Source organism: Paenibacillus sp. FSL H8-0315, assembly GCF_038005365.1.
In the GTDB taxonomy this organism is placed as follows: domain Bacteria; phylum Bacillota; class Bacilli; order Paenibacillales; family Paenibacillaceae; genus Paenibacillus_AQ; species Paenibacillus_AQ odorifer.
The window spans coordinates 865,073-922,743 of the sequence record NZ_JBBOTA010000001.1; the positions used below are offsets into that span (position 1 = coordinate 865,073).

Sequence of the window (57,671 nt, forward strand, 5' to 3'; positions counted from 1 at the left end):
GCAACTGGAGCAGCAAGCAATGATGCAACAAGTATTGGAGCTAGCAACCATCTTTTATCCATATCTTGATCAACCTCCATGTTAGAAAATCATAAATTCTTCATAGGGTATAGACGCAGTTTAATTCCAAAGGTTCCTAGAAGTTAACAATAATAGTAAATTATAAGATCAAAGTCTCTCCTTCTATTCATCCTCTCATCTGCCTCTTTTTCTCCCATTTCGTTGTTCCCCCAAGAATCTGTGAAAATTTTCTCATATATTGATAGGGAGGTTGGCGCCAAACCTTAAACAAAAAAATTGAAAGAAGGCAATTACAATGGCTTTAGGTTGTGATACAGCTACAAATGTAACAGCAGCAAGATTAACTACACTTAAAAATAATAAATTCACATTCGTTTGCCGATATTTAAATCGCGTGGAAGGATACCAAGATGGTCTCACCTCAGCTGAGATTACACGGATTTCAGATGGGGGATTATATATCATATCCCTTTATCAAATCAGCAAATCGCTCGATCATTTTACGAAAGCCAATGGGATTAAAGATGCTGAAACGGCTGTAGGATTAGCAAGTGATTTGGGACAAACCAGCAGCACTCCGATTTATTTTGCGATAGACCGCGATATGACCTCTACCGAAATCACAAACAATATAGTACCTTATTTTCAAGGCATAAAATCAGTGCTAGACAGCAGTACTAAAAATTCCAAAGGCTATAAAATGGGTATCTACGGATCACGAGCAGTCTGCTCTCATATTCGAGGCACTAATTCCGCCACAACACGTTACACCTTCATCGTAGATAATGACTGGCAGGGAACCTTCGAGGATTGGAACCTGCGACAATATAATTTCAACACTGAGGTAGGAACAAGCACTGGCAAAATCAACGTAGACTATGTAGAGTCCTCCTCACATAGCGGTGGAGGCTGGAAAAAGTAATTTATTCCACTTTTATCGGTGACGAGGCGTCGTACGAAAGCAGATTATGATAGATTCAAATAAAGTCTCGTTATTATAAAAATAGTAAAAAGACAACCAGGCATGGATTATCCGATTAATGGAGAAGCTCTGCCTGGTGTTTTTGGTTTGTAGCGGTTTGTTTAAGCAGATATTCATAAATCGTAGCTATCCGACTTTAATGTCTTCTTTGGGCAACCCTCGGAGAAAAATCCATAGAATTTTCCAATGTCCAGCCGAATTACGATCGAGCATCCATTCCACACTGACAGCAACTCGCTTTCCTCACTGATAGCAGCTTGCTTTCTTCACTGACAGCAGCTTGCTTCCGCTATCCTCTCCCCGTATATTTTATCGCTGTAACTTTATGCAACCTATGAGATAACTGCACTTTATACACTTATTTCGTCTGTAAAAGGCTAACTTCTCACTTTAACTGTATTCTATACAATTAAAAATCACAGTTATCAGCTTTAGCGGCAAAAAACTAAAAAATAGCTGTACAAAATACAACTATCTTCATGAGCGAGTTTTTCGAGCGAAAATAGCTGTACGAAATACAATTAAAAGCCGCTACATATTAAATTCGTCCGCTCTCCGTATAAAAAAGGGGCGAGATCTTTGTAGATCACCCCCTCCTCCACTTGCTCCTATTTAGAATCGCCCATTTGATCATATGCGGGATCATACGTCCACTTCAGGCCGTTGTCCTTACTCGACAGATAGATGGTACCTACAGTGTTGCCCTCTTTGCTGAGCAGAATAGGATACAATCCTTCTTTTCCAATAAAAATAGGTGAAAGCGGCGTTTTTTGATATTCATTAAAGGTTTCCGGAAGGGATACCACGAGTTTTTCCCATGACTGTCCCTTATCTTTGGTCCAATAAATAACAGGCCCATTATCTTCATAATATCTGAACCCTAAGAATCCGATATCCTTGTTAGAAAACCCTGCCCCGGCTAAACTTTCCGCGTATAAATCGTTAGGATTTCCAAGCTCCGTCCATGTCTTCCCGCCGTCAGAGGTCTGGTATACATAATTTAATGAGCGTCCCACGCCTGCAGAACCTCCGGAGACGATCCATCCATTTTGTTTGTCAGTAAACCCGATGAACTTGGCGTCATAACCCTTTGCACCTGCAATGTTGTAGTTATTCCACGATTTCCCCATGTCATCACTGATTAATACATGTAGAGGGGATTCTTTACCATCCGCAAATCCATATACAATTGCAGTTTTGTCCTCGGAGATATAAAATCCGGTATCCGCTCTCCCCATCCCCATTTCTGTTCCAGTCGTATCAAGTTTTAAAGGCGTTTGCGCTTGGATCTCCCCTTTCCGATAGGAGACAGAGACATTACCATCCTCGTCCATGGAATACGCATTCCCAGCGTCATGCACAACAACTTGTTCGCCACTAGAGCTGTAGGAATAAATAGTACCTGGTTTGAGCGCCGCCGTATCTGTAGATTGGCCGGTTAGGTTGGTACAGGCTGCTAGCACTGCTGTTACACTAACCACCATTAAGACCGCAAGAAATGCGCCTACTCCATTTCGTTTTTCTTTCATATTTAAAATACTGCCAAATCTCTGCTTCATCGAGTGTTTTCCTCCTGCAAAATTCGTTGATAAAGCTACATGCCGTGTAGCATTACTTTGCATAACCGATAAAATGGCTTCGCAGTATTTCTTTCGATATGCCGCATTTTGCTTACGTACAACGGTGTCATCACAATAAATTTCAATTTCGCGGACAGCTTCGCGTGCCATGAACCAGACCAATGGATTAAACCAATGCAGTGCCTGCACAATCAGTAGCAGTAGCTTATATATGATGTCATGCCTTTTGTAATGGACCAGCTCATGTTTTAAGATAAACTCCAGCTCTTCGTCACTATATTGATCATGCGGCAAGAATAGTGTTGGCTTGTAAAAACCCATTAGCATCGGATTCGGAACTTTACTGCTTATCAGAACCGCAATGGTGGTTGTTACATGCATTTCTTTAGCGACTTGTTTGAGCTTGGAGAACATATCCTCTCTCTGAAGAGGGCTGCTCCAACGTAACACCTGTTTCCTGAAAAAGAAATAACTCAGCAAATGATACCCTAAAAAAAGCACAGCGCCAGTAACCCAGATGTAAGCTAAAATATTAATTATAGAAGGGATATGGCTTACATCCCCTGTCTGGACCGGCTGAGAGATTACTGGCGTATCCGCCTGCAAATTCTGGGACACTGAGCTTTGAAAGACAGTTGCTATGGCCTGACCTTCGGGTAGCTGAATCGCCACAGGAGGATTGGTAAAGGAAAAGTTGAATGGCAACAATAATCGCAAGGTTAGGATCAACCATATCCAATAGCTCAACTTAGCCGAATAATGTTTTCTTAACAAGGGAGTTAATGTGATTAAGCCGATAATAACTAAACTAAGGGTCACAGAAATAACCAGAAAATCTGTAAAAAGACCTGTTATCATCAGGATTCCTCCTTATCTACTCTATCGAGCAGTTCCCGCAACTCAGCAAGATCGCTTTTATCAATCGCCTTCCCGTTGTATAAGGACATCACCATATCCTGCACAGAGTTGCCAAACAGCTTTTCAAGCGTAGACTTCCCTTCGCTCTCTTTATAATCTGTCTCAGAAATTGCAGCGAGATAACGGTTGCTCCGCCCTTCTTTTTCGCAAGATAGAAAGCCCTTTTCAACCAGCCGTGACAGCACTGTCATCAAAGTTGCAAGCGCCCACTTACGTTTATCCCCCAGTTGATTCAAAATATAAGAGGAGCTAACCCAACTCTCGGCTCGCCAAATCACCAGCATAATTTCCAGTTCAGCATCTGGCAAGCGTTTGATTTTGTTATTCATCCATATTTCTCCTTGTTATACATTTGTGTAATACCTTCATTATACAAACGTGTAATTAAAAAGCAAGCACATTATTTCTAAAATATGTATACATTCTTAGACGTTTATTGTTTTAATAAAGGTTTCACAAGTCCAGTAGCAAATAATAAATAGAACCCTAGGAATTTTTATAAGATTCCAACAATGATAACCAACGCACACTCAGCTGAAATTTATAACTATTTTGGAAACTAAGTGATTGGTCTGCATTATTCTTAAGTAAGGAGGCAGGTTATGAAAAAATTTAGTATTCTATCATTTTCACTGATAATTTTACTAATTTTATTATTTGTATTAGTCAGATCCACGCAAAAGATCGTAAGTGTCAATCTTGCATCCGAAACAACAGAAATTACTTATACTGACCGTGAAAGCCTTCAAATCTTCGAAGATGCTATAAGAACTGTAAAAAAAGTACGCGGGTCTGTTGATGTGGGTGAACCGACTTATCGAATGACTGTTACTTACGCTAATTCAAAGGTGGCCGGATTCAGCCTTTATATGGATTTTAAAACGAAAGATGGTTTCCTGATTAAAGCTAGCAATAGCGAAAAGATGCTGGATTTAAGAAATAAGAATTCGGTTGAGCTAGCTGATCTGTTAAGTAAAGAAAAGGAAGATTAAAATTTGGAAACTCAATCTAAAAATAGGCATGGTCATCATACAAATGTAAAAACAAGCCATCCTTTAGTACTAACTAAGGATGGCTTGTTCGTAATTATATTATTTTCCTGCGCTTCAGATATACTGTCCCGCTCCGCTCAGAGCGCTGCAATTCTCTGCTGGATGCGTGGGAATAATGCAAAGGCATTCTCATAAAATACTTTCTCGTGGTGCTGCTCAGGCACAAGCCGGCGGACGAACTCCGCATACAGGTCAATAGGCGCGAGTGGCCAATCGGTACCGAACAACATTTTTTCATAGTGATCAGAGTACACCAACGCCCGGCGAAAATGATCCATAAACAGGGGTTCATTCATGAACCGCTCAAAATGAGGCCGGTCACCAACAACGAGACCAGACAAATCGGCATAGACGTTCGGATTCTTGGCGACCACTTCGGCAGCATCCATCACCCATGGATCGCCTAGATGGCAGATCATAAAGTTCACGTCGCGCCGTTGGAACGCCAGTTCGTCCACGGTAAGCGGATGCGCATACTTAAGCAATCCATTCATCGAATACGTATCCCCGGTATGAATAACCACAGGCGTGCCGTACTTGGCGGCCAGCTCATAGATCGGCGAGTAGATTTTGTCATAAACGTAATGATGATAGTACCCGGCATAGAGCTTAATACCAGCTACCTCAGGAGCTTGCAGCCGTGCCTCAATTCGGTCCAGCTCATCCAAAGCATCCTTTCCTCCGAGCATATTCGGATTAATGCCCACGCATTCCATTAAGAATGGCGGCACACTGGCTTCCAAGTCGAGACCCATCGGATTGGGAGAGGCAGAGTCAGGGAAGGCTCCCTTCGTCTGCTCCGTGACCCCCATACCAATGCCGAGAACAACGTCGTTCTTGTCAAACTCCGCTTTGAGCCCAGCAGCTGTGTAATCAACTTTGGAGAGGTCCAGTGCTGTCTGATGAAAGCTATCGATGTCCGACAGATGAATGTGAATATCAATGATTGGCATTTATAGTCTCCTTTTTGTCAGAAGCACTAGCAAAGGTCACCTTCATAAGATTACGAACTGCCTCTGGATCCAGAGCGAGCTCTCCCATGATCATGAAGGTCGGCTGTGTCCAAGCGGTTTCTCCGTTCAGAAGTAGTAGATGGTGATTCACACCATATGTGAATACCTTATTGTTCACGTAAGACATAGCTCTCTGATTAGGATAACTATGCACCACATGCAGCATGTCTTTACGCGAAGTTGCACCGATTCGGATAAGCCCCTTGGATTCCAGATGGGCTTCGACCTTCCCGATAGGGAAGTTGCCTTCCTCTGGGAGCTCCATCCAGCCTTCCGAATAGATTGGTGAAGGCTTAAAGTAACTATCCTCGGATAGCGAATAATGCGGCAGCGTCATTCCACTTTCATTGGTTACTGAAATCAACACACAGAGCACAGGAACTCCGGGCAGCATGAGGTAATGCTGATTGATCGTAATCCCCCGGTTTGCTTCCTGCTTCTCCATCAAAGTGGTCAGTCTCAATCCCTTCCAGACGTTGCCGTGATCATCCATCTGCTCCGTCCAAGCTGCGCTTCTTGGCTCCTGCAACCGGCTAAATCCGCCTATGCCAGAAATACCCACACCGAGTCCACCATGCCAAGGATTCCACCAGGAACGTGGTTCAGCTTTCGGAAAGGTGCTGTCCAGCCACTCTTCTCCTTGGTGCTTCAAGGAATGCACAACGCTGCCGAAATCAGGAGCAGCTGCAATAGATAGAACTCCGTTGCTCACTGTGTAAATGGGACCCGCAGGTCCTTCTTCTATCCCACAAACAACGCTTGTTTCCGTTTGTGGAAACCAGAGGCCTGTTCGCTCTTGAATGCGATCCTCACCACGATAGACGACCCGGACCTTACGGCCAGATTCGTTGTGTTCTGGTGATTCTGTATCCTCAGTAGAGAGTTCAAAACCAGCGGAGTGCAAATTTTGTCCTCTTTGCAACTCCATCTCAGCGACACTTCGCTCCTCTTCTCCATCAGCCTGTACATACAATTCAAGGCTTCCATCAAGCGGTGTCATCTTTCGTTCGATTAGCTCGGCATGAAGTGCCCCTGCCGCAAAAGGATTTCCACCGCCGAGCGTTAGCTCAAGATGGTCATCCAACACCGGTATGACCGAATTCTGCTGTTTTAGGGCAAAGGCGCGGAATTCCGACCACTTAAGGAAGGTGTTAAGAGCAAACACCATAGTTTTTGTCCGTACGACATCTCCAGCGGAGATTCGGCCAAGATTATGCTCCAGCCCAAGCGGGTATTCCGGACGAAGCAATTTTAGCGAAGGATCCCAGCAGATTCCGCATGTGACGTTCTCTTCCTTGCAGAACAACCAGTTCTCCGTAATTTGTGCACTGTCCCAAAGACTTGGATCGCCTGAGTAAGCATCGCCCATGTCCACGTATTGGCCCTGATATGGCAAGATGAGCTGTTTACCGAAAAAGCCGAAATTCGTCAACAGATACATGTCTTCTTCCAGAATATCACTATTGGTATTGCAGACCTCACTATAAAACTCAGCGATTCCGTTGGCAAATAGCTTAGCCACTCTTTTTATCTCAAGACCCGGGAATTCTTCCGACTCGTAAAGAGATTCGAGAACCTGGCTCTCCCCTTCAGAATAGATCTTTACTTCTTTGGCCTGTTTCTTAGAGAATTCTTCTGCGAATGGCTTGCCTAACTTCGGATGGGTCAACCAGAAATTATGGCTCGAGCCGGGATATTCAATCCACATTCCATTGTCGGTATTATTAAGATGAATAGAGTAAGCGCCATTCACAGCCACCCACTGATCCCCGTTTTCCCCGCCAAAGCGGCCATGCGTTCCCTTCATTAGAACGGATAGTTTGCTTATGAAGGTGACTGCCTTCTCTCCAACCGGAACGGCCGTTACCTCAATAGCCTGTGAATAAAGACCGTATGAATTTAGGGTATAGGGTACTTGAATAGAAGCCTTACTCTTAGCTGGAACAGTAAAGCTTACTGTACGGTCCGCCCATACGAGGAATTCGTCTTCGGGCAAATCAAAAGAAAATTCTGCTTCTGCAGCAAAATTATTCTCCACATTAAGGTACAGTTCCGAAGGAAGACCCAGATACAGTTCCCGGTGTGGCAGCGCTATCTTCATTTTGAGTGGAAATTTAGGAGCAACGCCAATGCGGAATTCCGCACGCTTGCCACCGATGATCCACTTGCTCATAACAACGGGGTGTGTCTTCTTATCGTTCTGCTCTTCCCGAACTGAATCAAGCTCAAAATCACCTTCCACGATAACCGTTTCACCTGGAGCGAGTATTCGCGCAGCAGATAGAGCAAAACGGATATTTTTATCGTTCTGGCCTTCGATCTCAATGGCCAGCTCAGACGTCGAACGATTCTTGATGCGATAGCGAATCTTGTAGGTCGAACCAAACACAAGATCATGATCATCAATTTCCGTAGAGATTTCATAGTCTGGTGTATCAAGAGCGGTCAGACCGCGGCCAGTCTTCTCGAATTCCGCCCTCAAGGAGAGTTCTCCCTTTTGCCAAGTGTAATCAAAGAAATCAAAGCCACGCTCCTGGCGGCCATCTGGCTGAATGGGAAGTTCACGGGTACTGTCTGCATACCAATCCAGTTCTTCAAAATAAGGAGCAAGTGCTTCCGTTTGCAGTACTGTTGGAATGAAGTTCATCAGATGGACGTAATCTTCATTTTTCTCCCAAAAAAATCCGCATTTCTTATACATTGGTACGGCTTTCGTATTACCTGCCCAAGTGAACAGATCAAGACGTGGCCAGCCCGCTTCTATTGTTTGGCGAACAGCGTTCAGAATCAGATTGCGGCCAACCTTGTATCCGTGATAATCGGGACGTACATTCAATAGCGGGACATACAAAGCCCCTTCATCTTGACGGTAGTGGGCGAAGCTGCAGAAGCCGACTACCTCTTTGCCATCAACGGCAAGAAAGGCATTAAGATTGGACGAGATCTCCATCTCACGGCGCACACTGTCCTCAGTTCTTTGATTGGTGCCTCCGCCCCAGCTTTCGTTGCTGCGGTTCCACATTTCTGCGACCGCCCCAGCATAAGAAGAATCGTATTCGATAATGCGGATTTGTTCCGCTGTAGTTTTTACAGTCATGTCTTCATCTCCTTATTCCTCAAAAAAATATGAGTATGTATTCGTATACAGTTATTCTGGATAACCTCTCTACAACATATTGAAATAACTCCTACGAGTTCTTATTATACTATTAACTGGAAGCTCAATACGAGGTAAAAAACTCTTTCTCCTTATTTTCTACATAAACTCACTGCCAGCAGAAAGCTACAAAAAAAGCTGTCGAGTCACCCTCGACAGCCTGAAGCTGCTATTAGGAGCAGCCTTTCTTCTTTAACAACTCTCCACACGATCCGCCGCTCTTTTCTTCATATTAGCGAGACCTACAATACATATCAACAGTACGCAGATAGAATAAGGAAGCGCCATATTAACGGTGTATAAGGCCGTACCTATAACTGGCCCTATGAATGACCCGCCACCTTGCAGGGCCGCAATAAAGGAAGCAACGCTTCTTTGCTCATGGTCTTGAACCGCCATTGAAGCACCCGCACTGTAGCCGAGCAGTGTAAAGCCGATGCCAATACCCAAAAATGTAAAGTCTACATACGCAAATCTGATGAACAATAACAATCCCAGCAAGCCTAAGGCAACAAATAAGAGTCCCACGAGCAGCACTTTTTTAGGATGCCATTTGAGATACTTACTGATTACAATTTGCGAGAGCACTACCATTATTCCCGAGATCGCCAGCCCCATTCCAATTAACTGAGTGGCTTGCTGAGTACTGTAACCCAAGCTATCCTGCACAAAAAATCCGATAGTAACCTGCACGATATTCAGAGCAAACGAAAGCAAAAGTCCAATCCACAAATAGAGGCGTATCCGTCGATCATTGGGGGAAAGTGAAATCGCCTGCCGCTCAATCTCAATATTCTTTTCTTTAGGAATAAACACCAGAAACAATATAGCCAAGGTGAACAATAAAATAGCTGCCGCGTACATTGGTGAGGTCAGGCCCAGTGAAGCCATTCCTCCACTCATTGCGGGTCCTACTACGAAACCAAGACCGTTGGCCGCTCCGAATAATGCCATTCCTTGTGTACGGGTTTCTTTTGTACTCCAGCCCATAACATAAGCTTGTGCTAATGCCGGAATTCCTCCAAAGAAAAAGCCAGCGATTGCGCGAAGTAAAAAGAAACTCCAAAACAGACTCTCTTTACTCTGTGCATTTACTGCATAATCAGCCAATAGTGCAAAAATGATGAGTGTCGCCATATAGACGAACATAATCGAAGCAAGCAGCCACTTTCGGCTCATAAACGTTTGTTTTTCCCAGAAATATCCTCCGAGCAGCCAACATAACCCCGCCACCGATACTAAACATCCTGATTGAAAATCACTCAGCCCCAAATTTCGCGCAAGCGGACCAATAATCGGATTAAAAGCAGCTATTGAGATCATTCCTGTAAGTACGATTAGAAACATAATACCCCGTCTGTATTTCATAAAATCCCCTTCTCCTCTCAAGTAAACCAGAAACAATATACGATTCGTCATAATCGCTGTGTTTATGGTACTATGCATGGAAGTCAGGCCTCTACCTCTTGGCGGATTACTTTACTGGTTAGCGGGATTTATAGTAGAACAAACAAAAAACCCTGCTCTTAAGAGCAGGGTTATAGATGTTAATCCACCGTTCCAACATTCTCCAAGTGTAATGAGCTTTCGGAGCTGACGCCTGCTTCCGTACTCAGAGTAGTAAGTGCTTGTTTTAGATCCTCTTTATTCACATAGACATACGGACTCTTCCAAAGAGATTCCACATGTAAGGAATTAATATGCTCTGGTTTAAGTTTAGGGAAGTTGAATAACCACTGCTGCAGATCTGCTTGAGGAATATCCGTCTTCACATTTTCACCAATGATATCCAATACATTTCCCCATTGGGACACGCCTTGGAAATTCCCTAGCTTATCCAGGATCTGCTTGATTACTTGCTGCTGTCGATCATTACGCTGGAAATCGGAGGATTCAGCCGTTCCTTGATTCGATTTACGGTACCGCACAAAATCAAGAACTTGTTGGCCATCCAGCTTTTGCAAGCCTTTCTTTAAATCGATGTGTGTACCATCTGCCGTATCGGTATATTTCATATCCATATCGACATCTATAGTCAGTCCGCCAAGCAAATCCACGGTCTCCTGCAACACATCAAAATTCACCACAACCATGTGATCAATCGGCAGACCGAGCAAATTGCTGAAAAACTCTTTTGTATTCGGAATAGCCTCTGTTTTGTCTTTTATGTAATGATAAGCATAATAATAATTGGCTTTACGGGAAGGTAACGATTTAGGTTTTAGCAACAAATCCCTGGGTAAAGATAAGAAACTCGTCGATTTCGTGTCCGGATTGAAGCTGACAAGCATCAGAACATCAGTATTCATTACCCCACCGCCACCGTCCCGGCTATCTACCCCGGCAAGCAGAAAAATCATAGGTTCAACCGATACCGCCTCCTTTTTTTCCTCTGGAGCAGCAGTGGGTTGTACGGTGACTGGAGCTGCCATACGCTGTATCGCATCATCCGTCTTTTTGTATAAATACCCTGCATATACTCCAATCCCTATAATAGTTGCGCCTAAGACAAGACCAATGCTCGTCAGAATTTTACGGGTTGTTGTCCACTTGCGTTTGTTAGACATAATTTCCTCCACTCAGTTCCAATAGCTTATTCAATCAGCGCTTTCATCCTTATGAACTTTAACACTTAGCACTATGCCAATCGCTATCATATTAGTTAGCAACGAGCTGCCTCCATAACTAATAAAAGGTAATGAAATCCCCGTTAGGGGCAGTAACCCAATATGCATCCCAAGATTAACGGAAACTTGAAAGATGAACATAGCGATAAACCCGGTGACAATATAGGTACCCGCACGGTCCCTACTATCCAGCGCAATAAAGATCATTCGGTACACGAGCAGCAAATAAAGCATCAGCAGCACGGATGAACCTATAAAACCGTATTTCCCCCCGATGACTACATAGATCGAATCGGAATACGCATATGGAATATATCCTTTTCGCAAAAAAATACCTTCACTGCCCGATAATCCTCCGGAGCCAATGGCTATCATTGCGTTTTTCACATGCCAAGACTTATCTGGATCGCTCTGCGGGTCCAAAAAAGCTTGGATTCGTGACAGTTGATGGGGCTCGACAATCTTGGATAACAGGTCGAAGTTAGCATAATACAGCCATAGTATCGTGCCGATCGAAATAATCACAACACCAAGGATCAGAATCATATATAGAGCACGGATGTTACCAATCCACAGCATACTAAGTAATATGCCAGCAAATACGAGTGCTGTACCCAAATCGGGCTGATCCATTATTAAAATGAAAGGAATTAAAAAAACGAAACAGACCGGCACTAAATCTTGAAAAAATCGCAGCCGCTGGCCCTCTCGTGTACCTAATAGATGAGCAATGAGCAGCACCGTACATATTTTAGCCAGCTCGGAGGGCTGAAGCTGAAAGCTCCCAATACTTAACCAACGCACAGCACCATTGAGGTTTTCTCCAACCAGCTTGACTAGTACTAGTAAACCTAGCCCCACGCCATAAAAGAGATAGGCTAACCTGCCTAATAGAATCTTATAATCTACCAAAGCAATGAATAACATGGGTAGGCAAAATAAAGCAAATAAATACAAATAACTTATGTAAAGACCGTCTAACCGCGTATCCGTAGTCGCTTCATAAATAGCAACAGTACCCATGCCAACTAAGCAGGTGGTGAGAAAAAGTACGGATCTGTCCAGCTTTGCAATTTTGGTAGAGATAAGCATTTACAACCTCTATTTAATTTCTGTAGTTTTCTTGTTGTGTAGGGGATATATACATGAAAATGGGCATTATAAATAATCCGCTGAGCACTTTTACTTCTTTTTTCTCAATGAAGCGCTGCGGATGATTAGGTTAAATGATTACCTCAGATCATATTTGCCCTGATACGCCTTCTTCGATAACAGCTTAAGTTTATCTTCACTTAGCGTATAAATATCCATACCATTACCTGCCTCACCCAATGACCAGCCCAGTGCAAGCTCGTTATGGCCATCTTCATCAACATCAAAGAATCCGGCATAATCTAGACCATACCCAAACCCCTCAACCTCGGAAATCTTCTGCCAAGCTTCATTTTCCTGCCTCAACAACATTGCTTTTATAGTGTATCCTTTGTTTTTACTGTACTCATACACAACTACAGCTTCGTCGATTCCGTCTCCATCCATATCGCCAAAGGAGATGGCATTATCTTCTTGTCCCTTCATCGGAGTTATCAATTGAGCTTTGTCTGGAAGCCACTTAATAAATTCCTGGCTCGTTTTGTCTCGCTGCAGATTTGCTTCTGATGATGGAGGTTTAATCAGCTCTCCGGGTGTCGCCGGGACTCCGCATCCTCCGAGCAAAAATAAAGTTGTCAACAGGGTACCTATTTTTATGAATTTGCTCGGCATTTGGATCATCGACTCCTCGCTTGTCCGCATATATAGTATTTTATCTGTGAAAGAGATGAAAGTGGTTATGAAATAGTTAAATTTAAATTCTTATTCTATCGGTAAGTCAAATTGGACAATCGTTCCTTTGCCTAAAGTGCTACTTATTCGAAGCTCTCCATGATGCAATTTAATGATCTGTTCCGAGATGGATAATCCCAAGCCGCTGCCCGAAGCCTGTTGATCCCCTTTGTAGAATTTTTGCCGCACATTCTCTAAATCCGTCTCAGCGATGCCTGAGCCTGTATCCTCTACAGAAATCACGACTTTCCCTGGAACCGTATGAGCGGTGATAAAGATTCGACCTGATGAACCAGTAAATTTGAGCGAATTATCAATGAGATTAATCATGACTTGCTTCACACGATTCTCGTCAGCTTGAATCACTGGCAGATGTTCTTCTATTTTTACATCTAGTGAGATGCCTTGTCGGGTCGCTCTAGGGGTAAGTTGTCTGCCGATATGCTGCAGTAGTTCTGTTAGATCCACAGATGTGAAGTGAACGGCGATTCTTCCGTTATCCAACTTGGAGAAATCCAATAATTCATCCACCATATGAGTTAACCTGTCACTTTCGGATTCAATAATATCAAGCCCATCATAAAACAGAGGTTGATTACTCACCTCACTCGCCTTTAAGGTAATTGCCCAACCTTTGATCGAGGTCAAGGGCGTTCGCAGTTCATGGGATACGGAAGCGATAAAATCATTCTTAAGCTGTTCACTCTTGGAGATTCGGCTTGCCATCATATTTAACGTATCCGCCAATGAACCAAGCTCATCTTGATAGCGCTTATGCACTCTGATGCTGAAATCACCTTCGGTCATCTGGTCTGCTGCCTGCTTCAAATCTTTAATGGATCTGGTTATGGTCCAAGACAGTAATAATCCAAGTAAGGTGACAATGCCAATGACGATGATCCCCACCCCGATCAGTAAAACCGTAATCTGTTTAACTGTATGTATAGTTTCCGTTAAGGACGTGATAAATCTGACTCCCCCCACGATGTTTCCATTCGCTTGTAAAGGATAGGATACCGCGTAAATCGCTTCCTCTGTGTTAGGGTCCGCACCTTTCCAACTGCCGGGCTGCCCTTTTATTGCTGCTTGTACATCTATGTACTCAGTCATAGTAAGATCGCCTTGAAGTCCATTTGAATCCTGCAACAGCCGGCCTTCAACATTAATAATCTGTACCTGTGCATCGGAATGACTCGCAAAACCCTTCAGTAACCTATCCGATTGTTCCTCCAGATCCTGGTCCCCAAAGTATTGCTGAAAAAAAGAAGCCGATAGCTCTGCTTGATTCATCAGGGTTTCCTCTATGTTATGAAAATAATAATATCGCACAGATACATTAAGAATGATTTCAAGAATGAGCACAGTAAGACAGATGACTACAAAATAGCTTCCTACTAATCTTTTCTGAATCCCCATTCTTCAACCATCCTTTCTAAAGCGGTATCCGAGCCCCCATACCGTCTCAATCCAAAGCGGATTAGAAGGATCAACCTCAATTTTCTCTCTTAACTTACGCACATGAACATCTACCGTCTTAGGATCTCCAATATAATCCTCTCCCCAGACAAGATTCATTAATTCATTCCTAGAGAGTGCTGTATCCGGATGCTCCAGAAAGGTCTTCATCATCTGAAATTCCTTCGGAGTTAATTCAATGCTGTCATCCTGCTTAAACATCTTGTTTGCATTCAGATCCAGCCGAATCGGTCCAGCTTGAAGTATCGTTTTTTGCGGCTTGAGAGCTGATTCTGTACGGCGCAAAATCGCTTTAATACGTGCTACCAATTCTAATGGATTAAAAGGTTTAACAATGTAATCGTCAGCACCCATTTCAAGGCCATTGATTTTGTCCATATCCTGTCCACGAGCGGTTAAGAAAATGATGATGACCCCAGCGTCTTTCTCTCTTAGCTTTCGGCATATTTCGAACCCATTAGAATCAGGCAACATGATATCCAGAACCAGAACATCTGGACGGCTCACCTCAAAGCTCTGCAAGGCTTCTTCTCCACAAGCAGCTTCACTAACCACAAACCCGTTATTCGTTAAATTTATAGATATAAAACGTCTAATATTATCGTCATCTTCCACAATAAGCACATGATTGCGATCAATAGTATCCACGATTTCCACCCCTATTACCCAGAGTCTAAACAAGTAAAAAACAAAAAAACTCTCCCGGTAAAGAGAGAGTCTTGTCTCAGATCCCTATAATTAAATCACAAGTGGATATTACTCTAAATCGCTATAGTTGTCAAAATCTAATCCAGATACACAGCCTTGCCGGTCTGCGCCGATTCATAAATAGCTTCCAATATTTGCGAAACAACAAAAGCCTGTTCAGGAGTTACAACCGGGTCCTTATCCTGTTCAATCGCTTCAATCCACTTTCTTAATTCTATATCCGGAGCACTTTCAGCTTTACCTTCATAATAGGCAACGCCGCCTGCCCCAAGCTCAATTTTATTAGTGTACAGCTTGCTGAATTTCTCTCCGTTAATTCTAAGTCCGTCCTTCATATCTGCGCCTGCTTCCGTCCCACTTAAGCTGCATTTCGCTTCATGTACGTCTAGTGAATTCAGAGCCCAGCTCGCTTCCAGCATGATTGTTGCGCCATTCTCCATTACGACCATTCCAAAGGCTGAGTCCTCCACGGTGAACTTTTTAGGGTCCCACGGTCCCCATGCGTTGGCGGCTTCTTCTTTTTGTGAAAGTTCATGATATTTAGTGCCAAGCACGACTTTAGGTTTATAGTTATCCATCATCCAAAGGGTTAGGTCCAGCGCATGAGTTCCGATATCGATAAGCGGACCGCCGCCTTGTTTCTCTTCATCAAGAAATACTCCCCAGGTCGGTACGGCTCTCCGTCTGATGGCATGTGCTTTTGCAAAATAGATATGACCAAGCTCTCCGGACTCACAGGCTTTTTTCAAATATAAGCTGTCTTCTCTATATCGGTTGTCATATCCAATGGTCAGCTTCTTGCCTGTACGTTTCGCTGCTTCAACCATTCGTTTGGCATCTGCCGCTGTCTTAGCCATTGGTTTTTCGCACATCACATGTTTTCCGGCTTCTAGTGCAGCGATTGATATTTCCGCATGGACATCATTAGGCGTAAGCACATGAATAATATCAATGGATTGATCTTTTAATAGTTCAGTGTAATCTGTATAGACAATAGCTTTATTATTTCCGTATTTCTCCGCTGCTTCTTCAGCACGTTCTTTAATAATGTCACAAAAAGCCACGATCTCAACCTTACTTTGTCTGCTCAAGCTTGGAAGATGTTTGCCATTCGCAATACCACCACATCCAATAATCCCTACACGAAAAACCTTACTCATATCCTTCACCCTCACCTCTAATGGATTTGTTTGCTGTTTCGATAAGTTGCCGGTGTCATGCCTAACCGCTTACGGAAGACAATATGCAAATAGGTAGCATTGGTAAACCCTTCCGACTGTGCGATTTGTTCTATCGGATAATTGCTTTCTTCAAGCTTGCGGCAGACCGCTTGCAATCGGATGTCCTCAAGCGCCCTACTGAATGATTGTTCTGCATTTACTTGCTTAAACACCCGCTGCAGCTGCCTTGAACTAATATTCAGCTTTTCCGCAACATTTTCTAAGGTAACCGTTCCTGAATAATTCGCTTCCATATATTGCATTGCGTATTGATACCGGTAAGTCAGCATATCTCTAACCGGCGCCTCCGTGCGGATCCCGCCTGAATCATACGCTCTAACGGCCTTTAATAAAATACTAATCACGAGATGCTTAATTGAAGTATAATATCCGGTCAACTTCCCATCGCATGCTTCGTACGCTTCTCGAAAACACTTCATAGCCCCGTGATAATCTTGTGCTGGGACCAAGGGTAAACACTTCAGCTTCTCCACACTGGTCTCAGCTTCCGCAACCTCCCAAAGATCCGCATCATCCCGGATTCTCTTCTTGATGTCAACATGCAGACATAGCTCTTCCATGGATTCATCTGCAGCTGCCTCTTGACGATGCATAACACCTGGTCCGGTTAGATAGAACATTCCCTCTGACAGAGGATACCTTTGATCCCCAAGAATGACTTCTCCCTTCCCGCGCGGAATGAAATGAAACTCAAATTCAGAATGATTATGGAACTCGACTACTCTGCCCGGTGGAAAAGATGTCAAATGAAATCTAAACACTGTAATCTCGTAATGTCCCCATAGAATCGTGATATCCAATCTTTCAAGCATGTCCTGCTTCTCAAACATCATCTCATAGGGAAAGCTGCTCAACGTTAAGTCCTCCCAATCGGAATTACACAGCCTTCTTTAGCCGAGCGGTTCGCCGCCTCCATTAATCTGGTAAGCTCAACTGCCATTTCAACATTTTGAGTGGCGAGTGTATTATTTTGAATATGATCAACCCATTGATGGAAGGCGCTTTCACGATTGCTTTGCAGGGCTACTTCTTTCCAGCCTTCTTCTTTATCCGTGGATTTGTTCGTTCTAAGAAGAAGCTTATTCTCTGGTGTTCCGTAAAGCAGCGTTCCTTCAGTTCCATGCACCTCGATAGTAAACGGCGAATGACTATTCACGAAACCAGCCTCCACCACACCAATTGCTCCTGAATCCGTAAATAATGTCACTACAGCATTATCTTCCACTTCTTTACCGGTTACATACCCAAAATTAGCACTAACCCCAGTCACATCTTGATCTAAGAAAAGCTTCGCCAAATACATGGGATGACAGCCAAGATCAATCAAAGCTCCGCCTCCACATTGCTCCAAACTAAAGAAATGATTAGGAAGCCAGCTTTCCGTTGCTCCGTTATGGGATAAGCGAACTCTAACGTAAGTAATCTTGCCGAGCAGCTCCTGACTTAGAATCTCTTGAATAGTTAATGTATAGCCGTCATTTAAACGAGGCAAGGAGACCGTTAGCTTCACTTTGTTCTCGTTAACTTCTGCGATAATTGCGTTAACTTCTTTTAACGTTGGGGCAATAACTTTTTCTGTGAAAATATGTTTGCCCGCCTTGGCCGCAGCCACGATTACGTCTCTATGCATATTCGTTGGTGCATCCACGATAACGGCATCTATATCCTCTTGCGCAAGCAGATCATCCAGTGATTCAAAAAAAGGAATATTCAAGCTTTCCGCAGCTTTGTTCCCACGTTCTACGTTTTCGTCCCAAACTGCAGCTAATACGGTATCTTCATGCTCCTGAGCTTGCTTGGTATAATCCCATGCATGCACATGCCAATAGCTGAGCTTACCAATTCTAATGGTCATTTACTTGTGCCTCCCGTATATATGTTATTCTGACATCTGCTATAAAAATAACACATAACAAACAGCTTTTTTAGTAGGAAAATGCGACAAAACATATATAATATTACGACACATAAAATCCGGAGTGAAATACGATTCCTAAAAAAAGAAACCCTTGCTATAAAAGCTAAAGGTTTCTTTATACTTGGCTTAATGGGTTAGTGGCTTATTATATCCTTTGTCATCAAAAGGCTGCAACTTCTCAAACCACTTCTTTTTCAATAGTTTAAGCTCCCAGCGCACGTCGGTTACGTCTTCTGACTCCTTCTGCTCTAACACCTCATAGCTGAAAGCTTCTGCTCCAAGTTCCTTCCAGTCCTTTTGCAGCTCCGCATTTGCAAATCTGCCCATATCTAATTGCATCTGTATAGTCATCCATTTATTCTTCAGGTTGGGATAGCTGTCAACGAATATTTTCCCGCTTCTTTTGTTTGTAATTTGAATAGCACCCATGTACGTCTTGAGCTGCTTATATTGCTCCTGAAGTTCTTTACGTTTACTTTTGTCCATTATGATTTATGATTCTCCTTTCACAGGCCATTCTGCTAAATTTCAGTACCCCATTTCTTTTAATAAACGGGACAATACCGAAAGTCGTTCTCCGATCATTTCACCATCATCACTAAGCGCCTGAGCGAACAGCTTAATATCATTATCAATCATGGGATTGTCTGCACATACAGATACACTCATTGCATCTCCCTGCAGTCCAATACGATCAATCATAGGGCTCTCGGGATCATACATTTTCGGAAAACGATAGGCCTCTTGAAAATACAAACTACTTCTGCAAATCAAAATTGCCAGGTCAAGCACTCTGTGCATTGGCAGCTCTTCGGACTGTCTCGACCATTTGTCCCCTGTATGTCTCCATACCTTTGCTGAGATGTCGACCTTTCCTCTATCGTTCCATTGTGCTAATCCTAGGGATAGACCTTTTGCATCTGTGTCCCCGGCGTAGCGGCCATCAACCTGCTCGTAATTTTCTGACACGACTACAGGTTTATGTTTTAGAGTTGTTGGAATTTTCATGTTAGTCACACTCCATTTTATGATTTACTAATTTACTCATTTACTAAATTACTAATTCACTAAATATAAGATTCATATTACCCGGCAAAAGATCATCTGTCAAACGACATTACACCCGTTTTATCCAACAAAACAAAAAATCCCTCTGCGCGTAGCAAAGGGACTGTTATTTTCATGTAAAATATATCTCTAGCTTAAATGATCATTCACATTACAAAACCAAACCATATGGACAGAATCAGGTCCCCAATAGTCTTCTACTACTTTATAAGGCTGCCCAAATTTACGTTGCCACCTGACCTGTGCATGTTTATAACCGCTGTCCAGACAAAACTGCTCTACCCCTTGCTTTTTTAGAAATATCATCATTTCCTTAATTAAGGCTGAACCCACACCTTGGCCCTGATAACTTGGCATAATGTATAGACTGCCCAATTCCCCTATTTCATCTAACTGATGATCCGTGCAGGTTTGAATATCTTCGCCACAAGGTCCAAAGGAAATCGTACCGACAACCTGCTCTTCTATTTTTGCAAGAAGGAAGTAAGGCTCCCCAGTCGTAGTATCCAGTGAAGTCATCACCATTTGCTTTTTATGATCTATTTCACTTTGGATATCGTCTTGTAAATGATCAAGCCCTTCTTTTTCAAAGGCATCTTGGATTGAAGTTTCAAAAACAGAGCATGTGGATTCAAAATCAGCTGGAGAAAGCGTGCTTATGGTCAATTGATTACTCTTATTCATTGATTCGGACACCTCTTCTATTCCCGGCCGGAATTCTTAAAAATCCTGCAATAATATACTATCAGCATTCAGACTGAAAGGTTTATATTCATAGAACTACTTTACTGGAGGTCATCATGAATATATTGTCCTTTCTGATCTATTGCGTTGTCGCTACATTTACACCCGGTCCTACCAATATTGTTATTCTTTCTTCCGTGCAGCATTCCGGGGCTAAAAAATCAATGGGGTATGTATACGGATCCACGCTGGCTTTTGGCTTATTACTTATCATTTCTACTCTGCTGAACCGTATTCTAGTAGAAATCATCCCAAATATCCTGATCATTATGCAAATCATTGGGAGTTTATATATGCTCTACCTTGCTTATAAAATCTTTAAAATGGGTTCAATGGAAGACCAGCCTGACCCCAATGCCAATTTCCGCTCAGGCGTGCTTATGCAGCTTGTGAATCCTAAAGTGCTAGTATTTACACTAACGGTCATTCCCAACTACGTAATGCCATTCTATACCTCTTCGCTTGCCTTGTTTATATTTGTTATAATTATAACTGTGATCGGATTTTTTGCATTTACGACATGGGTTGTATTTGGGACAATCTTCAGAACTTTTATGAAAAATCATCAAAAAGTTCTAAATACCGTGATGGCACTGTTTTTAGTATACTCGGCCATTATGATATCGGGAATCCTATAAAGTCGTGGAGGTTAAGAACGTGGAGAAATTTAACTATAAAAAGTCAGCAGAGATCCTGTCCTTATCCGCCAGCCTTACTGATTTCACCTATAAAAAACATTGCCATGAGGAATATGCACTCGGTGTGACCCTTCGTGGCATTCAGCAATATAATCTTGACGGTAGTTTGCAATCCTCTCATAAAAATGGCGTAATGTTGTTTAATCCGGAACAAACGCATGATGGCAATGCGTATGATAAAGGTGGCATTGATTATGTCATGCTTTATATTAAGCCAACCCTAATGTTAGAGATATTAAGAAAAAAAGAACTCCGCTTCGCCACTCCTATCTTATACGATGACAAATTGGCGCAGTGCATATTAGCCCTAAACCATGCCATTCAGAATGGCAAAGAGGAGTCTTTGTGCAGTGAACTGCTATTCACTCTGGTTCATTTAGTATCCAATACTGAAATAGTTACCGATCGTAGAACGAATAATAAATTTCTCAAAAAAGCAAAGGAAATGATGTACTGCAGTTTAGACCATGTGCTGAAGCTGGACGATCTCTGCACAGAGTTTGGTCTATCCAAATATCAGTTTATTCGCGAGTTTAAGACACATACAGGAATATCACCCTATCAATTTTTCTTAAATTGCAAGGTAGAGCGTGCCAAGCAGTCCATAGAGAGAACCAAGGATATCTATGCAGCTGTTGTAGATTGCGGATTTGTGGATCTAACTCATCTGAACAGGCATTTTAAAAGCGTGTTCGGAATAACCGCACATGAATACCGGTCACAGCTGTAAGATCTGCCCGCCTACCATTGTCCAGAGCACTTTGAATTCATCATCCAAGAGAACCAGGTCAGCATCCAAGCCAGAGGTGATCGTCCCCTTTTGTTGAAGTTCAAGAATATTGGCCGGTGTAGTTGAAGCCATTTGCACGGCATCTGTGAGCGAAATTCCAGTTTCGACAGTATAACGTAAGGCTTCATTCATGGTAACTGTACTGGAGGCCAGCGTGCCATCTTCCAATCGCGCTATGCCACCAGATACCGTAACCTGATGTCCTCCAAATATATAATTTCCATCCCCTAACCCCATTGCCTGTAAGGCATCTGTGATCAAGACCATTCCTTCCGGTCCTTTCATGGTATGCATCAAGCGGATAATTGCAGGATGCAGATGGACATTATCAACAATAGCTTGCAGGCTCACATGCCTCTCTTCGAAAGCGGCAACCACAATCCCCGGATCTCGATGATGTATCGGCCGCATGCCATTAAAACAATGCGTAACATGACTTGCCCCAGCGGCAAAAGCTTGTTTGGCTTCCTCATATGTGGCATCCGAATGAGCAATCGCTATCACCACTCCCCGTTCTTTCAAAAAGGAAAGAAGCTCCATGCCTCCCGGCAGCTCAGGAGCAATCGTAACCATTTTTATGAGTGATCCAGCTTCTTGGAAAATGAGCTTCATTTCCTCTAAGTTAGGATGTCGCAGATACTTTTCATTTTGCATTCCTTTTCTCTTGGGGTTTAGATAAGGTCCCTCTAAGTGAATGCCTGCGATCTTTGCTCCCACTTCATGCCCAATTACACGTTTGACACTACGAATCATCTCTAAAAGATCCTCCATCGTAGAACTCACAGAGGTAGCCAGAAATGAGGTGCAACCAGAAGCTGCACAAGCCTTCGATACTTCTTGAATACTCTCTTCAGTACCGTCCATCATATCAAACCCGTTAGCGCCATGAATATGCACATCTATCATTCCGGGCACTAACAAATGCCCTCCGCCATCAATCCGTTCATACTCACCCTCTGGGATAGAAATATCTCCTGAGTCTATCCTCATCACTTTTCCTTCAGAAATCCATACATTGGCCGCTGAAACTATACTATTCTGAAGCACTACTTGTACATTTTGCAAAATATAAGTCATAAACATTCTCCTCCAGTCGTTATCACTCTTGATTTCGAACCTCTTCAGCTTCATCTAGGCACTCAATAACTGTGATGTTCTTCTGATCTAGAACTTCTCTGATCTCGATTGGAAGCTCTCGATTTGTAACTAAAATATCAACGAAATCAAAGTCTAGACGATAAAAGGATTTAGCATTAAATTTGGTGTGATCCGCTACTAAAATCACTTGATCAGATCTTCGAGCCATTTCTCTTTTTACCCGCGCATCTTCTTCATAAGGATAATAGAGTCCATCAGCACAGATCGCCGATGCTCCAATAAAGGCTTTATCCGCACGAATTTCACTAAGTTTATCGATAATGGAAGAACCATATAACAAGCGGTTTTTCACATTCAAGTAACCACCAAGTACATAAATTTGCAGATCCTCGCGATGGGATAAAATCCCTACATTATCTATCGAGTGCGTGACAACCGTAATATCCTGCGCACTAATTTGTTCTGCAACAAACTGTACAGTGGTCGATACGTCTAAAATCACAGTCTCACGATCTTGGATAAGCCCGGCCGCGATCTTCCCTATTCTCTGCTTACTCTCGGATTCATCGATCAAACGATCCTGGTAAGATAATAATTCTTTTTGCAATTCAGGTAACGCTAGACCTCCATGCGTCCGAACAACGACGCCCTCTTGTACTAACCTAACAATATCCCGTCGGGCAGTATCTCTTGAGACTTCAAATTGCGTACAGATATCTTGAACACTCATCGATTGGTGTTGTTTCAAATATTCGAGTATTTTTAATAATCGTTCCTCTTGATACATAATGAAATTCACCTCCTAAAGTCATCATAAGTCATTTTATAAGCATTTACAAGCATTTATAAGTTAATAATTAAGTATATATAAGTATTAATGCGTAAAAAAAGACGAAAGCCAGATGAATGTGCATCCGCTAACGCCTTTAAAATGTCTATTCTTTAGGATTCACTTCACAATGTCACTTCACATCGCGGTTCCAGCTCTTCTGTATCTTTCGAATATAAACAATTTGGCCCACATGATAAGCATTATGGGTTGTTACATTTCCGAGGACTTCCCACCATTTACTGTCTGGAAATCCTTGAACATCAGCTTCCAATTGTTCTTTCTTAATCAATTCCTGCCAGTGTAAAAGAACCTCTAAAAGTTGTTTTTGCAGCGCTTGGAACGTTTTCCCTTCTGCAACGACAAAGGTATTATTATTACCATCCACTGGAGGAACCGCCTGAACACTGGCTTCTTTATACCTTGTTTGCCAAGTTTCATTCCAGTAAAGCAGATGCTGCACAATCTCAGCAATACTATTGCTTTCTTCCGTTACCTTCCAAAAAGCTTCTTCTTCACTTAAGTCTTTAACCGCCACTTCAAGGGGCACATACCAACTCGGATCATTCGCATTGGCCAGCAACTGATTGGCTAGAACATCATAAGCATGAAACATTCTTCCTTCCCCCATTTTCCAGATAAATTATATGCAAATCAAGTACCGCAGAATGTACGATATGGACATGCGGATTCCTCAGGAAGTGCCGAGTATTCCTCTTGTTCAGAGGAGTAGGCGTATGGGTTAGTCAAAGCTTGAAGTAACCTCTCCATCACATCGTAATCTTCCCGCTCTACCGCAGCCTCAAGCGCTTCTTCTACACGATGGTTCCGTGGAATAATCGCAGGATTGCTGCTGTGCATCAGCTTCAGCGAAGAGGATTGTGATTCCTGCTGCCTGCTAAGTCGCGCCTGCCACAGCTCATTCCATTCCTTAAATTCAGGGGTGCCAAACAGAGCAGCATCTTCCATTACGCCTAGAGTTAAGGACCGAAATGTATTAGTGTAGTCAGCCCGATATTTTTGCATCAGTTCAAGGAGGGTATCAATCAGAGCAACATCCTCTAACTCTTCGTTAAAGATTCCCAGCTTCGCTCTCATTCCCGTTAGCCAATATTGATAGGACCGCTCCGAAAAATCTGAAATTGCCTCCTCAGCCAGCTTAATCGCCTGTGCCTGATCGTCAGCCAGCAATGGCAAGAGAGTCTCGGCAAATCTGGCGAGATTCCATGCGCCAATCCCGGGCTGATTGTGGTAAGCATAACGACCCTGCTGGTCTATGGAACTAAATACTGTCTCAGGATTATACACATCCATGAAGGCACATGGACCATAATCAATCGTTTCTCCGCTAAGGGCCATATTATCAGTATTCATCACTCCGTGAATAAAACCTACAAGCTGCCATTTAGCAATTAGCGCTGCTTGACGTTCCATTACTTCCCGAAGCAGAACAAGATATGGATTATCTTCCACAGGAGCTTCTGGATAATGTCTTTGCAACGTGTAATCAGCCAGAATACGCAGATCCTCCACAGTCCCCCATGCAGCAACATATTGGAAGGTTCCAACACGCAAATGACTGGCAGCAATCCGGGTCAGAACCGCCCCCGGCTGTTCCGTTTCCCGAATTAGCGGCTCCCCTGTAGCTACCACCGCCAAGCTGCGAGTCGTAGGAATCCCAAGTCCATGCATAGCTTCACTGATGATATATTCGCGTAACATCGGTCCAAGCGCTGCCCGGCCATCGCCACCACGAGAGTATGGGGTTCTTCCCGCACCCTTCAATTGAATATCTACACGATCACCTTGAGGTGTGATCTGTTCGCCCAGCAGCACTGCTCGACCGTCTCCCAACATGGTAAAATGTCCGAATTGATGTCCAGCATAAGCTTGCGCAAGCGACAGGGTACCTTCAGGAACTTCGTTGCCGGCAAGAATCCCAAGACCCTCCTTACTCTGTAGTGCTGTGCTATTCAGCCCAAGAGTAGCAGCCAATGGTTCATTAAAAATAATCAGTTCCGGTTTACGCACAGGCGTTGGCTTAATCCTTGTAAACATTGATTCCGGCAGATGAGTATAACTGTTCGCAAAATTCCAGCCTATATCTATTTTCTCTGTCATATTATCTCCTTTTTATACCCTCAGTCTCTATGCCTTTATTAACTCAGAATAAGTTATGTTAAAATTTAATGCAAATCTTCTCGCAGACCTATGTTTTTGCCGAAGTGTTACAAAGACCGCCCGGCTTCCTGCCATTTTATGCAGGGAACCGGGCGGTCTTAATTATGATGTTCTATCTTGTTTTCAACTTATTTGGAAGCTAATTCGCTCCGCCTTTGGAGAGCATAATATTGAGAATGGTCTTGTCAGTATCCGCCAGCCCTTCCTGAACCAAACGCTCCATGTTGCGGATGGTATCTTCCACCTCTTCGAAAATTACACCATCCTTGGTTGTAGGAGCAATGTTGTTCATAGCCAGTGTGGCTGCCTGGATCGCCGTATTGGTGGAGGTGGAAATCTTCAGCGCACAGGTAGAATTCGCACCGTCACAGATCATGCCTGACAAAGAAGCTATCGTATTCTGTATCCCATGCTTGATCTGCTCAAGACTGCCGCCCATGAGATAAATGATCCCGCTATTTGCTCCTACTCCCCCTGCAATCCCTGAACCACATAATGGGGACAAACGCCCGATATAATGTTTGATGTGCACAGTGACCAGATTGCTCAGTGCAAGCGCCCGAGCTAGCATTTCTTCATCCTTGTCCAGCAATTCCGCCAGAGCTATAACGGGAAGCGTACAGGCGATGCCTTGATTGCCACTGCCCGCAGTTGTCATCACAGGCATTGCACTGCCATCCATTCGAGCATCTGAAGCCGCTGCGGTAGCCGCGATAATTCTGTTCGCTACATCATTGCCGAACAGATTCACCGCTGATTGCTGATTCATTTTCTTACCTACTTGCAAGCCATAATCGCCTCGCAATCCCTCATCAGAGATCGCTTTGTTCATCCGCGCCCCTTCCAAGAGAAAGCTTAGGTCTGAAAAAGGAGCGGTACAGATAAACTCGAATATCTGGTCAACTGAGCCCGCATACTCTTCCGTGTCGGAAAGACCAGGCTTGCCACAGTCGGCTTTTGAATTCCGGGGTGTTATTTTCTCCCCGTCCAGAGCCAAATATTCTATATGGGTGTGCTCTCTGGCAATAATGGCAGTCGCCGTATGGTTCTGCGTAAACAACTGGGCTTCAATATATAATTTCTCAGGAGTGTCCTTTATCTCCACTTTTAGCAGCTTTCTATCCAGCAGGTCATTTGCCATCTTCAACTCAGCCTGCGTCAGACCTGACAGAATTTCCAGCTCCTTGTGAGAACGGCCGACCACCGCTCCAAGGGCTGCTGCGATGGGCAGGCCTGTCTGGCCTGTCCCGGGAATGCCCACTCCCATTGCATTTTTAATAATATTACCGCTGAGATGCAGCTGAATCCCCGTAATTTCTTCCTCGAGAAGCTCTGCCGCCAAGGAGACGGCATACGCAACTGCAATCGGCTCCGTACAGCCTTCTGCCGGCACGACTTCCTTGTGTAAAATTTCCAATAAGTTGCTCATGTATGCATTTCCCCCTTTTCTCTCGCTGTTGGACTTATTTATATATAGTAACTCAGAGAGAAGTTTCAGGGAATCCTTTTTCTTAGGAATCACTCCTTCATCCCCCTAATATAGTGTAGGAAAGAAAGGCGGGATGTACGTGAGTAAGCGGGATGAGCAAGAGCAAAGGGCGATCTTTCTAGCTGCAGTCTGCGGGCAAACCTATACACAATTTTCAAATATAGATGGAGTTTTCGTCATTCCATTAGATTATCAGCTATGTCATCCCATTGAAGCACAATCCTTCAATAATGTATGGGAACGTTTCGGCTTTATTTTGGAGTCTCCACAAGAGATTATTATCGCCTTTCGGGGAACCAGTACGACGACCAATTGGATATCCAACGTCCTCGCTTCACAGGAACGGTTCAAATATCTTAAAGAAGACTCTCTCACCCATCGTGGCTTCACCAACATTTATTCTTCAGCTCGGGACGGCATCTTCTCTGCGCTCTCCAAGCTATCTCCTGACAAGACCCTATACATTACGGGCCACAGCCTCGGTGGAGCGCTCGCCACCTTATGTACCTTAGATATTGCGGCAAATACCTCTTACACCTCACCTAACCTATATACTTATGGTTCCCCACGGGTAGGTGATCCGGACTTCGTTAATATTTTCAAACAATATGTGCGGAAGAGTTACCGGTATGCCAATCTTTTTGATGTTGTAACCTACGCACCTCCACATGTCTATAAGCTCCCCAAACGGGAAAAAAAGTATTATTACAATCATGTCCATACTTTTAACTCACTGTCTTTCCAGAATGGATCTACAAGTGGTAATCACGTAATCAGCAGCTATTTCGCCGAGCTCTCCAAGCTCCAACCGGAATTCGCTCAAGAATTATGTATAACGAACCCTGGATTCTGTCCACTCGTGGCTACGAAAGCAGAAGTATAATGTGAACACAAAAAGGAGGTGCCCAACAAGCCATATGCTGGCTGCCGGAACACCTCTTTTCTTCGTATGATTCGATGCCATCAGCAGTTACAAAGTCACTAACGGACTCCATTGACACTAACAGCAGTATATTTCCACTTTAAGAATTCCATCGGACCCCATGGACACTATTGGCATAAAAAACCCGTAATATAAGTCACTTTCTAACGAATAGCTGCACTGGAGTCCGAAACGCTGCCCAAAAGGCGATTATTTAGCAATTAACATCATCTGGGTCCGAAACCGGTACGAATGAAACTAGATCAGAATATAAAATAAACTAATACCACACCCAGGACTAACAGAATAAGTGAAACTATGTGCTGTTTCGTATGTTTTAGAAATTTCCAGTCGATGAACGACTGAAACCCTATTGCTACTACTATAACTACAATCCAAAACCATTTTATAACCGTACCCTCTGGGCCATCGGCAATTATTATCACAATCCCCGTAATTAATCCCACAAATGCAAGTATAAGCTTCCCTTTTATATTAAGCTCATAACCGTCTTCAGGAAGTTTTTCTTTAACCGGGCCAACAATCCATATCCTTAGAAATAGGTTTGAAAAAGCAAGGATTATAAGTATAAGTCCAATTTTCACTTTCGTTCACCTCCACTCTTATATAGAATTCATTCGTATTTATTTCTGATCATTAGTTCTTTGATTTCTTTTAACTCATTTAATATTTCTTTTGATAGTTGCGTACTTCTAGAGTTATCGATGCCTACTTTAATCACAAATATTCCAAGCAACAAATAGATGATTAGCATTACGATGATCCCCAATTCACGTTCACTCCTCTTATTTTTGTATATTTCATTAAAGATATAGTTAGCATTAGATTAATATTATTCCCATGATACCATAATAAGGATATCTAATTAACACTCAGGAGCTTGCCGTTGGCTTGACAAATGATCAGTATATTCGATAAAATATACTATATCTTGATAATCAAGATAATTGATCTGTGAGATTTTTTCTATGCGGGAACGCGATTAATCTTAACTGAAAAGAGGGAACACAATGGCAGTACTTATTCTATACGCTACAAAATCTGGAGCAACAGAACAATGTGCAAAAGTATTATCAGAAGAGCTACCTCAGAGCAAGATTTGCAATATCGAACTAGAAAAGCCAGATATCGAGGCATTTGATAGCATTATTTTAGGGGCAGGAGTAAGAGATGAAAAAATATATAAAGCCATTCGTGACTTTATCAAAAAAAATAAAGATGAGTTACTGACTAAGAAGATGGGCTACTACATTTGCAACGAGAAACCTAAGAAAACCGAAGAATTAATAGAGAAAAATTTCCCTGATGATCTGAAAGAAGCTGCGATTTGTATTGAATCTTTTGGAGGTTATAAGGCCTATAAGGCTCCAAAGGAAGGTACTGATCAGCTAAAAGGGATTTTGGTAGATAAAATAAGAGAATTCTCACAAAATTTCAAATAAAAAATCCTGTTACCAAGACGAAAATCTTGATAACAGGATTCTTTTTTTATATACGTTTATTGCGCCTTGAGGGTCACTTCAAACTTCGCACCGACATCACCAACAAATACAATTTTGCCGTTGCTAGGAAGTTTGACTTGTTTAAGACCGCTAATGGTGAAGTAATTCACACATACACCATTCTCATCATAGACGGCAAAGGAACTTTTGGTTGGCAGCTCTACTGTCATTATCTTACCTGTTGCCGTTTCAGGAACTCCATACCATCTAGCATATCCATCTGATTGGATAGTTACCATAGATTGCGGGCCTGCATAAATAGGTTTAACCGCATCTTGATGTATAAACAATTGATTGCCAATCTTTAAATACTCCACACCATTTTTATTTTCAAAAATAAGATCCGCAAGATCGCGTCCAGCGATGGTTGGAATTTGCACGGTCATTTCTGCTTTATTAGGCCCAGTTATTTTATTCGAGCCCATATAACCAGGTGCGTCAGGGAACATAGCGATTCCAGCTACCGGCATACTCATGTAATATTGGGAGCTGTACTTCTCGCTGACATCAAAATACAATTTCCCTTGACGCTGCTGCCACGCAGTAGTGACCTCTTGAGATAGGGCATTGGGTTCAAGCTTCTCAGCTGCATATTGGGTAACGGCAGTTTCACCAAGTCCTGGAATCACCCCATACCCTTGACTCCAAAGATAGATACGGCCATTGCTCTCCTTCACAAAGCTAACTTTACTTGTACCCTCTGCATCTAAGAATTCACCGTTCGAATTATAGGAAAATTTCTGCGCAGGCATTGTAGGAGCTATAATCGAAGAAATACTCAATTCCCCAGCTTTACTAACCTCTATCTTCATCAGTTGCGTAGAATCACCATAGACACCCGCATAGTTTAGCAATTCTTGCGGCATATCCTCTTTGTTCGAAGTTTTAAATGTAGGTGTAGCTTTCAGTTCCTTAATAACTCCCTTTTCCTGTAAAGCGCTGAGTAAAATTTCGTTGGCAAGCATCTGGTCCGTTGTACTTGATCCGCCAGAAGATATTACTGCTGCTGCCATCTGCTGCTCGGGCAGTACAACTAATGAGGTATGATACAGACCTGTATCTCCACCCTTTGTCAAAGCCTTGATTTCGTACTGGTTAAATGGATATAAGTTCACACTGTCCCAGCCTAATCCATAAGCTAACGAATTATCGGCTCCTTTAGGCCATATTCCACGCTTATATTCCTCTTGTTCCATCGCTTTTACAGACTTTTCTGACAAAATGCCAGTCGATTGGCCTGTAAAAATAGTTGCAAAACGCACCAAATCCTCAGCAGTGGAATAGATACCACCTGTTCCAATCACGTTAATGGTTTCTTTGGGTAAAGCTGCTGAGTAGGTAGCATTATAGACACTAGCCAGCTGAGAAGAAGCTACAGAATCTACAGGCGTTTTCGTATGTTCAAGCCCTAGAGGTTCTGTGAAATTTTGATGAATGAATGTGGTAAAGTCCGTGCCACTGACCTTTTCAACAATCAACTCAGCCAACGTAAATCCATCATTACAATATACTGAGTAGGCGCCTGGATCGGCCTTCAGACGTTGTGTTGACAAAGTCTCTAGCAAACTATCTTTTGCAATAGGATCGGAATCATTAAATAAGAAAGAATTGGATAAGTTCGAGCCAGCAAGACCTGATGAATGATTCAACAGCATCCGTACAGTGATTTGCTTATAACGAGAATCTTCCATCGTAAAATTATTCAAATAAGATACGACTGAACCGTCCAAATCTACTTTTCCTTGCTCAACAAGCTTCATAATAGAAGCTGTTGTATACATTTTACTCGTCGAGCCAATACCATACATCGTTGTGACGCTTGGTGCTGTCTTACTCTCCACATGGCTAAATCCAGATTGACCGCTCACAACGATATTATCGCCATCAATAAGAGCATATTGGAGACTAGTCGTCCCCAGCTTCTCCGTTAAGAACGCCGCCTTCTCTGCTGCCACCTTCTGAGTGTTCACATACGTTTGCCCTTTGCTGCTATCCGCTGCTAAAACACTAGTAGGGACATACACCAATAGAAGCAATGCAACTAATAAGGATGCCAAATTTTTCTTCATACATAACCTCCCGATATGAAATCGTCATCCTTTAAAGGATAATTTATCCATGGAGTAATGTAAAGGAAGTTTATACTATTGGGATTATATATCTAATCTACTATTTCTACTTTATCTCCGATTCGAATTTCCCCTGTTTTGATTACAGAGGCATAGACTCCGAAATGCAAATCAAACTCTTTATGTAATTTTTTCAAAAGAACTGGGTCCTTCTGGAGACTATCCGGGTCCATCGTAATCACAACACATCTCTCACAAAAACTATCTACCTGTAGCTGTACATCCCCAATGTTGAGCCGGCGTCCAATCCAATCTCCTTCAAAAAGAGAATCATCATTCAGCGCGATAACAAAATTCCCGCGAAAACGACGTTGATCCAAGGAATGCCCCCAGGTTGCCTCCAGTTTTTTTAAGCTGGCATCCGTAATGAGTAGAATACTAGCGCCATCCACGGATAGGAGCTGCGGATGTTCTGGCTGTGGATGTGCAGCTTTTAGACCAGACATAGTGATTGGAGTTTTGGTTTGGCTTTGGATTTCTTCCAATAGATTATCATCCCATCCAAAGGTTCGCCCGTCTGATGCCGTTACATGGATTTGTCCATCTATAAATTGCGCTTGATAGGTAAGCATATTCGGTATATTTCTAGCGGTGATATATCTTCGCCAGCCCTCTTTTGACTCATCGTAAAAGGAGCAAAAACGGTCACCAAGCATTCCATACGGTTCAATCATACAGCTTTCTAATTTTTCACCCGCAAATGACTTGACCGGATAACGATTAATTCCTTGAATTTCACCAACAACTGATAACATAATACAACGCCTCCACTTGTCTTAAAATGCAACGTATCTTCCCATTCTACCTGATTTTATTTAACTGTTGTATGAATATCTAATAACCCAGAAATTTTATATGTTTTATTGAGTTATATGTTTTATACTATGACTGTTAGACATATTGCATTTCGAAATAACACTCACTCCCCCATAAAGAAGAGAGGTAACCTGTTGTGCGGACAAATGATTTTCAAGGTTTTGACTTTGTTTTTACCCAAGCCGTGATGGGTATGGCCCTTATTTCGCTTGATGGAACGTTCCTAAAACTGAATTCAGCATTATGCGACCTCTTGGGGTATGATGAAAACGAGTTAACGACACCCTCTCCAACCGTCCGTACCCTTCTAGATCAGATTCATAAATTCATTTCATTAGGAAGCTCTCTTCCATCTACGAGTACTGATCCGCAGAGACTCGAAGTAGATTATTTCCATCCAACCGGACACCGGTTATCTTTAAAGGTCTCCATATCTATCCTTTCGGATGACATTGGTAAACCCATACTTTATTTTGCTCAATTCGAGAATAAGACCCTGATCAGGGAAATGGAGACTCAGCTTCAGGTTGTGAAGACCCATCTACTTGAAAAAGAGAGCTCTTTTCTACAGCTGCTGGAGGAACTGCCTCAGCCCGTGCTTATCACTAGGGGAGGGATTGTTCTGTATGCAAATTCGGCAGGTTTACAATTAATCCATGCGGAAAGCCTAAATCAAGTGCTTGGTCTATCGACTATGGATATTGTAGACTACTCTAATTATGAAATTCTCTCAGAACGAAGAAAGAAATTCAACACTGATAGAACAACAGGTTCTGTCTGCTACCTGATTAATTGTTTAAACAACCAGCAGAAATATGTAGATGGGATTACATTGCCGATCATTTATGAGGGAAACGAAGCCTACATTGGCATATTCAAAGATATATCCGAGCAAGTATTGGAAGATGAACGACTGATACAGTCCGAGAAATTATCCACAGCAGGACAGTTAGCAGCTGGAATCGCTCATGAAATACGGAATCCTCTTACAGCCATTAATGGCTTTATGAAGCTACTGCGCTCTTCCGAGCGGATGAATGATAAATATATTTCCATTATTGAGTCAGAATTGAAACGCATCGAGTTCATCGTCAACGAACTGCTTGTCTTATCTAAACCCCAAACCACTCATATTAGTAAACCAGTGGATTTATTGTCTTTGCTGGAACAAGTCACCACACTAATGAATGGACAAGCTGCCCTAAAAAATCTCAAGATCCTCCCTGTCTGTACTGATCAATCCATTTGGATCAATGGTGAGGCTTATCAGATGAAGCAGGTATTTATTAACTTACTTAAAAATGCGATGGAAGCAATGAATCATGGGGGAAACATCTATATTCATGTGCAAACCTATGACAGAGAAGCCCGAATCAGTGTGCAGGATGAAGGCTGTGGGATGACAGAGGAACAGATCAATGCCCTCGGCAAACCATTTTATACGACCAAAGAAACAGGAACAGGCTTAGGTTATATGATCACACAAAATATTATACATAATCATGGCGGAGCGATCTCTATAGAAAGTATTCTGGAGCAAGGAACAACTTTTACTGTGAGTATTCCAACGATCATTACACCTGAGGAACCTATCATGTAGAAGATGAGGTATCGCAACATCATGCAAGAATGCCCCTAATTTTCACATTATAATGGTTATACATAATTGGAAAAGAAGGTGCAGCAATGACTCGTGAAGTTCGAACAGTTGTTTTCGATCGTGACTTAAAATTTGAGGCCTATCGATTCGAAGGTATTATGCAGAAGTTTCCCAACCATTTTCATGACTATTATGTCATAGGTTTTATTGAACAAGGAAAAAGACATCTGCTATGTAACCAAGAAGAGCATATTCTTAACAGCGGAGATGTGGTCATCTTTAATCCGGCGGATCCCCATGCCTGTGAACAGATAGACGGGAGAACGCTTGACTATCGCTGCATCAATATTCAGCCGGAAGTCATGCGTGAGTATGTGCTAGAAATTACCGGCATAGACTACTTACCGCGGTTCACACACAATGTCCTCTACCAAAGTGAACTGTCGAGCCCTTTACACGATCTGCACCAAATGATATTAGAGGATCAATCCGATTTTCAAAAAGAAGAATTGTTTCTATTTCTCTTGGAGCAGCTTCTGAGAGAATACACGGAGACAGAAACCCTCTGTCCCGCTCAAGAGCCTACTTCTGAAATTAAAATCATTTGCGAATACATAGAGTTACATTATGCGCAGAACATTACGCTGAACCAGCTAAGTGAATTGAGCGGCTTAAGTAAATATCACTTGCTGCGTTTATTTACCAGACAGAAAGGAATATCACCTTACCGTTACTTGGAAACTATTCGCATCAACCACGCCAAAAGGCTTTTAGAACAAGGAATATTGCCAATAGAAGTGGCCTCTCTAACCGGATTCAGTGATCAGAGCCATTTCACAAATTTTTTTAAAAGACTCATAGGCTTAACCCCTAAGCAATATATGCGTATATTTGTTCAACAAACGGGAGTAAAGTCATCAATGGAACTTACGAAATGATAAATCAACGCAAGATTAACACAGGACATCTGCTGGCATTGCTTACGATTTTAATCTGGGGAACCACCTTTATCTCCACAAAAATACTGTTAAAAGACTTTACGCCTGTGGAAATTCTGTTCTTCCGTTTTCTTATTGGGTACTTTGTACTGTTACTGATCTATTCACGTCCAATCCGAACTACATCCTTTAAAGAGGAATTACTCTTTATCTCAGCAGGTCTTTGTGGAGTCACGTTATATTTTCTTATAGAAAATATTGCCCTAGTCTATACCCTTGCATCCAATGTAGGTGTGATTGTCTCCATCGCTCCATTTTTCACGGCAGTTATCGCTCACTTCTTTTTAGAAGAAGAGAAATTTCATAGGCAGTTTTTTATAGGATTTTTGATAGCCTTGACAGGAATTATATTAATTGGGCTGAACGGGAGTTATCTTCTGCCACTGAACCCCATCGGCGACTTGCTGGCATTGCTGGCACCTGTGGTTTGGGCAATATATTCAGTGTTGATGCGAAAAATAAGCCTACTAAAGGTTCATACTATAGGGGCTACCCGCAGAGTATTTTTCTATGGTCTGCTGTTTATGCTGCCTACTCTGTTTCTGTTTGATTTCCAGCTGGGTCTGAGTAGATTCAAAGAGATTTCAAATGTAGCTCACCTGCTTTTCTTAGGTCTGGGTGCCTCGGCACTGTGTTTTTTGACTTGGAATAAAGCTGTAGGGATTCTGGGGGCTGTAAAACAAGTGTATACATCTATATTGTGCCTGTAATTACAGTGGCAGCTTCTGCCCTTGTTCTGAATGAAAAGATCACCTGGGCAATCCTGACGGGAACTTTTTTAACGCTCACCGGTTCATATATTTCCGAACGCAAACCTAAATAACCACACCATCTTTAACATTTAATAAAAAGAAGCCCCAGCAGCGTGATGCATACTGGAGCTTCTTTAAGTTTCATTCCATACTCAGAACAACGAGACAGGAATAAGCTTTCTTCCTCCCTTGATCAGGGTCGATTCTAGCATGTCCCCTTTGACGCCTCCAAAATAAAGCTGCCAATACACGCCAAAACGCACGCTGACATCATTCTTCACCAGCTCCGGCGGCGTAACAATCAGCCATTGGAATTTGAGCGCCTTGGAAATTTCGAAGACGGGGTCAAGCACGTTATTGGAGACCATTTCTCCGAAAGGATTGTCATATAAAAAGACCGTCCAGCCTTTATTCTCACGATTCACCCGTTTATGCGTCATGATCATCATTGCGACCAGCAGCTGTACAGATTGACGTTGCCCACCACTGCCGACTGCTTCATCCAGTGCGCCGCGATTAATAATCTCCCAGTCCGAATAATGATAATCTTCCGGTGCGGCGTAGAGGAAATAATTCTCCGTTACCGGTTTATACACTTGAAGTATCGGAAAGCGGTTCTGCAGCGCCGCATAGACAATTCGTCCGTCATTAATAACCTCTTTGATTACCAGCGCCGGCACTTGTTCTATCTTGGGATACTTTTTGAGCAATTCATTGATGCATTGATTGAAGTAGTCACTCACCATCGGCTCTACCTCATCGCTTGTTCTTGGCACATTGATATTCTTGTAGTTCAGACGTACCAGCGGGAAGGCATAATTATTCTCGTTATGAATAATCATCCGGCGTTCCATTCGCTTCATAATATCAATGATTTGAACCACTCGTAGAGATGCCCGGCCAACCCACATCTTGCGGGAGAGATCCATGCCTTCCTTATCGCTTTGAATGCTCTCGATCTGATCGCGCGAACTGCGTAGCATGGAATCTAGGACTTGCAGTGCAATGGCGAAATTATCCCAATGGACCGTATTCAATCGATCTAGAATCTTGGTCTCCAGTTCGGAATTCCGTTCATTTTTCGCAAGTTTTTCGGTTAAGGAATTTTTCTCTTCCTTCACCTTTTTGGAGATCTCATCCTGTCTAATCCGGCTATCCTTAATGCGGAGAAGCCAGTCGGCTACTAGAGGCTCGCAGCTTTCTCTAACCCTCAGCGTTATTTCTTCTGGCACACTCCGTAGGTTGACGCGATCCTCAATATGCGCGTTCATTATTTTGATTTGATTGGATAAAGTCTGAAGGAGGACATCGATTCGGTCCAAGGATCTTTTACACTGATTAAGCATAAGCTCATTCGCTTGGCAGCGCTCCTGAATTTCTGTCTCCTTATCCCCTAGCGCCTCATTCCAAAGCTCCACGGCACGTTCATGTTTCTCTTTGATCCCCTTCTCTACTTTGCGCAACTCTTTCTGCAAGTTCTCCAATTCAGTCTGGCAGCGGATATAACCGTCGTGAACAATCTGATAGTCTTCCTCCAACGAAGTAGTATCCGTCTTTTGGCGATTTCTTGCAGCCATAATGGTCTCGGACGTTTCCGTAGGTTCGGTCGCCTTCCGCCAATTCACATCCACTTGATTCAGGCTGGATTCAAGCTCAGCCAGATTCTCGCTTGCTGCTTTAATCTGTGCAGCTCTTGTCCGAACTTCCAGTTCATTTTCAGTTAATGATTGCTGTAGACTTTCCACGGTACTAAGCTGCTGCAATAGAAGATTCTGCTCTACAGGATCTACAGGTATGACTTCTCCTTCATCAGAAAGCTGGGGATCTGTTGGGAAAACAATCTCAGGAAACCATCGTTGCAGTCTAGGGAACATCGCATATTCGGTTTCTCTCGTCCATTTATTGCGTTGTCCACTCAAGCTTTCTATTTGCACCTTTAGGTGTTCAAGCTGCTGATCTTTACCTGCTAACTCTTTGCTCACCATATTCTTTCGTTCGATTATTTTTTGTTTTTCCTTATAATCTTGTTCCTGTTTCTTCGTCCGTTCAATCCAAGCTTGCAGAACCCCCGCTCTCTGCTCATGCTCCACACTTAGAACTTTGTTCTCAGCGAGCTCCCGTCCGATCCGGGTAAGCGTCCCTTCGTTCTCATCCATCTCATTGCTCAGATTGTTAATGCTCTGCTGAAGTTCAGCCTGCAGTTTAATAAGGGCATCATGCTTGGCTGTAAGCGTCATGGTATTCTCAGTTTGGAATAAACGTTCATATTCTTGACGCACCGATTTTAACTTAGATAAATAAGCTTCAGAGTCCTGAAGGATCTGCTCCTGTTCTTTGAGCTTCCCCTGAATACTGCTCTTCCAATCCTGGAAACGATCCGGCTGCAAGACCATTTGCGGCCCTTGATTCGCAAAAAGCATGAAGGATGCTTGATGCGGAGCTGCCATCTCTTCACGGATAAAGATCGGCACCGCTGATTTAAGCAAGGTGTCCTTCATCAGTTCCGGCTGAATTTTATCAGCTTCGCACCGGGTCATAATCAAACTATATGGAAGTAACGGATATTGCTCCAGTTCTTCCTCACGTTCAAGATACGGACGGTCATTTAAGTAGGAACTACCTAGTGTTGATTGAATCTTTAACGAATCGAGTGTATCTTTGACCGTCAGAATATCTGAATTGGGTAGCCAGTAGGATTGGTTCTGAAGTTCCACATCCATGAGCTGATTATAGTAATCCCTTCTGGAACGTTTAGTCTGTTGCTCTACTTCATCTATTTTTCGGATAAAACGTGCCGGGATAACATCTTGTTCTTCAAAAAGGCCGGTAGCTCCTAAACGATTATGCTCTTCATACATTTCCAGCAGTACAACGAGCTGTGACCATAATTGGGATTCTTTCTGAGTCTGTGACTCAAGCAGAACCCCAAGCTCGTCCGCTTCACGCTCATAAGAACGCCGTTTCTCACTCAGCTCAGCATGACTCTTATGCAGTGCCAGCTTCCGAATCTCTTCCTGCTTGTGCTGTTCTTCCAAGTCTCCAATGTCTTCAAGAATCGTTTTGGCCGCTGAGATCGTACGCTGCAGGGTAGCTGCCGGAGAATGGGCGGCATCCTGCCCATATTGGGCTGCGAATGCTCCGAGTTCTTCCGTGTATTGCCGAATAGATAAGGTCAAATCATTGATCTGATTATCCAGCCCGGCCAGCTCTACCAAGAAACTTTCCCTTTCCTTGCGCAATCTTCTCTCTTCCACCGTTAGGTCTTGCTGTGCTGTCCCAAACTCTCTGATCGTTTGCTGCCAGAGATTAAATACCACATTCCACTGTTTCCGCAGCTGTTCCTTGGCTGCCTGAATGACCTCTTGCCGTTCTTTCATCTCCAGAGAACCTTCGATAGCTTGAATTTCTTTTTGCCACTGCTCAATTTGCCGGGTATGGAGCAACCGTTTAGCCAGAAAATAAGCTACTTCAAGCTTCTTCTCTTGCGCTTTGGAATCCTCCAGCCGACCACGCGCACGGCTCTGATCATCACTGAGCTTCTTAAACTCTTCTTGCTTCAGTTCCGTTTCTTCCTTACTGCGTAAGTATTTAAGATTGTCTGTCTCAAAGCGCAATTGCTTCGCATCCTGATAACGTCCAGCCAGTTCATCAGCAATCTTACTTCGCTCAGCTTCTGCATTTCTCTGCTCTTCATAGATAACCGTATAGATTTGGCGTCCACGTAATTCAGTTTCTTGAACTACGTTTTCTGCTTCCACGCCTAGTTTTACCAGCTCATAAAGTGGTGCAGCCATACTAAGAAACTCTGTATAGACCTGCTCCCGCTGTTCAAGCATCGGCAAGCGCTGAGCCACTGTTGCTGTATCGATAAACATCCTCTGCAGCGTATTGTCGTCTTCCTTTAATCCTTCATTCAGACTAGATCCGATTTCAGGAATAATCAGCTTTTCGAACAAGTTATGATTGGTGAAGGCATCATTTTTTTTAAAATAACCTTTGATACCGCCCTCTTCACCATTGATCCGCCGCATATTACGCCACTCGGCGATATGGATATCCCGGGTAGCCAGGTAGTCATAATATCTTTTCAAATCCGAGCTATGGCTGCCAAAAGGTACAATCTCTCCCCGCCGATCGCGCACAAATTGCTGGATCGTTTCAAAACTCGTAGGTTCAGCAGTCACCTCGTCAAATAACGGCAACGTTGATAGCGTAAGTTCAGCCGCTTCACCGTAATCTGTAAGTGCGTACAGCAAGTAATCCACTTTGATATCCTGCTGATCAAGCGAATTATGTGCCGTCATAGCGATTCCCGTGGTCATATACTCATTGCGCTCATTGTTGTCGAGATGCCATTCGATAGCTACGTGAAAAGTGTACGGTTTAAGTTGTTTTTTATGATTATGAAAAAAAGCCTCAACCTGGTTCTCACCGTCTTTGCCCCATGGTGTTTTGGGCATCAATAGCTGGAAAATAGATTGCAGCAGTACGCCCTTTCCACCGCCATTCATGAGCGTAATAAGCGTATTAGCGGGTCCCTCTTCGTTACAGAGGTCCAGAATCATGTCGTCGTATTTCTTGAGCATCTTCTCGTATTTAAGTCCTGTAATTCGTATGCGTTCAATCCGCGGCATAGGTAGCACCGTCTTTCTCAGCTAAAGTTCTTCCAATGAGGCTCTTTAATTCCTGGTATCGATCGACATCATGATATAAATAACGCATTCTCTCATAAAGCTCTTCCCGAGGAAAGATACGCTTCTCTGTCTCAGAGATGAATACGAGCTTCTCCTCCTCCAGAAGTTTCATGCCTTCATGAATCAGCCCAATTCGTGAGCCTGCGCCTCTGGTCAGAAGATCACTCTCTTCCTGACTCTTAGTCTGCATGTAAAGACTGGTCCATACCTTAAACATCGCTTGGATATCAAGCTGCCACTGCTGGCTGAATCGTCCTTCCTCATCCATCTGAATCCACGTCTGAAAGAGAGAGGACACCTGATCAGCAATTTGAATATAGGACATACTGTCCTGCCCCGACTTAAAATGAGTCTCATCCTGATCCATTTCGGCCAGAAAAACCAGAATAATAATATTGATAATATGTAAGTGAGTTTTACGCTCAACACGTGAATATTTGTTCTTCAACTGGGTGAAATTGGTTGCAAACACTGACCCCAGCGGATTAACTAGCAGATGGAGACGGTGCCCGGAATTCATCACCCGACAGCCCCCTTCTTTAGCAACGTACTGAAGTGCATCATAAGTTCCTGCATCCTGAAGGCATTCTGCCGCTGCAGGGTCATCGAGAGGAATTACTTTTTTACGGAGCAATTCAAAAAATAGCCGCGAAGCTTGCTGTACCTGTTCTAATGTATAACTCATGTTAGTAACTTCTCACCTCTCCACGATCGTAATCATATATGGACTCATATCCAGACCAGAACACCGTACCCCTGAGGCTGGTTCTGGAGCAATGCTCGTCCGCAGCGTTTTGCCGCGTAAACTCTCCAACAGAAGATCTTTTGCAAGTACATATTGGATTAGCTGTTGGCATTCATCAGAAACGCCGCTACCACCTTCTGGTGCCTGTTCCTGCACTAAAATATCTGTATGAAAAAACTGCACCCACAGATCAACAGCATCCGGTGTGTTTGCCCACCCTGTTAGTTCTTCGGCGGAAAAAGCGTCTGCAGTAAAGGTAAAGCTTCCCTGCTCAGCCAAGGCAGCAAAAACCGGCTGCCACAGCTCTACTACTTTTGCCCATGGAATACCTTTAGGAATATATTGAACAGGCTCTGTGTCCACCTCATCTTCGAAATCATCCATCACTAAGTCGGGGATAAACCCTACCTCTTGTTCCTCCCAAGCCCAAGGAAGCGGATAAACGAAGTCCTGATTCGGAGCGAATAATCCGCTGAGCAGCAGTTCAAGACTGTCACCGCTTGGCAGACCCTCTTCTTTCACCCATTCCTCCCATACATGTGTACGGAAGTTAAACCCGGCTGCTCCCCAGAATAATTCAGGGAAGTTCAACCTTAAATTGGTCTCCATCTCAAAAATATTCAATACTACCTCAGCCAGCTCATCGTGTACACGCCTAGAAAGCTCGACTCGTTCAGAGAGAATACGGATCTCATTGAAGTCGATCACGTCTTTCTCATCATTGGCCAGCCGGGCCAGAGAACGGTGAATACTGTCAAAATGTTTGCGTTCCTCCTCGAACTGATGATGAATCTCTTCGAGTCGCTGATGCCGAGCTACTCCGAATTCACTAAAAATATGCTTCGGATTGCGGCGTAACGCATTGCGGTATTCTTGCTGTTGCTGGGTCATCTTGCGGACACGGGAGATCAGTTCATTAACATCCTGAAGAGCCCGAGTTACGCGCCCATGCTTTATATGCATTTGAATCTCGAGCAGTTTGATGCTGATCTGAAATTCATCAATAATCTCATGGCTCATAAAAATGAGCTCCATTGCATATTCAGAGAGACGATAGATGGTTCTGCCGTTCTCTTCCCAACTGCTGCGAGTCGCATCCTCGTCCACCGTGAAATACTTATATTTCTGCACGGACATTTGCCGGGTCACATCATCATAGAAAAAGGATTCGAAATCCCCACCATTCCCGCTCCACAATAAACCGTCCACGAGACGCTCTACGGATTCGGTAGTCCCAAGATTGGCGATATTAAAACGTTCCAGCGCAGTCCAAGTAAGCTCAATAATATCCTCTTTGGATCTTCTCTCATTCGATTCTAGCTCCAGATAATAGACTTGCAGCAGAACGCTTAAAGATACCATTTCTTTGTAAGGTTGGATTTCGCCAAGGTTCATGCCAGCCCCCAAATTCCACAGGGGATTCAATCGTTTGTTTCGTTCGCCAAAATCCGACCAATTCATCTTTCTGCTAACCTCGCCATCACTTCATAATTTAAAATTTCCTGCGGAACTCTCCGATCCTCTTTTCCCTGTACGGACAACCCCATACTTGTTCTCGATCACCCTCACTAAAAGAAATAAAACCCCTATACATCCTGTATAGGGTTCTGAAGCACGGGAATATATGTTTCTATTATAACAATCCTACAAAGGTTATGCTATTTTTGTTAAACAAAATAATTGATTCTAGCCGGATGACAAAAGATCGCAGAATTACAGGGAGAAATTCCCTGATTTTTCTGTTGAAGCTTCATTAACCCTTATAGACTCCGCAAAAAAAAGACAGCCCCAAAAACCATGAAATGGCTGAATGGGACCGCCCTTTTTTATTAACTACTCGGCAACTCCTGGCGTAAACGCCATACAATACTGCTCAAGTGTGCTATTAGGTAGAGGAATGACCTTAACCGTACGGAACTGATAATGCTCATAAACGGGCAAATTGCTCGGTGTCTGTGTCTCTAACGTACATAACGTATTGCTCATACGACATTCCGCGAGTAGCGGTGTCATGATTTTTGATACATATCCTTGACCTCGATATTGATCCTGCACTGCAAGCATATCCAAATGTTTATACTTCTGATCCCCAAACATTGATAACCACAAGGAACTCATACTACACAAAATAGATAAACCACGTATAAATCCTCGCACCCCAATGATTCGGCAAATCGGCAATGACTTAATTATCGCAAGGACTATCTGTTTCATATACCTGACGTTCGAAATCACTGTCCCTGTCTGACGCTCCGAATGGAACACTAAAGCCACTGCTTCAAAGTTAGTAGAAGTCGTTAGTAAATCCGAATATGGATACAACATCTCAATGTAACGATGAAAAAAAATATTCAACACGCGTAATCGGGTTGATTCATCAGGCAAGATATGCTGATATAACGGATCATTTTTGGCAAATGCTTCGGCCAGAACACTGGCTGCTCTTGGAATATCATGCTGCTGAATTTTTAGTAATGTACTACAAATAGTTCCACCTCATTTAATAGTCTTATGAATTAGTATAACTCGTCCAATTGAATATGGCACGATGGTTCTATTGTCATTTCTTTATTGAATACGATATGATTGAAAAGATTACAAAAATACTGGGAGGTAAAATGGAAGATATTATACTGTGGCTTAAATACTTGTTTCTAGGGTTTGTTCAAGGGGCAACTGAGCCAATCCCCGTCTCTTCGAGCGGCCATTTGATCATCGCACAGAAATTGCTAGGCTTAAAACAAAATGGGCTATCATTTGAAATTTTAACAAATACGGCTTCACTAATTGCGATTTGTTTTATTTTCCGCAAAGATATCGGAAGATTGATCACTGGATTCGTTCAATTTATTCTGACCCGCAAAGAGGAATATAAGTCGGATTTCCTCTTCTCTTTGTACATCATCATCGGTACCTTGCCTGCGGTAATTGTTGCCTTACTCTTCAAGGATCAGATTGAGGATATCTTCTCGTCGGTTCATACCGTATCCATCGCCTTGCTTGTTACAGGGGTAGCTTTATGGTTGATCCGTAACCTTCGCGGACGTAAACAAGATGGTGACTTAAAAGCGAAGGATGCAGTTATAGTCGGACTTGCCCAAGCAGTCGCCCTTATTCCTGGGATAAGCCGTTCTGGTGCAACTGTCATCTCTTCCATCGCTGTGGGAATGAAGCAAGAAACTGCTTTACGCTTTTCTTTTATGCTTTATATTCCTGTCAGTTTGGGCGGACTCGTTATGGGCGCATCTGATATTGCCCACGATCCTAACCGCTCGCAGCTAGCCATTCCATACTTGATTGCATTTATTACTACACTTATCGTTACTTATTTCTCCATGCGCTGGTTTATGGGGATTATGGCTAAAGGTAATTTGAAGTATTTCTCTTATTACTGCTTCTTAGCTGGGATACTTCTCCTCATCTTTATGTAAGACATAATTTCAATTAAAAAACCTCATGACAATCTCTGAGATCACAGAGAGAGCATGAGGTTTTTTTATATTATTTCAACATGGATATTACTTCATCGCTCGACCGGATCTTACCTATGCGAGGGAAGATAGTTTTGCATACATAATCATGCTCTTCTTTAGCCATCGCGGTCATAGCATCTTCTACAAAAACTTGATGATAACCAAGCTGATAAGCTTCTCTAGCAGTAGTATCCACACCAATCGAGGTAGAAATACCACATAATACGATCGTGTCTATTCCGCGGCGTCGTAACTGCAAATCAAGATCTGTACCGAAAAATGCCCCCCACTGCCGTTTGGTAATCAGATGTGCATTTTTGATATTCGCTAATTCTGGTACGATGTCGTCCCAACCTTCTGGATAGGTCACGGAATTCATTTTCAAATCAGTTTTAGGTTTAAGCATATCTTGCCCATCTAGCCATGACACCCTCACCAGAACAACAAATCCTCCTTTCTCCGTAAAGGATTGGGCTAATTTGCTGGCATTCTCAACCACCTGAGCACTTGTATGCGGCCCCTGCTTTGGACTGTGGACAATTCCCTGCTGCAAGTCGATCACGACTAGCGCCGTTTTACTTGCCTCAATACTTTCAGATGCTAAGCTTGTTAATTCTTCCATTGTCTTCTCTCCGATTACTATCAATTTTTGTATACTACAATTACCCTATATTACCCAATAGGTGTCCCATTAGGTAATTTAATATCTGGCTTCAAGAGAACCACATCCCCTTTATCCGGTATTCCTCCAAGAACTAATACTTCTGATTGGAAACCCGCAATATTTCGAGCAGGAAAGTTAACTACCCCAATGATTTGTTGCCCTACAATCTCTTCGGCCTTATATCGTTTAGTAATCTGTGCACTTGATGTTTTGCTTCCGATATCTGGTCCAAAATCAATTTGGAGTTTAATCGCAGGTATTTTTGCTTTTGCAAAAAACTCCGCTTTAATAATTGTTCCAACACGAACATCAAGTTTTAAAAAATCATCAATAGTTACCATTTGCCATCCCCCTATTTAGCTAAAACATTTTCCAACTACTCATTCACTTATTTTGAATGTTGTACTTTAAAGATTTCGACCAAAAATACATTCCCATACCGAGTAAGGTTATTATGCCACCTAAAAACTGGAATAATGATATAGTTTCCCCTAATAATAGATATGCAAGGACTATAGCAAGAACAGGCTCACCAATAATCCCAACCGAGACAGTAGTTGCTCCAATCGACTTTAACAAAAGGTTAAAGATGTATTGACCAAAAATAGTTGGAATTATTGCAAGAAGCAAAAAATAAATCCAATCTGATGAAGCATAATTAATTAATGAGACATTATTTATCAAATTGTACACGAGCATAACAGTACCACCAATAAAAAAAACGAAAATGCTGTATAGACTTGCATTGATTTTGCCGCTTACTTTTTGCCCGGCCAACAGATAGACTGAAGCAAAGAATGTGCCAATTAACGATAAACCATCGCCAATTAATGCATCTTTCGAAACCCATATGTCTCCCCATGCAATAACAATCGAACCTAAAAGAGCAACAATCAGGCAAAAAACGGTTAGCAGGTTAACATGTTCTTTGAATAAAAAGTAAGACCCCATCATAACAAATAGCGGCTGTAACGATAAGATCACCATGGAGCTTGCAACTGAAGTATAGACCAATGATTCCATCCAGAATAAAAAGTGTAACCCTAGAAATAGGCCGGATAAAATAACGATGACCCAATCTTTTTTATTCATCTCAGTAGAACGAGCCATTTTCCCAGATGTAAAACAGAGCATGATGATTACAGAAATAAACAATCTATACATCCCGGCCACTGAAGTAGGTGTATCTGAAAGTTTAATCATGATTGAAGAGATAGAAACGGACAAAATACTGATAAATAACAGAATAAACGGATGAAATAGTATAGACGGTTTATTTGAACTAACCATAGTTCCTCCAAAATGTGTGACAATCCCTGTGCACAGAATTGTATGATAAGTCTAGGCTGGATATAATAATATCACCGCCAAGATCAATATTGTGCAACTATATCTTTAATTTATATTGAAATATCGTCAAATAAGGAGAATAAGCACTTTGAAAAAGCAATTGCACGAAGCCATTCAATTTCCTGATGATGCATTTCCATACATCATGTACACTCATACCAATTATGAATCTATTCCTAATGGCAGAGGGGTTAACGATCTACATTGGCACCAAGAACTACAAATTACTTTAGTGACCAAAGGGAAACTAACCATACAAGTCAACGGAATCAATTATGATTTAGAAGCAGGTCAGGCCATCTTTATTAATAAGAGCGTACTTCATATTGTTACATACCTTAACCAAGAGGGTGAATATGTTAGTTTTAACTTCCCAGAGAAGTTACTTGCTTTTTATTCTGATAGTGCAATGGAAAAAAAGTATGTACTTCCGTATACCAATTCATTCTTGTTAAGTTTAGAAATCAAAGGAGATAAGGACTGGCATAATCAAATCCTACAAATTCTTTGGGCTATGAAAAAAGAATTTGAATCGAAAAAAAAATGGGGATGGGAGTACGAAGTTTCTATCAAAACAGTCCAGTTATGGTTAATCCTTATATCAAATTTTTCTCTATCCTCTGAGGAATCGTCTAAATATAACAGACTCCAGCAAGAGAGACTACAATTAATGCTTAGTTTTATTCACAAAAACTATTCTAATAATTTGACATTGAAGGAAATAGCAGATACAGCACATCTAAGTGTATCGGAGTGCACTCGAGGTTTTAAGAAAAGTATCCATATGACTCCGTATTTCTACTTAATTAAATATCGCATTAATAAAAGCTGTGATTTGTTAATAGCAACTGACTACACGATAACTGAAATCGCACAGCGAGTTGGTTTCAATAACGCAAATCACTTTATCCAGTCTTTTAAAAAACACTTAAACATAACTCCTAAGGAGTTCAGAAAAATTAGAAATGAACGAACTTAAAAAACAACAAAAGCAGAGTCGATCGCTTTGTCTGACTGCCTTGTGTTAGCGTAATTTCGATGCCCTTCGTAAATCTCGAATATATTTCCAAGACACAAGCTTAATGTTTTCATTTTCTAATAGTCTATGATTTCGGGAACGCCATATAAACGATATCCCACTCTTTTCCAATAAAGTTACGTTTATATCTTCAACCTTTTCGTCCTGCATGAATTAGTGTTCAATTCTACTATATGATAAACTTGCAAGAAGTTATCTGCTATTTATCTATTAATAAAGGAGCGGAAAAATGAGATGGGCAAAAAGAAAAAAACATTACCCGCCAATTTTGCCGAGCTGGTTAAAACGAATGATATATCTGCCTTAAAAGAGGTATTTGAGCTATGCGAATGGGATGCCCGTGGGGGTTACAGCAAAGGTACCGCCCTCAGCTTCCGGCAAATACCGGATGAGATGGTTTCCTGGCTTGTGGAGCAGGGTGCTGACATCAACGCTGCCGACAACTATAAGCGTACCCCTCTTCATGCTCAGACTGCAACCTGGTCCGGAAATGTCCCCTTACTCCTTGAACTAGGTGCAGATATGGAAGCTCTGGATTACCAGAATGAGACACCGCTGCACTCAGCAGCTGCTTCTTACAAAACAAAAGTAGTGCGTGATCTGGTGGTACGCGGCGCAAATGTCCATGCAGAAAATAACCGAAAAAACACACCTCTCGCCAAAGGATTATTACAATGCCGGAATATCGATATAGTTCACATGGCAGAAATCTCGCGAATTATGCTGGATGCAGGAGCAGTAATCACGCCGGAGATGAAGGAATCCGTGCGGCGTATCGGCAAGGATTTTGAATTCGTCAGAACAAATTACAATAAAGATCGACTGGATGAAACTGCAAATGCTCTCCTGGAGCTGTACCGGCAATTTGATGTCGAGCCTATAGCGAAACTGCAGAGACATGATGGAATCTCTCCTATCGAGGTAACGGCAACCGCATGGCCCGCACAGCACCAAGAGCTGTGGGATTTTCTCGTCCCTGCTTCAGGACACGCGACAACGGTGCAGGGTGAGGTTATCCGCATCACAGGGCGGGTGTCTCATGAAATCCTTAATAATGGCGGAGGAAACTGGGATGCCGATTACCGTAAAATGCTGGATGCACTGATACGGCATTTTAGCACGGGAACGCCTTTAGAGCCCGTCCTTCTTCAAGAGGCAACATCACTCGCCAAACGGTTCCGCAACATCGCTGGCAATGAGCAACCAGCCAGATTATGCGAGCTGGCGGTGCAATGGGTACTTGCCAATCCTCAGCCTATTTCTATGACACAACCCGATTATTCCCGTTAAGTCTATCCTGAATCCTTAACGTGTCTATTATCTAACTAAAGAAAACAAAGAAACGCCCCGAAGAAAAAACTTTGGGGCATCAATTTACATGAATTCTAGATCCAACAAGTTTTAAGGATAATGACGAGAAGAATGTAAAGCACAAGAATCGTACCCGTTGATGTCCAAGGATTAATACAAACTGGAGCCTTTTTTTGTTCTTGAACGCCCCCAACACAGTTATACCCCATTTAAATCCCTCCCTAATTAATTTTTTTAAATTTCACAACAGCATATGACTATGTATCATCAAGTGATTGGGCATTAAACAACTTTGCCGCTTGTATCTAAGTCTATGATTCAATTCATTTTCTTTAACTTGACAAGCATACATAACTTTATGCTAATATAGACAAATCAATAACGTTGATATATCATCTATTCTTCAATTAGGAGAGATCATATGGATTCAAGAGAACCTTTAGGTTTGGTCATTCGAGATTTGCATTTAGAAATAGCAAATTATTTAACAAAGTTACTTGCTCCTTTTCGACTTGCACCTGAACAGCATCTACTTATGGCTCTGATGCTTGAGAAAGAAGGTCTATCTCAGAACGAGATTGCTGCTAATCTTGGTAAGGACAAAGCCAGTGTTGCCCGAATGATCGCCAGCTTAGAGAGCAAAGGTTACATACACAAAGTAACAAGTGCGCAAGATCGCCGAGCGGTAAATGTATATGTAACAGAAGAAGGACGGAAATTAGAGAATACTATAAATGAGGTGACGGTCAATTTAAACGAAATTATCGAGTCAGGATTATCTGCTTCAGATTACTCAACGTTAAAGACTTTGCTAACACATGTGCTGAATAATGTAAGAAGTGCTTAAAGCATTTCTCTCCCCCTTATAGTTGATATATCATCTATCATGCAAAAATAATACGAATCAAAATTCTGAAAAGAGGTTCATCATTATTATGGAATCATCATCAACTGTTCAAGTTAAACGTCCAGCCCTCATGGCCTTCTCGCTTATGTTAGGTGCATTCGTCGGGCTATTTAGTGAAACCGCCTTAAACATGGCTTTTACAAATTTAATGGATGAATTTTCAATCAACGCCTCAACGGTTCAGTGGCTAACCACAGGATATTTACTTGTATTAGGTATCCTCGTTCCAATATCCGCCCTATTAATGCAATGGTTTACCACTAGACAATTATTCACAGCTTCCTTGCTATTATCTATCGTCGGTACATTAATTGCTGCCCTCTCGCCTAATTTCACCTCATTATTAATTGCAAGATTAGTGCAAGCCTTAGGGACAGGCTTATTGCTTCCATTAATGACCAATATTATTCTTATTATTTTTCCTGCACATAAACGCGGAACTGTCATGGGAATGATGGGGCTCGTTATTATGTGTGCACCGGCACTTGGGCCTACTCTATCTGGTTTAATTGTAGATCATTTTGGGTGGGAGTATATCTTTTGGATAAGCTTACCTTTATTGTTATTTACATTAGGTTTCGGATTAACATTCATTAAAAATGTAGCCAACATCACAAAACCTAAAATAGATATTTTATCCATCTTGCTTTCTACTTTTGGATTTGGTGGAATCGTCTTTGGTTTTAGTAACTTTGCTGATCATTCTTTGAGTGAAATCATTGTTTTGCTGCCTCTTATTGTTGGTTTCATCAGCTTAATCTTGTTTGTATTACGGCAATTTAAATTGGAAACCCCAATGCTGAATTTACGGGTATTTAAATATCCCATGTTTACGATAGGTCTTATAATGCTCTTTTTAGGAATGATGATCATTTTATCTTCTGCAATTTTATTACCTTTATATTTAAAAGGAGGTTTATTGTTATCGGCCACAATGGCTGGTACTCTACTTCTTCCAGGCAGTGTTATTAACGGGGCTATGGCTCCAGTTACGGGTAGAGTATTCGATAAATACGGTCCGAAATTATTGCTGCCGCTTGGATTTTTTATCGCAACCATTGCTGGTTTTCTATTTACAAGAAACTCTACTGAAACCAGTAGCCTAACCTTTATTTTAATACACTGCGCAATGTTTATCGGATTAGCTATGGTCATTATGCCCGCTCAAACCAATGGGTTAAATCAATTACCCGTGAAATACTATCCGGATGGGGCTGCTGTTATGAGTACACTTCAGCAAATTGCAGGTGCTCTTGGTACAACGTTCGCTGTTACGCTAATGTCTAGCGGACAAACACGATTCGCAAACACACATCCAACCGCTGCACAGCCTGAAATATTAACCGCTGGAATTACACATGCTTACTTATTTATCGCAGCAATTGCAGGTATTGGATTGATTATATCGTTATTTGTGAAGCGTATTCGAGTGTATTGATTTGTATGTGAAAAAGACAGTGGACATGAACTGCCCGCTGTCTTTTTTTTAAGTATAACCCTAAGGCTTTAACTCATATGTTTTTCATAAAAAACTAATGTTAAGTTGTCATTTATTTTTTTGGTTTCCCCCGTGCTTCTATACCCTAACTTTTCATATAAATAGCAATTTCTTTGCTCCTGTATAATACTATCCAGCTCCCATTTCTTTGCATCTTTATATCTCTGTTCAATGATTGCAAAAACCTGCTGGGCAATCCCCTTCCCATGATGTTCTGGCAAGATAAAGATGATGCTGACCCGATAAGTTTTATTATCCTTTTTAACGATACGGACACCGCCCACAGCAATATCAAAATACTTAATCATATAATAATCTGCAAAAGACTGATTAATTCGATCCCTGATTTGTTCCACAGATTCATTGGCTGGGTTGGTTTCATAATCTTTATATTTCTCCAGCAATGGCATAAAGGCTTTGACTTGCATTTCATGAATAAACTCTGCGTCGCTCGCGTCTGCTTTACATAAAGAAATCTCCATAAAGTTATACCCCTCCGAAAGTTAGTAAATATATAAGCTGTCAGATATTCTTTTTATCCTCCGGTTTAGAGGAATCTCTAAAAGAGCCCAAGATCCCCGTAAACAGTCCAATTAATCCAACAAAAACGCCTATCCCGCGACCACCCTCATAGGCCAATATCACAACTACTCCAAACAATGTAATGTGAAGACCAAAAATTTGAGTTTGTAGGACACTAGGCCGGATAAAATCTAATAATGCTCCTGCGTGAAACATTACAACAACTAGCACAATTAGAGCGGTTAAGATCCATAATCCTAAACTAATCATCCTTACCTCCATTAAAATTTATTATTCACTAGGCACTCCTGATTTCAAATAAAGACACTTGAGCCACTCGGCTCCAGCGTCTTATCATGTTGATTTATGGTTTGTTTTTGGGAAGGATATAGAGCGTTCCGTCTTCTTTATATTCAGCATAGGCAATATCCTCAATGCAATTATAACCCTGCTCTCTGACGCGTTCCTGAATCTGCTCCTTGTTCATCGATCTGCCCCGCATGGACTCTTCCAGTACCCTGCCTTTATCAATAACTGTTATGGAAAAAGCAGAAGACTGCTCAGCTTCAGACTTGCGCATAACCGATAGAGAGCCGTTCGTTTCAAGCAGAGCATACCGCACTTCACTTAGGGAAAAGATATTTTGTTGCCTCAGCATGAACAGCAGTTGGGTATACTCAATATCGTATTTCTCCAACAAATCCTGATTCACTTTGCCATCGTCAATTAGCAGCACTGTCCGGCCTTCCGCCATGTTCCCGAATTTCACAAAATGGGTGGTCACCTTTTCGAACAGATAAGATAATGCGGTCCAAATAAAAAGAGCAAACAGCAGATGCCAGATCTTCACCTCATCATCATATATCGTATTGCCGACAATTTCACTTAAAATCAATGAAGACAGAAAATCGAGTGGTGTCAATTGACTAAGCGTCTTGCGGCCGGTAATAAAGGTAATGATCCACAAACCAAAAAAGCTGATGACCAATTTGACGCCTATAGATACAAATATCTCCATTGCTGCACCTCCAGATGGGACTCGCACAGGCTCGTTACCCTTTTTACACGAAATCCATTCATGAGAGGTATTACACACTCCTAGTGGGGTATAAACAGCAAAAGATACTCTCTGCAACTTGCCTATGTTGGGATAGTTATAAGGAACGTTGTCCCTTTGCCTTTTTCACTATCGACTTCAATAGTTCCTTTCACTTTATCGACGGTACTGTAGACCATAAGCATACCCAGCCCCGTTCCTTCTGCTTTAGTCGAATAATACGGCTTACCGAGTCGCGATATTTCATCTTTAGTCATGCCGACTCCGTTATCTTTAATACTGATCATAATATTTTGTTTTTTTTCAAATATATCGATAAATAGCGTACCGCCATCGGTTTCCTTCATCGCTTCTATACCATTTTTATATAAATTAATTAGACACTGCTGAATCTGGTTTCGGTCATAGTTTTTATTTAACGAATTATTAAAACTAAATTGGACATCTACTTTGTGCATAGTGGCATAAGGCATTATGATATTTTTAGTATATTCTGATTCTGCCTTCATATTGGAGTAAACCATGTTTTCAGATTGTGGCTTGGCAAAGGAGAGATAATCACTTACAATTTTTTCTGCTCGCTGTAGCTCTTGTAGAGATAACTCTACAAAGCCCTTTTCCTCTGGCGTCATCGTTTTAGATTTATTTAATAGCTGCAAAAAACCACTAGTCACTGTAAGTGGATTTCTGATCTCATGGGATACACTTGCCGCTAGCTCGCTGACGACATTTAATCTTTCCGATTGGACAATCCGTTCCCGATTTTTAATATTGGAGATAATCTTCTCAATCAAAATCATAATGACACTCATCACCCCAACATGAGTTGTCAACGCATTTAATGAAAGAATCCAAAATTGCCTGTCTAAGGAATCCTGAACAAAACCTAAAATTAACAGATAAACCCCCATAATTAGCAAAGCAATCAGACTTGCCGCAATCACACGGCCCTTCGATGGTAATTTTAAAAATCTATTTTTATATAACGGCACCAAAATCAGAATCGCTGTCGCAAATAGAAACGAATAAAATACTCCACCTCCACCCACATAGAATCTGTAAGCATTCAAAATAATATATAGAGGAAGAACGTTCCTATATCCTCCAAACAGTGCCACAATAATAAACGGAATGTACCTTAAATCAAAAATATAGCCAATTTCAAGTCTGATAGGTTTTGCAATACAGAGACTCATGGTCACTGCAGACATAAAAACGAGAATCAATCTATTGTAGGAATAGGCCCGATTCTCAAAGAATATTAGAAATGTTAATACTGGAAAAAGCAAAAACAAAAAATTTAAAAGTAGGGTTTCAAACAAGAGATGACTTCCTTTCAGCCTTTTGCTGCGTAAATGAATATATTCAAGGTTATATTAAGAGTTTTAGATCATTACCTAAGCTAACATTATAAGTCACAGTATTGACTATACACTATGTATTTCTCAACCATTTTTCAAATAATCCCAAAAAATCATACTATAGAACCACAATTAGCAAAAAAATACAGACATCTGAAGTCTGTTTGGGGTCATCAATTTTCGTATTCCTGAATATCTAAATTGTAAACTGTACCTTCGTAGTTTTTAAGGGCTCATAAATCTAGAGCTGCCACCTTTACATCCCATAACCGTAATCGAAATTGTAACGTCGGTTGGGTTTGTCCTTGTCATTTTTGTTATAGCATTAGTTTCACCTACGAGGATTAGAAAACTCGGTTTAATCGTAGCCTCTATATTAACATTACTTTTGTTTTTATCCTTTGCGATTCGTCCCGTTTGGATCCCACCAGAAGGCAAATCTCCTGAGGAAGGAACGCATTCGGAAATGAATCATTAAGTTGTCTTACACAGAAAACAGCCATCCCCTCAGGATGGCCGGTTTTTATTTCACTAAAAATCCATTAACTGTGATATGGAGCGGCGCCTAATTTAACTTCTCTCGGATCTCCACTTTTGATAATAGCAATGGAGACAGCTATAAGCAATATTTTCCGGAGAAGAAATAAGTACTACAGCCTAAAAACAATTTGATTTCCTGTCTCATTGTTCTTGAAGGGTTTACCATGTTCCCTGAACTCTAATATAACACCTGAAGGATCGTCAGAAAGCGGTGGAGAAATTACGTAATTATAAGAAGCTTGTCCGGTTGAACTTCCGCCATTCATCATTCGACTATCATATTCTTCTCCTATAAACAGCTCGAAAAAGCTATGGTTATGAGAATTTGTTGGAAGCTCAGTTGTCATGTCCCAATCTATATTAAGGGTGACCACACTAGCATTACTATATTGGCGTATAGAGGTCAGTGTATAAAAAAATCCATCTTTCTCAATTGATTTAAGAACTGCAATATGTTTTCTAAAATCAATTGGCTCAACCATCGGTTTAAAATGATCTTCACTTAGCAACGTCCCAAATACCGCTTTCAAAAAATCCTCATAGAGCTCATAATTTTCTGCCCATTTAGAGATAGATTCAAACGGTGGGAATCCTGGATTATTATTCGAGATTTCCTTTCGTTGCTTGATCAATGCACATATTTGCTCGTCAATATCCTTAATTTGCAGATCGTAATGTTCGGTTGGTCGTACAAACGGCATCCTTTTCATTTTGAACCTCCTTTTTGCACAAATGCAAAAGAAATCTCAGCTTCACATACAAGCTCACTATTTACTGTTGCGGTGCCTTTGCCTTTTACAATTTCACCTTTCATCCGATTGACTTCGAATTCGAGAAGAAGCTGATCCCCAGGCGTTACTTGGCGCTTAAAACGGGCATTATCAATGCCAACTAATAACCCTATCTTGCCCATCAGCTTCTCGTTTTTGCACATTGTGATTCCGCCTACCTGGGCTAATGCCTCCACAATTAAAACACCCGGCATAACAGGATGCTCAGGAAAATGGCCGCTAAAAAACGGTTCATTAATGGATACATTTTTAATACCTACTGCTCTTTTGTTCTCCTCCAGCTCTATAATTCTGTCCACTAAAATAAACGGATACCGATGAGGAATAAGTTCTACAATCTGCTGTATATTTAGCATAATTCCCGTCTTAGCCTCCTAAAATACTTTTTGGGTAATTTTAACATTAAAAGTGATTTTGTACTACTCAAAAATACCCGGACAACTGGCCTATAACATCACTTCTGGTGATCCTAAAAAAACAACGGCAACCCTGGACTAGAAAATAAAGTCCACGACTGCCGCTTTTTATTGATCTATTGTACCCTAGCTTAAGATTCAACTCGATTAACAAACACCTGTGTCTTTCTCCCTGCTTCAATTCGTTCAGTGAATTTTCCGCCAGTGTATTCCTCTATCACCTTTTTCCAAAAGCGTTGTGCGGGCTCGTTATTATCTATTTGGTAAACTTCCCATTGCCCCTTATGTATATTAAAAATATCTTTTGCAACTAGTCTACCTAATCCTACTCTCCGATACTTTTTTATAATAAAAAATTCTGCAATGGAAAAGTATAAATCATCATCTCTATTTTTTAATTTGACTAAAACGAATCCAGCATTTTTCCCATTCAGAGTTAACAGATATGGGAAATTCGAGTCCTCTGTCCAGTAATCATTGAGAGGATAATCATTAAATTTTCCGTTTTCTTCAAGGTGTAAATCCATATACTCGGAGAAATCATACATATAAAATTGCATTAGGTTGTTGAGGATTTCTTTTTCTTCAAGGGTCGCCCTTTTAATTTGATAGTTCATCTAAAAACCATCCCATATCTATATTTTATCTAATTATTAACGGACTCTTCTATTTTCTCGGATAAGTTTCTTCGCATCCTTTTGAAATAAAATGATTGTTGTTGTACGCTTCAATGGATTGATTCCCAATTACTTTGCAGTAATATTTTACCACTCAAGAATACTCTCTTTCAACTTTACAAATTTTCACTTTGTAATTTTGGTACCATTCTTTCTTACCTTTCTCCTGAGCAACTTTGTGAGATTGATGCTGTTTCCAGTTCCTAATCGCGTCCAAGCTCTCCCAATAAGAAATCGTAATACCTGCTCCTGAAGAATCCCTGACACTTTCCACTCCTAAAAACCCAGGTTGCCCGGACGCAAGCTGCTCCATTTTTTCAGCCATAAGGTTATACCCGTTATCCCCCTCCGTACGTTGACTTGAAAATATGACTGCATAATAAGATCCGTTTGATTCATGAACCATTCCGCTCAAACTCCCCTTTAATCCTAGATGTTTTTATATAAAACAGATTATACTATTATAATTAAG

54 protein-coding genes and 1 pseudogene (1 of these 55 cut by a window edge) are annotated in these 57,671 nt (G+C 41.9%); 14 read left to right on the forward strand and 41 right to left on the reverse strand.

The window, feature by feature from the left end:
- Positions 1-62: the 5' portion of a copper amine oxidase N-terminal domain-containing protein gene (locus MHB56_RS03695; protein WP_341143272.1), read on the reverse strand. 1,057 nt of this gene lie to the left of the window's left edge; 62 of the gene's 1,119 nt are visible here — the first part of the coding sequence; it begins with the start codon at positions 60-62; its stop codon lies beyond the left edge, outside the window.
- Positions 63-316: 254 nt separating this feature from the next.
- Here MHB56_RS03695 and MHB56_RS03700 point away from each other — a divergent pair, with 254 nt between their 5' ends.
- A complete protein-coding gene (locus MHB56_RS03700; RefSeq protein ID WP_076127258.1) occupies positions 317-943 on the forward strand; it encodes a glycoside hydrolase domain-containing protein in 627 nt (208 codons plus the stop codon).
- 668 nt (positions 944-1,611) lie between these two features.
- On the opposite strand, the gene MHB56_RS03705 is transcribed toward MHB56_RS03700, so the two are convergent.
- The gene (locus MHB56_RS03705) at positions 1,612-3,441 is read right to left on the reverse strand and encodes a M56 family metallopeptidase (protein WP_076182915.1); all 1,830 of its coding nucleotides are present in this window, start codon (positions 3,439-3,441) and stop codon (positions 1,612-1,614) included.
- Complete coding sequence (locus MHB56_RS03710) at positions 3,441-3,830, reverse strand: BlaI/MecI/CopY family transcriptional regulator (protein WP_076143756.1); 390 nt, start codon at positions 3,828-3,830, stop codon at positions 3,441-3,443. The genes MHB56_RS03705 and MHB56_RS03710 overlap by 1 nt, the downstream gene beginning before the upstream one ends.
- A gap of 273 nt (positions 3,831-4,103) precedes the next feature.
- On the opposite strand from MHB56_RS03710, the gene MHB56_RS03715 reads away from it, so the two are divergent.
- Positions 4,104-4,493: a hypothetical protein gene (locus MHB56_RS03715; RefSeq protein WP_341143273.1), complete on the forward strand. Its 390-nt coding sequence runs from the start codon at positions 4,104-4,106 to the stop codon at positions 4,491-4,493.
- Between the two features lie 137 nt (positions 4,494-4,630).
- Here MHB56_RS03715 and MHB56_RS03720 read toward each other — a convergent pair whose 3' ends face one another.
- The 14 genes from MHB56_RS03720 to MHB56_RS03785 form a co-directional block, all read right to left on the reverse strand.
- Positions 4,631-5,506 carry an amidohydrolase family protein gene (locus tag MHB56_RS03720; protein WP_076104960.1) on the reverse strand — a complete coding sequence of 292 codons (876 nt, stop codon included), beginning with the start codon at positions 5,504-5,506 and terminating at the stop codon, positions 4,631-4,633.
- Complete coding sequence (locus MHB56_RS03725; protein WP_341143274.1) at positions 5,493-8,663, reverse strand: GNAT family N-acetyltransferase; 3,171 nt, start codon at positions 8,661-8,663, stop codon at positions 5,493-5,495. The genes MHB56_RS03720 and MHB56_RS03725 overlap by 14 nt, the downstream gene beginning before the upstream one ends.
- A 252-nt stretch (positions 8,664-8,915) precedes the next feature.
- Positions 8,916-10,091 carry an MFS transporter gene (locus MHB56_RS03730; protein ID WP_076201547.1) on the reverse strand — a complete coding sequence of 392 codons (1,176 nt, stop codon included), beginning with the start codon at positions 10,089-10,091 and terminating at the stop codon, positions 8,916-8,918.
- A 179-nt stretch (positions 10,092-10,270) separates the two neighbouring features.
- Entirely contained in the window at positions 10,271-11,290 is a 1,020-nt protein-coding gene (locus MHB56_RS03735; protein WP_076127268.1) for an LCP family protein, read from the reverse strand.
- A 30-nt stretch (positions 11,291-11,320) separates the two neighbouring features.
- Complete coding sequence (locus MHB56_RS03740; RefSeq protein WP_076307667.1) at positions 11,321-12,442, reverse strand: FtsW/RodA/SpoVE family cell cycle protein; 1,122 nt, start codon at positions 12,440-12,442, stop codon at positions 11,321-11,323.
- A 138-nt stretch (positions 12,443-12,580) separates the two neighbouring features.
- Positions 12,581-13,114, reverse strand: coding sequence for a hypothetical protein (locus tag MHB56_RS03745; RefSeq protein ID WP_076182931.1), 534 nt, complete (start codon positions 13,112-13,114; stop codon positions 12,581-12,583).
- Positions 13,115-13,204: 90 nt separating this feature from the next.
- Positions 13,205-14,590, reverse strand: coding sequence for a sensor histidine kinase (locus MHB56_RS03750; RefSeq protein WP_076301712.1), 1,386 nt, complete (start codon positions 14,588-14,590; stop codon positions 13,205-13,207).
- Positions 14,591-14,593: 3 nt separating this feature from the next.
- A complete protein-coding gene (locus MHB56_RS03755) occupies positions 14,594-15,298 on the reverse strand; it encodes a response regulator transcription factor (RefSeq protein ID WP_076127275.1) in 705 nt (234 codons plus the stop codon).
- Positions 15,299-15,435: 137 nt separating this feature from the next.
- The gene (locus MHB56_RS03760) at positions 15,436-16,518 is read right to left on the reverse strand and encodes a Gfo/Idh/MocA family protein (RefSeq protein ID WP_076127277.1); all 1,083 of its coding nucleotides are present in this window, start codon (positions 16,516-16,518) and stop codon (positions 15,436-15,438) included.
- A gap of 17 nt (positions 16,519-16,535) precedes the next feature.
- Positions 16,536-17,453 carry an AraC family transcriptional regulator gene (locus tag MHB56_RS03765; protein WP_340394064.1) on the reverse strand — a complete coding sequence of 306 codons (918 nt, stop codon included), beginning with the start codon at positions 17,451-17,453 and terminating at the stop codon, positions 16,536-16,538.
- Between the two features lie 2 nt (positions 17,454-17,455).
- Positions 17,456-18,454 (reverse strand): Gfo/Idh/MocA family protein, encoded by a 999-nt coding sequence (locus MHB56_RS03770; RefSeq protein ID WP_076190676.1) that lies wholly within the window; start codon positions 18,452-18,454, stop codon positions 17,456-17,458.
- A gap of 189 nt (positions 18,455-18,643) precedes the next feature.
- Positions 18,644-19,003, reverse strand: coding sequence for a GIY-YIG nuclease family protein (locus MHB56_RS03775; RefSeq protein ID WP_038572157.1), 360 nt, complete (start codon positions 19,001-19,003; stop codon positions 18,644-18,646).
- Between the two features lie 42 nt (positions 19,004-19,045).
- Positions 19,046-19,525, reverse strand: coding sequence for a DUF6530 family protein (locus MHB56_RS03780; RefSeq protein ID WP_038572158.1), 480 nt, complete (start codon positions 19,523-19,525; stop codon positions 19,046-19,048).
- A gap of 189 nt (positions 19,526-19,714) precedes the next feature.
- Positions 19,715-20,269 carry a GNAT family N-acetyltransferase gene (locus MHB56_RS03785; RefSeq protein WP_076304893.1) on the reverse strand — a complete coding sequence of 185 codons (555 nt, stop codon included), beginning with the start codon at positions 20,267-20,269 and terminating at the stop codon, positions 19,715-19,717.
- Positions 20,270-20,385: 116 nt separating this feature from the next.
- On the opposite strand from MHB56_RS03785, the gene MHB56_RS03790 reads away from it, so the two are divergent.
- Together MHB56_RS03790 and MHB56_RS03795 are read left to right on the forward strand one after the other, a co-directional pair.
- Positions 20,386-20,967 (forward strand): LysE family translocator, encoded by a 582-nt coding sequence (locus MHB56_RS03790; protein ID WP_076218422.1) that lies wholly within the window; start codon positions 20,386-20,388, stop codon positions 20,965-20,967.
- Positions 20,968-20,986: 19 nt separating this feature from the next.
- Positions 20,987-21,757 (forward strand): AraC family transcriptional regulator, encoded by a 771-nt coding sequence (locus tag MHB56_RS03795; protein WP_076127284.1) that lies wholly within the window; start codon positions 20,987-20,989, stop codon positions 21,755-21,757.
- Here MHB56_RS03795 and nagA read toward each other — a convergent pair.
- The 5 genes from nagA to MHB56_RS03820 form a co-directional block, all read right to left on the reverse strand.
- Positions 21,746-22,894, reverse strand: coding sequence for an N-acetylglucosamine-6-phosphate deacetylase (gene nagA / locus MHB56_RS03800; RefSeq protein WP_339168591.1), 1,149 nt, complete (start codon positions 22,892-22,894; stop codon positions 21,746-21,748). The genes MHB56_RS03795 and nagA overlap by 12 nt on opposite strands.
- A 22-nt stretch (positions 22,895-22,916) precedes the next feature.
- A complete protein-coding gene (locus tag MHB56_RS03805; protein WP_076276126.1) occupies positions 22,917-23,702 on the reverse strand; it encodes a DeoR/GlpR family DNA-binding transcription regulator in 786 nt (261 codons plus the stop codon).
- A gap of 175 nt (positions 23,703-23,877) precedes the next feature.
- Positions 23,878-24,360: a DinB family protein gene (locus MHB56_RS03810; protein ID WP_341143275.1), complete on the reverse strand. Its 483-nt coding sequence runs from the start codon at positions 24,358-24,360 to the stop codon at positions 23,878-23,880.
- A 38-nt stretch (positions 24,361-24,398) separates the two neighbouring features.
- Positions 24,399-25,865, reverse strand: coding sequence for a protein adenylyltransferase SelO (locus MHB56_RS03815; RefSeq protein WP_339244103.1), 1,467 nt, complete (start codon positions 25,863-25,865; stop codon positions 24,399-24,401).
- Positions 25,866-26,064: 199 nt separating this feature from the next.
- On the reverse strand, positions 26,065-27,354 hold the full coding sequence (locus MHB56_RS03820) for an L-cysteine desulfidase family protein (protein ID WP_076218429.1): 1,290 nt from the start codon (positions 27,352-27,354) through the stop codon (positions 26,065-26,067).
- Between the two features lie 133 nt (positions 27,355-27,487).
- Here MHB56_RS03820 and MHB56_RS03825 point away from each other — a divergent pair, with 133 nt between their 5' ends.
- The gene (locus MHB56_RS03825) at positions 27,488-28,297 is read left to right on the forward strand and encodes a lipase family protein (protein WP_076127292.1); all 810 of its coding nucleotides are present in this window, start codon (positions 27,488-27,490) and stop codon (positions 28,295-28,297) included.
- 302 nt (positions 28,298-28,599) lie between these two features.
- On the opposite strand, the gene MHB56_RS03830 is transcribed toward MHB56_RS03825, so the two are convergent.
- Positions 28,600-28,941: a DUF4181 domain-containing protein gene (locus MHB56_RS03830; protein WP_341143276.1), complete on the reverse strand. Its 342-nt coding sequence runs from the start codon at positions 28,939-28,941 to the stop codon at positions 28,600-28,602.
- A gap of 426 nt (positions 28,942-29,367) precedes the next feature.
- Between MHB56_RS03830 and MHB56_RS03835 the strand changes: the two genes are divergently transcribed.
- Complete coding sequence (locus MHB56_RS03835; protein ID WP_076182970.1) at positions 29,368-29,799, forward strand: flavodoxin domain-containing protein; 432 nt, start codon at positions 29,368-29,370, stop codon at positions 29,797-29,799.
- Positions 29,800-29,855: 56 nt separating this feature from the next.
- Here MHB56_RS03835 and MHB56_RS03840 read toward each other — a convergent pair whose 3' ends face one another.
- Complete coding sequence (locus tag MHB56_RS03840; RefSeq protein ID WP_341143277.1) at positions 29,856-31,928, reverse strand: serine hydrolase domain-containing protein; 2,073 nt, start codon at positions 31,926-31,928, stop codon at positions 29,856-29,858.
- 92 nt (positions 31,929-32,020) lie between these two features.
- Entirely contained in the window at positions 32,021-32,743 is a 723-nt protein-coding gene (locus MHB56_RS03845; protein WP_076276121.1) for an MOSC domain-containing protein, read from the reverse strand.
- Between the two features lie 197 nt (positions 32,744-32,940).
- Here MHB56_RS03845 and MHB56_RS03850 point away from each other — a divergent pair, with 197 nt between their 5' ends.
- From MHB56_RS03850 to MHB56_RS03860, 3 genes and pseudogenes are all read left to right on the forward strand, one after another.
- Positions 32,941-34,404, forward strand: a complete 1,464-nt coding sequence (locus MHB56_RS03850; protein ID WP_248548557.1) for an ATP-binding protein — start codon at positions 32,941-32,943, stop codon at positions 34,402-34,404.
- Positions 34,405-34,490: 86 nt separating this feature from the next.
- Positions 34,491-35,342, forward strand: coding sequence for an AraC family ligand binding domain-containing protein (locus MHB56_RS03855; protein ID WP_076190650.1), 852 nt, complete (start codon positions 34,491-34,493; stop codon positions 35,340-35,342).
- Positions 35,342-36,225 (forward strand): annotated as a pseudogene (locus MHB56_RS03860) (DMT family transporter). Before MHB56_RS03855 ends, MHB56_RS03860 begins: the two are co-directional and overlap by 1 nt.
- An 81-nt stretch (positions 36,226-36,306) precedes the next feature.
- Here the strand turns inward: MHB56_RS03860 and MHB56_RS03865 are convergent.
- The 4 genes from MHB56_RS03865 to MHB56_RS03880 all read right to left on the reverse strand — a co-directional run bounded on the left by MHB56_RS03865 (position 36,307) and on the right by MHB56_RS03880 (position 43,918).
- Complete coding sequence (locus tag MHB56_RS03865; protein WP_341143278.1) at positions 36,307-40,788, reverse strand: hypothetical protein; 4,482 nt, start codon at positions 40,786-40,788, stop codon at positions 36,307-36,309.
- On the reverse strand, positions 40,775-41,533 hold the full coding sequence (locus tag MHB56_RS03870; RefSeq protein ID WP_076190642.1) for a DUF6063 family protein: 759 nt from the start codon (positions 41,531-41,533) through the stop codon (positions 40,775-40,777). Before MHB56_RS03870 ends, MHB56_RS03865 begins: the two co-directional genes overlap by 14 nt.
- A gap of 12 nt (positions 41,534-41,545) precedes the next feature.
- Complete coding sequence (locus tag MHB56_RS03875) at positions 41,546-43,054, reverse strand: hypothetical protein (RefSeq protein WP_341143279.1); 1,509 nt, start codon at positions 43,052-43,054, stop codon at positions 41,546-41,548.
- Positions 43,055-43,426: 372 nt separating this feature from the next.
- Positions 43,427-43,918, reverse strand: a complete 492-nt coding sequence (locus MHB56_RS03880; RefSeq protein ID WP_081383226.1) for a GNAT family N-acetyltransferase — start codon at positions 43,916-43,918, stop codon at positions 43,427-43,429.
- A 293-nt stretch (positions 43,919-44,211) separates the two neighbouring features.
- Between MHB56_RS03880 and MHB56_RS03885 the strand changes: the two genes are divergently transcribed.
- On the forward strand, positions 44,212-45,024 hold the full coding sequence (locus tag MHB56_RS03885) for an undecaprenyl-diphosphate phosphatase (RefSeq protein ID WP_036688882.1): 813 nt from the start codon (positions 44,212-44,214) through the stop codon (positions 45,022-45,024).
- 70 nt (positions 45,025-45,094) lie between these two features.
- Here the strand turns inward: MHB56_RS03885 and MHB56_RS03890 are convergent, their stop codons facing one another.
- From MHB56_RS03890 to MHB56_RS03900, 3 genes are read right to left on the reverse strand one after another with little or no spacing between them, the layout of a single operon-like run.
- Complete coding sequence (locus MHB56_RS03890; RefSeq protein ID WP_076127313.1) at positions 45,095-45,688, reverse strand: hydrolase; 594 nt, start codon at positions 45,686-45,688, stop codon at positions 45,095-45,097.
- A 50-nt stretch (positions 45,689-45,738) separates the two neighbouring features.
- Positions 45,739-46,071, reverse strand: coding sequence for a chaperone CsaA (gene csaA / locus MHB56_RS03895; protein WP_076134367.1), 333 nt, complete (start codon positions 46,069-46,071; stop codon positions 45,739-45,741).
- A 43-nt stretch (positions 46,072-46,114) separates the two neighbouring features.
- Positions 46,115-47,020, reverse strand: coding sequence for a DMT family transporter (locus MHB56_RS03900; protein ID WP_076304884.1), 906 nt, complete (start codon positions 47,018-47,020; stop codon positions 46,115-46,117).
- A gap of 148 nt (positions 47,021-47,168) precedes the next feature.
- Here MHB56_RS03900 and MHB56_RS03905 point away from each other — a divergent pair, with 148 nt between their 5' ends.
- Both MHB56_RS03905 and MHB56_RS03910 read left to right on the forward strand, forming a co-directional pair.
- The gene (locus tag MHB56_RS03905) at positions 47,169-48,059 is read left to right on the forward strand and encodes an AraC family transcriptional regulator (RefSeq protein ID WP_076218163.1); all 891 of its coding nucleotides are present in this window, start codon (positions 47,169-47,171) and stop codon (positions 48,057-48,059) included.
- A 294-nt stretch (positions 48,060-48,353) separates the two neighbouring features.
- Positions 48,354-49,409 carry an ankyrin repeat domain-containing protein gene (locus MHB56_RS03910; RefSeq protein WP_341143280.1) on the forward strand — a complete coding sequence of 352 codons (1,056 nt, stop codon included), beginning with the start codon at positions 48,354-48,356 and terminating at the stop codon, positions 49,407-49,409.
- Between the two features lie 95 nt (positions 49,410-49,504).
- On the opposite strand, the gene MHB56_RS03915 is transcribed toward MHB56_RS03910, so the two are convergent.
- Positions 49,505-49,585, reverse strand: coding sequence for a YjcZ family sporulation protein (locus MHB56_RS03915; RefSeq protein WP_232061537.1), 81 nt, complete (start codon positions 49,583-49,585; stop codon positions 49,505-49,507).
- Between the two features lie 266 nt (positions 49,586-49,851).
- Between MHB56_RS03915 and MHB56_RS03920 the strand changes: the two genes are divergently transcribed.
- Together MHB56_RS03920 and MHB56_RS03925 are read left to right on the forward strand one after the other, a co-directional pair.
- On the forward strand, positions 49,852-50,277 hold the full coding sequence (locus MHB56_RS03920; protein WP_076183004.1) for a MarR family winged helix-turn-helix transcriptional regulator: 426 nt from the start codon (positions 49,852-49,854) through the stop codon (positions 50,275-50,277).
- A gap of 79 nt (positions 50,278-50,356) precedes the next feature.
- Positions 50,357-51,775, forward strand: a complete 1,419-nt coding sequence (locus tag MHB56_RS03925; protein ID WP_370510795.1) for an MDR family MFS transporter — start codon at positions 50,357-50,359, stop codon at positions 51,773-51,775.
- Positions 51,776-51,843: 68 nt separating this feature from the next.
- Here MHB56_RS03925 and MHB56_RS03930 read toward each other — a convergent pair whose 3' ends face one another.
- The 8 genes from MHB56_RS03930 to MHB56_RS03965 all read right to left on the reverse strand — a co-directional run bounded on the left by MHB56_RS03930 (position 51,844) and on the right by MHB56_RS03965 (position 57,605).
- On the reverse strand, positions 51,844-52,317 hold the full coding sequence (locus MHB56_RS03930) for a GNAT family N-acetyltransferase (RefSeq protein ID WP_341143281.1): 474 nt from the start codon (positions 52,315-52,317) through the stop codon (positions 51,844-51,846).
- Positions 52,318-52,357: 40 nt separating this feature from the next.
- Entirely contained in the window at positions 52,358-52,627 is a 270-nt protein-coding gene (locus MHB56_RS03935) for a hypothetical protein (RefSeq protein WP_248548548.1), read from the reverse strand.
- A gap of 94 nt (positions 52,628-52,721) precedes the next feature.
- Complete coding sequence (locus MHB56_RS03940) at positions 52,722-53,375, reverse strand: DUF421 domain-containing protein (RefSeq protein WP_076304880.1); 654 nt, start codon at positions 53,373-53,375, stop codon at positions 52,722-52,724.
- A 122-nt stretch (positions 53,376-53,497) separates the two neighbouring features.
- Positions 53,498-54,736: an ATP-binding protein gene (locus MHB56_RS03945; RefSeq protein WP_076127331.1), complete on the reverse strand. Its 1,239-nt coding sequence runs from the start codon at positions 54,734-54,736 to the stop codon at positions 53,498-53,500.
- A gap of 689 nt (positions 54,737-55,425) precedes the next feature.
- Positions 55,426-56,025, reverse strand: coding sequence for a chorismate mutase (locus MHB56_RS03950; protein WP_076278720.1), 600 nt, complete (start codon positions 56,023-56,025; stop codon positions 55,426-55,428).
- Positions 56,022-56,462: a 3-hydroxyacyl-ACP dehydratase FabZ gene (gene fabZ / locus MHB56_RS03955; RefSeq protein ID WP_076127337.1), complete on the reverse strand. Its 441-nt coding sequence runs from the start codon at positions 56,460-56,462 to the stop codon at positions 56,022-56,024. Before fabZ ends, MHB56_RS03950 begins: the two co-directional genes overlap by 4 nt.
- A gap of 191 nt (positions 56,463-56,653) precedes the next feature.
- Positions 56,654-57,139 carry a GNAT family N-acetyltransferase gene (locus MHB56_RS03960; protein ID WP_339168624.1) on the reverse strand — a complete coding sequence of 162 codons (486 nt, stop codon included), beginning with the start codon at positions 57,137-57,139 and terminating at the stop codon, positions 56,654-56,656.
- A 154-nt stretch (positions 57,140-57,293) separates the two neighbouring features.
- Positions 57,294-57,605 carry an antibiotic biosynthesis monooxygenase family protein gene (locus tag MHB56_RS03965; RefSeq protein WP_076127341.1) on the reverse strand — a complete coding sequence of 104 codons (312 nt, stop codon included), beginning with the start codon at positions 57,603-57,605 and terminating at the stop codon, positions 57,294-57,296.
- Positions 57,606-57,671 lie beyond the last annotated feature (66 nt).

Excerpts from the sequence above, each read along its gene's own strand:
- MHB56_RS03700 (WP_076127258.1), top strand. The coding sequence starts at position 317 with ATGGCTTTAGGTTGTGATACAGCTACAAATGTAACAGCAGCAAGATTA.
- MHB56_RS03705 (WP_076182915.1), bottom strand. The coding sequence starts at position 3,441 with ATGATAACAGGTCTTTTTACAGATTTTCTGGTTATTTCTGTGACCCTT.
- MHB56_RS03710 (WP_076143756.1), bottom strand. The coding sequence starts at position 3,830 with ATGAATAACAAAATCAAACGCTTGCCAGATGCTGAACTGGAAATTATG.
- MHB56_RS03715 (WP_341143273.1), top strand. The coding sequence starts at position 4,104 with ATGAAAAAATTTAGTATTCTATCATTTTCACTGATAATTTTACTAATT.
- MHB56_RS03720 (WP_076104960.1), bottom strand. The coding sequence starts at position 5,506 with ATGCCAATCATTGATATTCACATTCATCTGTCGGACATCGATAGCTTT.
- MHB56_RS03725 (WP_341143274.1), bottom strand. The coding sequence starts at position 8,663 with ATGACTGTAAAAACTACAGCGGAACAAATCCGCATTATCGAATACGAT.
- MHB56_RS03730 (WP_076201547.1), bottom strand. The coding sequence starts at position 10,091 with ATGAAATACAGACGGGGTATTATGTTTCTAATCGTACTTACAGGAATG.
- MHB56_RS03735 (WP_076127268.1), bottom strand. The coding sequence starts at position 11,290 with ATGTCTAACAAACGCAAGTGGACAACAACCCGTAAAATTCTGACGAGC.
- MHB56_RS03740 (WP_076307667.1), bottom strand. The coding sequence starts at position 12,442 with ATGCTTATCTCTACCAAAATTGCAAAGCTGGACAGATCCGTACTTTTT.
- MHB56_RS03745 (WP_076182931.1), bottom strand. The coding sequence starts at position 13,114 with ATGCCGAGCAAATTCATAAAAATAGGTACCCTGTTGACAACTTTATTT.
- MHB56_RS03750 (WP_076301712.1), bottom strand. The coding sequence starts at position 14,590 with ATGGGGATTCAGAAAAGATTAGTAGGAAGCTATTTTGTAGTCATCTGT.
- MHB56_RS03760 (WP_076127277.1), bottom strand. The coding sequence starts at position 16,518 with ATGAGTAAGGTTTTTCGTGTAGGGATTATTGGATGTGGTGGTATTGCG.
- MHB56_RS03770 (WP_076190676.1), bottom strand. The coding sequence starts at position 18,454 with ATGACCATTAGAATTGGTAAGCTCAGCTATTGGCATGTGCATGCATGG.
- MHB56_RS03775 (WP_038572157.1), bottom strand. The coding sequence starts at position 19,003 with ATGGACAAAAGTAAACGTAAAGAACTTCAGGAGCAATATAAGCAGCTC.
- MHB56_RS03780 (WP_038572158.1), bottom strand. The coding sequence starts at position 19,525 with ATGAAAATTCCAACAACTCTAAAACATAAACCTGTAGTCGTGTCAGAA.
- MHB56_RS03785 (WP_076304893.1), bottom strand. The coding sequence starts at position 20,269 with ATGAATAAGAGTAATCAATTGACCATAAGCACGCTTTCTCCAGCTGAT.
- MHB56_RS03790 (WP_076218422.1), top strand. The coding sequence starts at position 20,386 with ATGAATATATTGTCCTTTCTGATCTATTGCGTTGTCGCTACATTTACA.
- nagA (WP_339168591.1), bottom strand. The coding sequence starts at position 22,894 with ATGACTTATATTTTGCAAAATGTACAAGTAGTGCTTCAGAATAGTATA.
- MHB56_RS03805 (WP_076276126.1), bottom strand. The coding sequence starts at position 23,702 with ATGTATCAAGAGGAACGATTATTAAAAATACTCGAATATTTGAAACAA.
- MHB56_RS03810 (WP_341143275.1), bottom strand. The coding sequence starts at position 24,360 with ATGTTTCATGCTTATGATGTTCTAGCCAATCAGTTGCTGGCCAATGCG.
- MHB56_RS03815 (WP_339244103.1), bottom strand. The coding sequence starts at position 25,865 with ATGACAGAGAAAATAGATATAGGCTGGAATTTTGCGAACAGTTATACT.
- MHB56_RS03820 (WP_076218429.1), bottom strand. The coding sequence starts at position 27,354 with ATGAGCAACTTATTGGAAATTTTACACAAGGAAGTCGTGCCGGCAGAA.
- MHB56_RS03825 (WP_076127292.1), top strand. The coding sequence starts at position 27,488 with ATGTACGTGAGTAAGCGGGATGAGCAAGAGCAAAGGGCGATCTTTCTA.
- MHB56_RS03835 (WP_076182970.1), top strand. The coding sequence starts at position 29,368 with ATGGCAGTACTTATTCTATACGCTACAAAATCTGGAGCAACAGAACAA.
- MHB56_RS03840 (WP_341143277.1), bottom strand. The coding sequence starts at position 31,928 with ATGAAGAAAAATTTGGCATCCTTATTAGTTGCATTGCTTCTATTGGTG.
- MHB56_RS03845 (WP_076276121.1), bottom strand. The coding sequence starts at position 32,743 with ATGTTATCAGTTGTTGGTGAAATTCAAGGAATTAATCGTTATCCGGTC.
- MHB56_RS03855 (WP_076190650.1), top strand. The coding sequence starts at position 34,491 with ATGACTCGTGAAGTTCGAACAGTTGTTTTCGATCGTGACTTAAAATTT.
- MHB56_RS03865 (WP_341143278.1), bottom strand. The coding sequence starts at position 40,788 with ATGCCGCGGATTGAACGCATACGAATTACAGGACTTAAATACGAGAAG.
- MHB56_RS03870 (WP_076190642.1), bottom strand. The coding sequence starts at position 41,533 with ATGAGTTATACATTAGAACAGGTACAGCAAGCTTCGCGGCTATTTTTT.
- MHB56_RS03875 (WP_341143279.1), bottom strand. The coding sequence starts at position 43,054 with ATGAATTGGTCGGATTTTGGCGAACGAAACAAACGATTGAATCCCCTG.
- MHB56_RS03880 (WP_081383226.1), bottom strand. The coding sequence starts at position 43,918 with ATGTTGTATCCATATTCGGATTTACTAACGACTTCTACTAACTTTGAA.
- MHB56_RS03885 (WP_036688882.1), top strand. The coding sequence starts at position 44,212 with ATGGAAGATATTATACTGTGGCTTAAATACTTGTTTCTAGGGTTTGTT.
- MHB56_RS03890 (WP_076127313.1), bottom strand. The coding sequence starts at position 45,688 with ATGGAAGAATTAACAAGCTTAGCATCTGAAAGTATTGAGGCAAGTAAA.
- csaA (WP_076134367.1), bottom strand. The coding sequence starts at position 46,071 with ATGGTAACTATTGATGATTTTTTAAAACTTGATGTTCGTGTTGGAACA.
- MHB56_RS03900 (WP_076304884.1), bottom strand. The coding sequence starts at position 47,020 with ATGGTTAGTTCAAATAAACCGTCTATACTATTTCATCCGTTTATTCTG.
- MHB56_RS03910 (WP_341143280.1), top strand. The coding sequence starts at position 48,354 with ATGGGCAAAAAGAAAAAAACATTACCCGCCAATTTTGCCGAGCTGGTT.
- MHB56_RS03920 (WP_076183004.1), top strand. The coding sequence starts at position 49,852 with ATGGATTCAAGAGAACCTTTAGGTTTGGTCATTCGAGATTTGCATTTA.
- MHB56_RS03930 (WP_341143281.1), bottom strand. The coding sequence starts at position 52,317 with ATGGAGATTTCTTTATGTAAAGCAGACGCGAGCGACGCAGAGTTTATT.
- MHB56_RS03935 (WP_248548548.1), bottom strand. The coding sequence starts at position 52,627 with ATGATTAGTTTAGGATTATGGATCTTAACCGCTCTAATTGTGCTAGTT.
- MHB56_RS03940 (WP_076304880.1), bottom strand. The coding sequence starts at position 53,375 with ATGGAGATATTTGTATCTATAGGCGTCAAATTGGTCATCAGCTTTTTT.
- MHB56_RS03950 (WP_076278720.1), bottom strand. The coding sequence starts at position 56,025 with ATGAAAAGGATGCCGTTTGTACGACCAACCGAACATTACGATCTGCAA.
- fabZ (WP_076127337.1), bottom strand. The coding sequence starts at position 56,462 with ATGCTAAATATACAGCAGATTGTAGAACTTATTCCTCATCGGTATCCG.
- MHB56_RS03960 (WP_339168624.1), bottom strand. The coding sequence starts at position 57,139 with ATGAACTATCAAATTAAAAGGGCGACCCTTGAAGAAAAAGAAATCCTC.
- MHB56_RS03965 (WP_076127341.1), bottom strand. The coding sequence starts at position 57,605 with ATGGTTCATGAATCAAACGGATCTTATTATGCAGTCATATTTTCAAGT.